The sequence below is a fragment of the Rhizobium sp. Leaf384 genome, from assembly GCF_001424065.1.
Lineage (GTDB): Bacteria > Pseudomonadota > Alphaproteobacteria > Rhizobiales > Rhizobiaceae > Ferranicluibacter.
In genome coordinates, this window is record NZ_LMQE01000001.1 from 226,576 (window position 1) to 280,952 (window position 54,377).

Annotated in this window: 63 protein-coding genes, 3 tRNA genes and 3 pseudogenes (1 of these 69 running past the window's edge); 21 read left to right on the forward strand and 48 right to left on the reverse strand. The window is 63.1% G+C overall.

Annotated elements, in window-relative coordinates; all coding sequences use genetic code 11:
- The 32 genes and pseudogenes from rplQ to ASG25_RS01250 all read right to left on the reverse strand — a co-directional run.
- Positions 1-67 carry the start of a 50S ribosomal protein L17 gene (gene rplQ / locus ASG25_RS01105; RefSeq protein WP_062468252.1) on the reverse strand. Its footprint begins 359 nt before the window's first position, so only the first 67 of its 426 coding nucleotides appear in the window; the start codon lies at positions 65-67; its stop codon lies beyond the left edge, outside the window.
- A gap of 191 nt (positions 68-258) precedes the next feature.
- Positions 259-1,269, reverse strand: coding sequence for a DNA-directed RNA polymerase subunit alpha (locus tag ASG25_RS01110; protein WP_062468254.1), 1,011 nt, complete (start codon positions 1,267-1,269; stop codon positions 259-261).
- Positions 1,270-1,369: 100 nt separating this feature from the next.
- On the reverse strand, positions 1,370-1,759 hold the full coding sequence (rpsK, locus tag ASG25_RS01115; RefSeq protein ID WP_062468256.1) for a 30S ribosomal protein S11: 390 nt from the start codon (positions 1,757-1,759) through the stop codon (positions 1,370-1,372).
- A 234-nt stretch (positions 1,760-1,993) separates the two neighbouring features.
- Positions 1,994-2,362, reverse strand: coding sequence for a 30S ribosomal protein S13 (gene rpsM / locus ASG25_RS01120; protein WP_062468258.1), 369 nt, complete (start codon positions 2,360-2,362; stop codon positions 1,994-1,996).
- 242 nt (positions 2,363-2,604) lie between these two features.
- Positions 2,605-3,201, reverse strand: coding sequence for an adenylate kinase (locus tag ASG25_RS01125; RefSeq protein ID WP_062468260.1), 597 nt, complete (start codon positions 3,199-3,201; stop codon positions 2,605-2,607).
- A complete protein-coding gene (secY, locus tag ASG25_RS01130; protein WP_062468262.1) occupies positions 3,198-4,538 on the reverse strand; it encodes a preprotein translocase subunit SecY in 1,341 nt (446 codons plus the stop codon). Before secY ends, ASG25_RS01125 begins: the two co-directional genes overlap by 4 nt.
- A gap of 311 nt (positions 4,539-4,849) precedes the next feature.
- On the reverse strand, positions 4,850-5,332 hold the full coding sequence (rplO, locus tag ASG25_RS01135; RefSeq protein WP_062468264.1) for a 50S ribosomal protein L15: 483 nt from the start codon (positions 5,330-5,332) through the stop codon (positions 4,850-4,852).
- Between the two features lie 13 nt (positions 5,333-5,345).
- The gene (gene rpmD, locus ASG25_RS01140) at positions 5,346-5,546 is read right to left on the reverse strand and encodes a 50S ribosomal protein L30 (RefSeq protein WP_062468266.1); all 201 of its coding nucleotides are present in this window, start codon (positions 5,544-5,546) and stop codon (positions 5,346-5,348) included.
- Positions 5,547-5,559: 13 nt separating this feature from the next.
- A complete protein-coding gene (gene rpsE / locus ASG25_RS01145) occupies positions 5,560-6,129 on the reverse strand; it encodes a 30S ribosomal protein S5 (protein WP_062468268.1) in 570 nt (189 codons plus the stop codon).
- A gap of 189 nt (positions 6,130-6,318) precedes the next feature.
- Positions 6,319-6,681 (reverse strand): 50S ribosomal protein L18, encoded by a 363-nt coding sequence (gene rplR / locus ASG25_RS01150; RefSeq protein ID WP_062468270.1) that lies wholly within the window; start codon positions 6,679-6,681, stop codon positions 6,319-6,321.
- 12 nt (positions 6,682-6,693) lie between these two features.
- Positions 6,694-7,227 carry a 50S ribosomal protein L6 gene (gene rplF, locus ASG25_RS01155; RefSeq protein ID WP_062468272.1) on the reverse strand — a complete coding sequence of 178 codons (534 nt, stop codon included), beginning with the start codon at positions 7,225-7,227 and terminating at the stop codon, positions 6,694-6,696.
- Between the two features lie 42 nt (positions 7,228-7,269).
- Positions 7,270-7,668: a 30S ribosomal protein S8 gene (gene rpsH, locus ASG25_RS01160; RefSeq protein WP_062468274.1), complete on the reverse strand. Its 399-nt coding sequence runs from the start codon at positions 7,666-7,668 to the stop codon at positions 7,270-7,272.
- A 12-nt stretch (positions 7,669-7,680) separates the two neighbouring features.
- Positions 7,681-7,986, reverse strand: coding sequence for a 30S ribosomal protein S14 (gene rpsN, locus ASG25_RS01165; protein ID WP_062468276.1), 306 nt, complete (start codon positions 7,984-7,986; stop codon positions 7,681-7,683).
- 31 nt (positions 7,987-8,017) lie between these two features.
- Positions 8,018-8,578, reverse strand: a complete 561-nt coding sequence (rplE, locus tag ASG25_RS01170; RefSeq protein WP_062468278.1) for a 50S ribosomal protein L5 — start codon at positions 8,576-8,578, stop codon at positions 8,018-8,020.
- On the reverse strand, positions 8,578-8,880 hold the full coding sequence (rplX, locus tag ASG25_RS01175; protein WP_062468281.1) for a 50S ribosomal protein L24: 303 nt from the start codon (positions 8,878-8,880) through the stop codon (positions 8,578-8,580). Before rplX ends, rplE begins: the two co-directional genes overlap by 1 nt.
- Before the next feature lie 13 nt (positions 8,881-8,893).
- Positions 8,894-9,262: a 50S ribosomal protein L14 gene (gene rplN / locus ASG25_RS01180; protein ID WP_062468282.1), complete on the reverse strand. Its 369-nt coding sequence runs from the start codon at positions 9,260-9,262 to the stop codon at positions 8,894-8,896.
- 442 nt (positions 9,263-9,704) lie between these two features.
- Positions 9,705-9,941 (reverse strand): 30S ribosomal protein S17, encoded by a 237-nt coding sequence (gene rpsQ / locus ASG25_RS01185; RefSeq protein WP_062468284.1) that lies wholly within the window; start codon positions 9,939-9,941, stop codon positions 9,705-9,707.
- A 12-nt stretch (positions 9,942-9,953) separates the two neighbouring features.
- A complete protein-coding gene (gene rpmC / locus ASG25_RS01190) occupies positions 9,954-10,154 on the reverse strand; it encodes a 50S ribosomal protein L29 (RefSeq protein ID WP_062468286.1) in 201 nt (66 codons plus the stop codon).
- Between the two features lie 11 nt (positions 10,155-10,165).
- Positions 10,166-10,579: a 50S ribosomal protein L16 gene (gene rplP / locus ASG25_RS01195; RefSeq protein WP_062468288.1), complete on the reverse strand. Its 414-nt coding sequence runs from the start codon at positions 10,577-10,579 to the stop codon at positions 10,166-10,168.
- A gap of 38 nt (positions 10,580-10,617) precedes the next feature.
- Entirely contained in the window at positions 10,618-11,349 is a 732-nt protein-coding gene (rpsC, locus tag ASG25_RS01200) for a 30S ribosomal protein S3 (RefSeq protein WP_062468290.1), read from the reverse strand.
- A complete protein-coding gene (gene rplV, locus ASG25_RS01205) occupies positions 11,349-11,738 on the reverse strand; it encodes a 50S ribosomal protein L22 (protein WP_062468292.1) in 390 nt (129 codons plus the stop codon). The genes rpsC and rplV overlap by 1 nt, the downstream gene beginning before the upstream one ends.
- A 2-nt stretch (positions 11,739-11,740) precedes the next feature.
- Positions 11,741-12,019 (reverse strand): 30S ribosomal protein S19, encoded by a 279-nt coding sequence (rpsS, locus tag ASG25_RS01210; RefSeq protein ID WP_056335754.1) that lies wholly within the window; start codon positions 12,017-12,019, stop codon positions 11,741-11,743.
- A 16-nt stretch (positions 12,020-12,035) separates the two neighbouring features.
- Positions 12,036-12,872 (reverse strand): 50S ribosomal protein L2, encoded by an 837-nt coding sequence (gene rplB, locus ASG25_RS01215; RefSeq protein ID WP_062468294.1) that lies wholly within the window; start codon positions 12,870-12,872, stop codon positions 12,036-12,038.
- Positions 12,873-12,931: 59 nt separating this feature from the next.
- Positions 12,932-13,225, reverse strand: a complete 294-nt coding sequence (locus ASG25_RS01220) for a 50S ribosomal protein L23 (protein ID WP_062468296.1) — start codon at positions 13,223-13,225, stop codon at positions 12,932-12,934.
- On the reverse strand, positions 13,222-13,842 hold the full coding sequence (gene rplD, locus ASG25_RS01225) for a 50S ribosomal protein L4 (protein ID WP_062468298.1): 621 nt from the start codon (positions 13,840-13,842) through the stop codon (positions 13,222-13,224). The genes ASG25_RS01220 and rplD overlap by 4 nt, the downstream gene beginning before the upstream one ends.
- Positions 13,842-14,537, reverse strand: coding sequence for a 50S ribosomal protein L3 (rplC, locus tag ASG25_RS01230; protein ID WP_062468299.1), 696 nt, complete (start codon positions 14,535-14,537; stop codon positions 13,842-13,844). Before rplC ends, rplD begins: the two co-directional genes overlap by 1 nt.
- A 173-nt stretch (positions 14,538-14,710) precedes the next feature.
- Positions 14,711-15,019 (reverse strand): 30S ribosomal protein S10, encoded by a 309-nt coding sequence (rpsJ, locus tag ASG25_RS01235; protein ID WP_003507767.1) that lies wholly within the window; start codon positions 15,017-15,019, stop codon positions 14,711-14,713.
- Between the two features lie 140 nt (positions 15,020-15,159).
- A pseudogene (gene tuf / locus ASG25_RS21975) lies at positions 15,160-15,469 on the reverse strand (elongation factor Tu); the annotation flags it as partial.
- A gap of 1 nt (position 15,470) precedes the next feature.
- Positions 15,471-16,540 (reverse strand): annotated as a pseudogene (gene tuf, locus ASG25_RS01240) (elongation factor Tu); the annotation flags it as partial.
- A gap of 1 nt (position 16,541) precedes the next feature.
- Positions 16,542-16,640 (reverse strand): annotated as a pseudogene (locus ASG25_RS23650) (GTP-binding protein); the annotation flags it as partial.
- Positions 16,641-17,001: 361 nt separating this feature from the next.
- A tRNA-Gly gene (locus tag ASG25_RS01245) sits at positions 17,002-17,075 on the reverse strand.
- A gap of 24 nt (positions 17,076-17,099) precedes the next feature.
- Positions 17,100-17,184: transfer RNA gene (locus ASG25_RS01250), tRNA-Tyr, on the reverse strand.
- A gap of 269 nt (positions 17,185-17,453) precedes the next feature.
- Here ASG25_RS01250 and ASG25_RS01255 point away from each other — a divergent pair.
- The 7 genes from ASG25_RS01255 (at position 17,454) to ASG25_RS01285 (ending at position 22,303) form a co-directional block, all read left to right on the forward strand.
- Positions 17,454-18,356 (forward strand): RNA methyltransferase, encoded by a 903-nt coding sequence (locus ASG25_RS01255; protein WP_062471841.1) that lies wholly within the window; start codon positions 17,454-17,456, stop codon positions 18,354-18,356.
- Between the two features lie 66 nt (positions 18,357-18,422).
- Positions 18,423-18,498: transfer RNA gene (locus ASG25_RS01260), tRNA-Thr, on the forward strand.
- A 213-nt stretch (positions 18,499-18,711) separates the two neighbouring features.
- On the forward strand, positions 18,712-18,978 hold the full coding sequence (locus tag ASG25_RS01265; protein ID WP_062468301.1) for a hypothetical protein: 267 nt from the start codon (positions 18,712-18,714) through the stop codon (positions 18,976-18,978).
- A gap of 197 nt (positions 18,979-19,175) precedes the next feature.
- A complete protein-coding gene (locus ASG25_RS01270; protein WP_062468303.1) occupies positions 19,176-19,517 on the forward strand; it encodes a hypothetical protein in 342 nt (113 codons plus the stop codon).
- 189 nt (positions 19,518-19,706) lie between these two features.
- Positions 19,707-20,570 (forward strand): SDR family oxidoreductase, encoded by an 864-nt coding sequence (locus ASG25_RS01275; RefSeq protein WP_164490743.1) that lies wholly within the window; start codon positions 19,707-19,709, stop codon positions 20,568-20,570.
- 384 nt (positions 20,571-20,954) lie between these two features.
- Positions 20,955-21,728, forward strand: a complete 774-nt coding sequence (locus ASG25_RS01280; RefSeq protein WP_062468305.1) for an NAD kinase — start codon at positions 20,955-20,957, stop codon at positions 21,726-21,728.
- Between the two features lie 74 nt (positions 21,729-21,802).
- Positions 21,803-22,303 carry a hypothetical protein gene (locus ASG25_RS01285; protein ID WP_156379930.1) on the forward strand — a complete coding sequence of 167 codons (501 nt, stop codon included), beginning with the start codon at positions 21,803-21,805 and terminating at the stop codon, positions 22,301-22,303.
- Positions 22,304-22,468: 165 nt separating this feature from the next.
- Here the strand turns inward: ASG25_RS01285 and prfB are convergent.
- The 3 genes from prfB to ASG25_RS01300 form a co-directional block, all read right to left on the reverse strand.
- Positions 22,469-23,600, reverse strand: a protein-coding gene (gene prfB / locus ASG25_RS01290) for a peptide chain release factor 2 (RefSeq protein ID WP_162241378.1) whose coding sequence is annotated in 2 segments (ribosomal slippage) — positions 22,469-23,530 and positions 23,532-23,600 — 1,131 coding nt in all. Because the reading frame shifts where the segments join, the coding sequence is not laid out codon by codon here.
- A gap of 109 nt (positions 23,601-23,709) precedes the next feature.
- Positions 23,710-26,163, reverse strand: a complete 2,454-nt coding sequence (locus tag ASG25_RS01295; protein ID WP_062468309.1) for a penicillin-binding protein 1A — start codon at positions 26,161-26,163, stop codon at positions 23,710-23,712.
- Positions 26,164-26,638: 475 nt separating this feature from the next.
- Positions 26,639-27,808, reverse strand: a complete 1,170-nt coding sequence (locus ASG25_RS01300; RefSeq protein ID WP_244475228.1) for an N-acetylmuramoyl-L-alanine amidase — start codon at positions 27,806-27,808, stop codon at positions 26,639-26,641.
- An 868-nt stretch (positions 27,809-28,676) separates the two neighbouring features.
- On the opposite strand from ASG25_RS01300, the gene ASG25_RS01305 reads away from it, so the two are divergent.
- Entirely contained in the window at positions 28,677-31,823 is a 3,147-nt protein-coding gene (locus ASG25_RS01305) for a ribonuclease E/G (protein ID WP_062468311.1), read from the forward strand.
- A gap of 169 nt (positions 31,824-31,992) precedes the next feature.
- Here the strand turns inward: ASG25_RS01305 and ASG25_RS01310 are convergent, their stop codons facing one another.
- Entirely contained in the window at positions 31,993-33,153 is a 1,161-nt protein-coding gene (locus ASG25_RS01310) for an aminotransferase class I/II-fold pyridoxal phosphate-dependent enzyme (protein WP_062468313.1), read from the reverse strand.
- Between the two features lie 232 nt (positions 33,154-33,385).
- On the opposite strand from ASG25_RS01310, the gene ASG25_RS01315 reads away from it, so the two are divergent.
- The 5 genes from ASG25_RS01315 to aat all read left to right on the forward strand — a co-directional run bounded on the left by ASG25_RS01315 (position 33,386) and on the right by aat (position 37,285).
- Positions 33,386-34,153, forward strand: coding sequence for a DsbA family protein (locus tag ASG25_RS01315; protein WP_062468315.1), 768 nt, complete (start codon positions 33,386-33,388; stop codon positions 34,151-34,153).
- Positions 34,154-34,280: 127 nt separating this feature from the next.
- On the forward strand, positions 34,281-34,724 hold the full coding sequence (gene aroQ / locus ASG25_RS01320; protein ID WP_062468317.1) for a type II 3-dehydroquinate dehydratase: 444 nt from the start codon (positions 34,281-34,283) through the stop codon (positions 34,722-34,724).
- A gap of 18 nt (positions 34,725-34,742) precedes the next feature.
- Positions 34,743-35,198 carry an acetyl-CoA carboxylase biotin carboxyl carrier protein gene (gene accB, locus ASG25_RS01325; protein ID WP_062468318.1) on the forward strand — a complete coding sequence of 152 codons (456 nt, stop codon included), beginning with the start codon at positions 34,743-34,745 and terminating at the stop codon, positions 35,196-35,198.
- A gap of 4 nt (positions 35,199-35,202) precedes the next feature.
- Positions 35,203-36,552 (forward strand): acetyl-CoA carboxylase biotin carboxylase subunit, encoded by a 1,350-nt coding sequence (accC, locus tag ASG25_RS01330; RefSeq protein WP_062468320.1) that lies wholly within the window; start codon positions 35,203-35,205, stop codon positions 36,550-36,552.
- Positions 36,553-36,670: 118 nt separating this feature from the next.
- On the forward strand, positions 36,671-37,285 hold the full coding sequence (aat, locus tag ASG25_RS01335) for a leucyl/phenylalanyl-tRNA--protein transferase (RefSeq protein WP_062468322.1): 615 nt from the start codon (positions 36,671-36,673) through the stop codon (positions 37,283-37,285).
- Between the two features lie 72 nt (positions 37,286-37,357).
- Here aat and ASG25_RS01340 read toward each other — a convergent pair whose 3' ends face one another.
- From ASG25_RS01340 to ASG25_RS01360, 5 genes are all read right to left on the reverse strand, one after another.
- Positions 37,358-37,837 (reverse strand): DUF2155 domain-containing protein, encoded by a 480-nt coding sequence (locus ASG25_RS01340; RefSeq protein WP_244479292.1) that lies wholly within the window; start codon positions 37,835-37,837, stop codon positions 37,358-37,360.
- Between the two features lie 254 nt (positions 37,838-38,091).
- Complete coding sequence (locus tag ASG25_RS01345; protein ID WP_062468324.1) at positions 38,092-38,487, reverse strand: NADH:ubiquinone oxidoreductase subunit NDUFA12; 396 nt, start codon at positions 38,485-38,487, stop codon at positions 38,092-38,094.
- A 136-nt stretch (positions 38,488-38,623) separates the two neighbouring features.
- Entirely contained in the window at positions 38,624-39,118 is a 495-nt protein-coding gene (locus tag ASG25_RS01350) for a GNAT family N-acetyltransferase (RefSeq protein WP_062468325.1), read from the reverse strand.
- 3 nt (positions 39,119-39,121) lie between these two features.
- Positions 39,122-40,624: an Asp-tRNA(Asn)/Glu-tRNA(Gln) amidotransferase subunit GatB gene (gene gatB, locus ASG25_RS01355; protein WP_062468327.1), complete on the reverse strand. Its 1,503-nt coding sequence runs from the start codon at positions 40,622-40,624 to the stop codon at positions 39,122-39,124.
- Between the two features lie 113 nt (positions 40,625-40,737).
- Complete coding sequence (locus ASG25_RS01360) at positions 40,738-41,316, reverse strand: GNAT family N-acetyltransferase (protein WP_062468328.1); 579 nt, start codon at positions 41,314-41,316, stop codon at positions 40,738-40,740.
- Positions 41,317-41,496: 180 nt separating this feature from the next.
- Between ASG25_RS01360 and ASG25_RS01365 the strand changes: the two genes are divergently transcribed.
- The 3 genes from ASG25_RS01365 to ASG25_RS01375 are packed head-to-tail and all read left to right on the forward strand — an operon-like array spanning position 41,497 to position 44,139.
- Positions 41,497-42,309, forward strand: a complete 813-nt coding sequence (locus ASG25_RS01365) for a glycosyltransferase (RefSeq protein ID WP_156379915.1) — start codon at positions 41,497-41,499, stop codon at positions 42,307-42,309.
- Positions 42,252-42,590, forward strand: coding sequence for a lipid-A-disaccharide synthase N-terminal domain-containing protein (locus ASG25_RS01370; RefSeq protein ID WP_062468330.1), 339 nt, complete (start codon positions 42,252-42,254; stop codon positions 42,588-42,590). The genes ASG25_RS01365 and ASG25_RS01370 overlap by 58 nt, the downstream gene beginning before the upstream one ends.
- Positions 42,591-42,603: 13 nt before the next feature.
- On the forward strand, positions 42,604-44,139 hold the full coding sequence (locus ASG25_RS01375; RefSeq protein ID WP_062468332.1) for a glycosyltransferase family 39 protein: 1,536 nt from the start codon (positions 42,604-42,606) through the stop codon (positions 44,137-44,139).
- A 19-nt stretch (positions 44,140-44,158) separates the two neighbouring features.
- On the opposite strand, the gene gatA is transcribed toward ASG25_RS01375, so the two are convergent.
- The 3 genes from gatA to ASG25_RS01390 form a co-directional block, all read right to left on the reverse strand.
- Positions 44,159-45,640, reverse strand: a complete 1,482-nt coding sequence (gene gatA, locus ASG25_RS01380; RefSeq protein ID WP_062468335.1) for an Asp-tRNA(Asn)/Glu-tRNA(Gln) amidotransferase subunit GatA — start codon at positions 45,638-45,640, stop codon at positions 44,159-44,161.
- A gap of 66 nt (positions 45,641-45,706) precedes the next feature.
- Positions 45,707-45,994, reverse strand: a complete 288-nt coding sequence (gene gatC / locus ASG25_RS01385; protein WP_062468338.1) for an Asp-tRNA(Asn)/Glu-tRNA(Gln) amidotransferase subunit GatC — start codon at positions 45,992-45,994, stop codon at positions 45,707-45,709.
- 99 nt (positions 45,995-46,093) lie between these two features.
- The gene (locus ASG25_RS01390; protein WP_062468339.1) at positions 46,094-46,798 is read right to left on the reverse strand and encodes a metal-dependent hydrolase; all 705 of its coding nucleotides are present in this window, start codon (positions 46,796-46,798) and stop codon (positions 46,094-46,096) included.
- 131 nt (positions 46,799-46,929) lie between these two features.
- On the opposite strand from ASG25_RS01390, the gene ruvX reads away from it, so the two are divergent.
- Positions 46,930-47,421: a Holliday junction resolvase RuvX gene (gene ruvX / locus ASG25_RS01395; protein WP_062468341.1), complete on the forward strand. Its 492-nt coding sequence runs from the start codon at positions 46,930-46,932 to the stop codon at positions 47,419-47,421.
- Here ruvX and ASG25_RS01400 read toward each other — a convergent pair.
- From ASG25_RS01400 to ASG25_RS01405, 3 genes are all read right to left on the reverse strand, one after another.
- Positions 47,361-47,696 carry a DUF6105 family protein gene (locus ASG25_RS01400; RefSeq protein ID WP_062468343.1) on the reverse strand — a complete coding sequence of 112 codons (336 nt, stop codon included), beginning with the start codon at positions 47,694-47,696 and terminating at the stop codon, positions 47,361-47,363. The two genes, ruvX and ASG25_RS01400, sit on opposite strands and share 61 nt — an antisense overlap.
- A gap of 49 nt (positions 47,697-47,745) precedes the next feature.
- Entirely contained in the window at positions 47,746-47,901 is a 156-nt protein-coding gene (locus tag ASG25_RS22480) for a hypothetical protein (RefSeq protein WP_156379916.1), read from the reverse strand.
- 170 nt (positions 47,902-48,071) lie between these two features.
- The gene (locus tag ASG25_RS01405; RefSeq protein WP_062468345.1) at positions 48,072-49,721 is read right to left on the reverse strand and encodes an acyl-CoA dehydrogenase family protein; all 1,650 of its coding nucleotides are present in this window, start codon (positions 49,719-49,721) and stop codon (positions 48,072-48,074) included.
- A gap of 221 nt (positions 49,722-49,942) precedes the next feature.
- Between ASG25_RS01405 and ASG25_RS01410 the strand changes: the two genes are divergently transcribed.
- From ASG25_RS01410 to dprA, 4 genes are read left to right on the forward strand one after another with little or no spacing between them, the layout of a single operon-like run.
- Positions 49,943-50,902, forward strand: a complete 960-nt coding sequence (locus tag ASG25_RS01410; RefSeq protein ID WP_062468347.1) for an aspartate carbamoyltransferase catalytic subunit — start codon at positions 49,943-49,945, stop codon at positions 50,900-50,902.
- Positions 50,899-52,185, forward strand: coding sequence for a dihydroorotase (locus ASG25_RS01415; protein ID WP_062468349.1), 1,287 nt, complete (start codon positions 50,899-50,901; stop codon positions 52,183-52,185). Before ASG25_RS01410 ends, ASG25_RS01415 begins: the two co-directional genes overlap by 4 nt.
- A gap of 23 nt (positions 52,186-52,208) precedes the next feature.
- Positions 52,209-52,823: a glycerol-3-phosphate 1-O-acyltransferase PlsY gene (plsY, locus tag ASG25_RS01420; protein WP_062468352.1), complete on the forward strand. Its 615-nt coding sequence runs from the start codon at positions 52,209-52,211 to the stop codon at positions 52,821-52,823.
- 6 nt (positions 52,824-52,829) lie between these two features.
- Positions 52,830-53,999: a DNA-processing protein DprA gene (dprA, locus tag ASG25_RS01425; RefSeq protein WP_062468354.1), complete on the forward strand. Its 1,170-nt coding sequence runs from the start codon at positions 52,830-52,832 to the stop codon at positions 53,997-53,999.
- Here the strand turns inward: dprA and ASG25_RS21985 are convergent.
- Positions 53,928-54,185, reverse strand: coding sequence for a hypothetical protein (locus ASG25_RS21985; RefSeq protein ID WP_062693588.1), 258 nt, complete (start codon positions 54,183-54,185; stop codon positions 53,928-53,930). The two genes, dprA and ASG25_RS21985, sit on opposite strands and share 72 nt — an antisense overlap.
- Positions 54,186-54,377 lie beyond the last annotated feature (192 nt).

Sequence of the window (54,377 nt, forward strand, 5' to 3'; positions counted from 1 at the left end):
TGGCGAACATCGCCTTGCGGTGGCTGGCGGTACGGTTCAGCTTGCGGCCGGCTTTCTGGTGGCGCATGGCTATTCTCCTTTATGCAGGTGTCGCTCTCTCTGGAGGACCTGCCGTTTCCTGGCACATACAGGCACCACGCAATCGCTCGCCGGGCCTGCTGTTTGACGGGGAAAGGCAGAGTTTTGACCTGCCTTGTCTATTTTTCACATCGCGGAATGCGAGCGGACAACCGCTTCACATTGATCCTCATTCCGCGATCAATACTGGTCTTCGTAGCGCTTTGCGAGATCTTCGATGTTCTCGGGCGGCCATGCAGGCACTTCCATGCCGAGGTGCAGACCCATGGAAGCGAGAACTTCCTTGATTTCGTTCAGCGACTTGCGGCCGAAGTTCGGAGTCCGGAGCATTTCGGCTTCCGTCTTCTGAATGAGGTCGCCGATGTAGACGATGTTGTCGTTCTTCAGGCAGTTTGCCGAACGAACGGACAGTTCGAGCTCGTCCACCTTCTTGAGAAGCGCCGGGTTGAACGCGAGTTCGGTAACGGCTTCCTCTTCGGCTTCCTTCTGCGGCTCGTCGAAATTGACGAAGACGCCGAGCTGGTCCTGAAGGATACGTGCTGCGAAAGCAACGGCATCTTCACCGGTCACGGAACCATCGGTCTCGATCGTCATTGACAGCTTGTCGTAGTCGAGAACCTGGCCTTCACGGGTGTTTTCCACCTTGTAGGACACTTTCTTGACCGGCGAGTAGAGGCTGTCGACGGGGATGAGGCCGATCGGTGCATCTTCCGAACGGTTGCGATCCGCCGGAACATAGCCCTTGCCGTTGTTGACCGTGAACTCCATGCGGATCTCCGCGCCCTCGTCGAGCGTGCAGATTACGTGGTTGGGGTTCAGAATCTCGATGTCGCCGACCGTCTGGATGTCGCCAGCCGTGACCACACCCGGGCCCTGCTTGCGAACGACCATGCGCTTGGCATCGTCGCCGTCCATCTTGATGGCGATTTCCTTGATGTTCAGGACGATGTCGGTGACATCTTCGCGAACGCCCGGGATCGAAGAGAATTCATGCAGAACGCCGTCGATCTGCACGGCCGTAACGGCGGCCCCGCGGAGCGAGGAGAGGAGAACGCGACGCAGCGCGTTGCCGAGGGTCAGACCGAAGCCACGCTCGAGCGGTTCCGCGACAAGGCTGACCTTGGTGCGACCGGAAGACGTGAACTCGACCTTGTTCGGCTTGATCAGTTCCTGCCAGTTTTTCTGAATCATATGTTTTGCCTTCCGTTCGTTGCCACCATCCATTCGTGGCAACGGAGCCCTGAAGCGCCGGCGAGAGCGTTCTCCCGCCGGACCTGATGACGAATGCGTATCAGACGCGGCGCTTCTTGCGCGGACGGCAGCCATTGTGCGGGATCGGCGTCACGTCACGGATGGACGTGATCATGAACCCGGCGGCCTGCAGGGCGCGCAGAGCCGATTCACGACCGGAGCCCGGGCCGGTGACTTCGACTTCCAGCGTCTTCATGCCGTGTTCCTGCGCCTTCTTGGCAGCATCTTCGGCGGCGATCTGCGCGGCAAACGGGGTCGACTTGCGCGAGCCCTTGAAGCCCTTCGAGCCGGCCGACGACCATGCAATGGCATTGCCCTGCGCATCGGTGATGGTGATCATCGTGTTGTTGAACGACGAGTTCACGTGGGCGACGCCCGTCGAGATATTCTTGCGTTCGCGACGACGTACGCGTGTGGCTTCCTTGGCCATGTTTACCCTTTCACGGATCTCTGCACCGCCGTAATTCCAGCGGCTACACCGGGGAGCCCTGCTCCCCACTTTCATCAGCAATGCCGGAGCACCTCGAGAGAGGCTCGGCATCGCGGCGATATCATCGCTGCCGTATTTCCAGCAGCTCCACCGAACGACGGCACAAGCCGTCTTCGACATACCAAAAAGAGGCCGGTGCTTCGCACCAGCCTCCTCACCCCCGTTTCCGGGAGATTATTTCTTCTTGCCAGCAATCGCCTTTGCCGGGCCCTTGCGGGTACGGGCATTGGTGTGCGTGCGCTGGCCGCGGACGGGCAGCGAACGACGATGACGCAGGCCGCGGTAGCAGCCGAGGTCCATCAGGCGCTTGATGTTCATCGACGTTTCGCGACGCAGGTCGCCTTCGACCTGGTATTCGCGGTCGATGGCTTCGCGGATCTGAAGAACTTCAGCATCCGTGAGCTGATGCACGCGGCGTTCAGCCGGAATACCGACCTTCTCGACGATTTCCTGTGCGAATTTCGGTCCGATCCCGTGAATGTAGGTCAGCGCGATAACAACGCGCTTTGCCGTCGGGATGTTGACGCCAGCGATACGAGCCACGTCTGTTCTCCTTGCTTCCAGTTGCCATCCGGCAATAGGTGCTTCTATGCAGCCTTGAATAGCCGTCAGTTTCAATTTTCGTTCGGAACACGGGACAAAAGCCCAACCCGGACTTCACTCGTGAAATCCGCGCCATTCCCCTGCATGTTGCGAGTTAGCGCGGTCTTTAGACGGAATCGGCCGGAAAAGTCAACTCCCGGCCAGTCCTTTTCTTGTCCAACAAGGCGTTGCGCCCGGTATCGTCAAACTTCGGCTGCTGCCGAAGCAAGAATCTCGTTGATCTGTCGGGTCACTGTTTCGACCGGCGCCATCCCGTCAAGCGTCTTCAGCTCTCCGGTCCTTGCGTAATGCTGCGAAAGCGGCGCCGTCTTCTCGCGATATTCGACAAGACGCTTCTTAACCGATTCCGGATTGTCGTCCGAGCGAACTTTACCGCCGGCGGCCAGTGTTTCAGCGACTCGGTTCTCGATGCGCCGAAGGAGCGCCTCCTCGTCGACCTTCAGCTCGATAACGGCATCGAGCTTCAGGCCCTTCTCCTCGAGCATCCGGCCGAGTGCAACGGCCTGCGGGACCGTCCGCGGGTAGCCGTCGAGAATGAAGCCATGGGCGCAGTCTTCGGCGTCGATGCGGTCCGAGACGATCTCGTTCACGATCTCGTCCGACACGAGCTGGCCCGCGTCCATGACGGCCTTTGCGCGCTTGCCGACGTCGCTGCCCTCGGCAACGGCGGCCCGCAGCATGTCACCGGTCGACAACTGGGGAATGCCGAAGCGATCCACCAGAAGCTTGGCCTGCGTCCCCTTGCCGGCCCCGGGCGGTCCTAAAAATATCAGTCTCATCGGCCCCTCTTCCCTCCACGCAACTTCGACTTCTTGATCAGCCCCTCATACTGCTGAGCGATCAGATGACCCTGTATCTGTGCTACAGTATCAAGCGTCACGCTGACAACAATCAAAAGCGACGTACCACCAAGGTAGAACGGAACGCCGGTCTGGGCGATGACGAATTCCGGAAGAATGCAGACGAAGATCAGGTAGATCGCGCCGATCACCGTGATGCGCGTGAGGACGAAGTCGATGTACTCCGCCGTGCGCTCACCCGGACGGATGCCGAGGATGAAGCCGCCGTGCTTCTTCAGATTGTCGGCCGTATCCTTCGGATTGAAGACGATCGCGGTGTAGAAGAACGCGAAGAAGGCGATCATGGCCGCATAAAGGACCATGTAGAGCGGCTGGCCGTGCGCCAGCGAGCCGACGATCGTCGTCGCCCAGGCAGGAAGCGTCGCGCTGTTGGCGAAGCCGGCCAGCGTTGCGGGAAGCAGCAGAAGGGACGACGCGAAGATCGCCGGGATGACGCCGGCCGTGTTCAGCTTCAGCGGCAGGTGCGACGTGTCGCCCTGGAACATCCGATTGCCGACCTGGCGCTTCGGGTACTGGATCAGGAGGCGACGCTGCGCTCGCTCGACGAAGACGATGAGCGCGATGACAGCGACCACCATGATGATGATGCCGAGAATCAGCGGCGTCGAGAGCGCACCCGTCCGGCCGAGCTCCAGCGTGCCGGCAAGCGCGGTCGGCAGATGCGCGACGATCCCAGCGAAGATGATGAGCGAAATGCCGTTGCCGATCCCGCGGGACGTGATCTGTTCGCCGAGCCACATCAGGAACATCGTGCCGCCCAGCAGCGAGATGACCGTGGAGATGCGGAAGAACCAGCCTGGATCGTTCACGAGACCGTTGCCGCTCTCAAGCCCGACCGCGATGCCGTAGGCCTGCAGCAGGCCCAGGAGCACCGTCCCATAGCGCGTGTACTGGTTGATGATCTTCCGGCCCTGTTCGCCTTCCTTCTTCAGCTGCTCCAGCGAGGGGACGACCGAGGTCATCAGCTGAACGATGATGGATGCGGAGATATAGGGCATGATCCCGAGCGCGAAGATCGCCATGCGCGAGACCGCACCGCCGGAAAACATGTTGAAAAGCCCGAGAATGCCGCCGCTCTGACCCTGAAAGGCCTGGGCGAACGCGTCGGGGTTCAGGCCCGGAAGCGGAATATAGGTGCCGAGCCGGTAAACCAGCAGCGCGCCCAGCGTAAACCAGAGACGCTTCTTGAGGTCCTCTGCTTTCGCAAATGTTTTGAAATTGAGATTGGAGGCGAGCTGTTCCGCTGCAGAAGCCATGCGATTCTCCGCGTAGCCAGTTCCGAACCCGCGGCGTCAGACCCGGCCGACTCCGGAAAAGCTTGAATTACGTTTCTGCACGACCCCTGGAACCAATTCTTGTCCGTCGGCGATCATGCGCTTGTCGATCTCTTGGAGCGCAGGCCGCATCCGCTCACGAATGCCGCTCCCTGCCCTTCCCGTCCAGCCCGGAGATGCGGACCAACCGACCCCTCTCCCCTGCCTTCGTCGTCCTGCCCGCGCCGTGCGCGCGTCCTCCAGACGCAATAAACCGCCCGGTGTGTAACACTCCGGGCGGTTCGACTTCAAGATTATTCGCTGGCAGCGACAGGCTTGGCAGACAGCAGCTTGATGGAGCCGCCGGCCTTTTCGATCTTCTCGATCGCGGACTGCGAGGCACCGGCCACTTCGATGGTGACCTTGCCCGTCAGTTCGCCGTCCGAGAGAACGCGAACGCCATCGCGTGCACGGCGGATGATGCCGGCAGCCTTCAGAGCAGCGGCGTCGATCGTCGCGGAAGCGTCGAGCTTCTTGGCGTCGATGGCCGTCTGGATGCGAGCGAGCGACACGACAACAAAATCCGAACGGAAGATGTTGTTGAAACCGCGCTTCGGCAGGCGACGGTAGATCGGCATCTGACCGCCTTCAAAACCGTTGATCGCGACGCCGGACCGGGCCTTCTGACCCTTGACACCCCGGCCGGCCGTCTTGCCGGAACCGGAGCCGATACCACGGCCCAAACGCTTGCGCGCGTGGGTCGAGCCTTCGTTGTCCTTGATTTCATTCAGCTTCATGATGGTATCTCCCTCACTTCTCGTCGATAACGCGGACGAGGTGCTGGACGGACCGGATCATGCCGCGAACGGAAGGTGTGTCTTCCAGCGTGCGCACCCGGTGCATCTTGTTGAGACCCAGGCCGATCAGCGTTGCGCGCTGTACGGCGGGGCGGCGGATGGGGCTGCCGATCTGCTCGACAGTAACCGTCTTACCGGTGGTTTCAGTGGCCATCGTACGGACTCCCTTATTCTTCCGACGTGACGCCAGCCGCTTCGCGACGGGCCTGCAGCGTGGCGAACTTGAGGCCGCGCTGTGCCGCGATGTCCTTCGGGTGCATCTGGTTCTTCAGAGCATCGAAGGTGGCGCGGATCATGTTGTACGGGTTGGACGAACCGGTCGACTTGGCAACGACGTCATGCATGCCGAGCGTTTCGAAAACGGCGCGCATCGGACCGCCGGCGATGATGCCGGTACCGGCCTTGGCCGAACGCAGCAGGACCTTGCCGGCGCCGTGGCGACCGTGAACGTCGTGATGCAGGGTACGGCCCGAGCGCAGCGGGACGAAGATCAGCTCGCGCTTGGCAGCTTCCGTCGCCTTGCGGATGGCTTCCGGCACTTCGCGCGCCTTGCCATGACCGAAGCCGACGCGGCCCTTCTGGTCGCCGACGACGACGAGAGCAGCAAAGCCGAAACGACGGCCGCCCTTCACCACCTTGGCGACGCGGTTGATTGCTACAAGCTTGTCGACGAATTCGCTGTCGCGCTCTTCGCGGTTCTGGCGGTCATCGCGAGAACCTCTTCTTTCTTGTGCCATTGTCCTTTTCCTTTTTCTTTTCCGGGTGCAATCGGCAGATTGATCGGTGCCGCCCCTCGATGGGTCGAGAGTACGGCGAATTCCCGACACGGCTTCGGCCCGGATGTACCGGGCCGGCCCGTCGTGGAAATGGGAGCCTTACTTCGCTTCGTCAGATTCGGAAAGCCGGTTTGGCCTTCCTCCTCGACATTAGAAGTTGAGGCCACCTTCGCGGGCGGCTTCAGCCAGGGCCTTGATGCGGCCGTGATAGATGAAGGCGCCACGATCGAAGACAACGTCCTTGACGCCGGCTTCGGATGCACGCTCCGCAAGGAGCTTGCCGACGGCAGCAGCTGCCGCCGTGTCAGCGCCCGTCTTCAGAGACGTGCGCAGACCGGTGTCGAGCGTCGAAGCGGACGCCAGCGTCGTGCCGGCGACATCGTCGATGACCTGTGCGTAGATGTTCTTCGACGAGCGATGAACCGACAGGCGCGGACGGCCGTTGGCGACCGCCTTGATTTGACGACGAACGCGCGAAGCGCGACGTACAAGATTATCTTTCCTGCTAGCCATTTCGCGTGATCCTTACTTCTTCTTGCCTTCTTTGCGGATGATCCGCTCGTTCGCGTACTTGACGCCCTTGCCCTTGTAGGGCTCGGGGCCACGATATTCGCGAATCTCTGCGGCCACCTGGCCGACCTGCTGCTTGTTGATGCCCGAAACGACGATTTCCGTCGGCTTGGGAACAGCGATCGTGATGCCTTCCGGCGTCTGGTAGACGACGTCATGGCTGAAGCCGAGCGCCAGCTGCAGGTTCTTGCCCTGCAGGGCCGCACGATAACCGACGCCGTTGATTTCGAGCTTGCGCTCGAAGCCGTCCTTCACACCCTTCAGGATGTTCTCGACCATCGTGCGGGACATGCCCCACTTGGAACGAGCGTCCTTGGACTGGCTGACAGGCTCGACGACAACAGCGTTGTCTTCCAGCTTGACGGAGACTTCGTCGTTCGCAACGAAGAAGAGTTCGCCCTTCGGGCCCTTGGCCGTCACCTTCTGTCCATCGACAGTCGCGGTGACACCAGCGGGAACCTGAACGGGCTTTTTACCGATACGAGACATGTTTCAATCCTGTCTGTTCGTTCTGGAGGTCCCTGATCCGTATTAGAATACGGAGCAGAGAACCTCGCCGCCGACGTTCTGTTCACGAGCCTGGTGATCGGCCATCACACCCTTCGGAGTCGAAAGGATGGTGATGCCGAGACCGTTCGCGACCTGCGGGATGGACTTGACCGAGACATAGACCCGGCGGCCCGGCTTGGACACGCGGCCGATCTCACGGATCACCGATGCGCCTTCGTAGTACTTCAGCTCGATGTTGAGCTCGGACTTGCCGTTGTCGAAATCGACTTCGGAATAGCCGCGGATGTAGCCTTCCGACTGCAGCACGTCGAGAACGCGTGCACGCAGCTTGGAAGCCGGCGTCGTCACGTTCGTCTTGCGGCGTGCAGCGCCGTTACGGATACGGGTGAGCATATCGCCCAAGGGATCAGTCATTGTCATTTGCCCGTCTCCTTACCAGCTCGACTTCACGATACCCGGGATCTTGCCGAAGTTGCCCAGTTCGCGCAGGGCGATACGGGACATCTTGAGCTTCCGGTAGTAGGCGCGCGGACGGCCGGTGACTTCGCAACGGTTGCGAACGCGGGTCTTCGACCCATCACGCGGCAGGCTTGCCAGTTTCAGAGTTGCCTTGAACCGCTCTTCGATCGGAAGAGACTGGTTCATGATGGTCGCCTTCAGCTCGGCCCGCTTGGAGGCCTGCTGGGTAACCAGCTTGCGGCGGCGCTTGTTCTTTTCAACTGCGCTCGTTTTCGCCATGAAACGTAATCCTTCTGCTTGTCGTTACGGCTTACTGGCGGAACGGGAAGTTGAACTCTGTGAGCAGAGCCCGCGCTTCGTCGTCCGTCGTGGCCGTCGTGCAAACGATGATGTCCATGCCCCACATCTGATCGACCTTGTCGTAGTTGATCTCAGGGAACACAATGTGTTCCTTCACGCCCATGGCGAAGTTGCCACGGCCGTCGAAGGACTTCGGGTTCAGGCCGCGGAAGTCGCGAACGCGCGGAAGCGCGATGTTGATCAGGCGGTCCAGAAATTCATACATGCGGGCGCCGCGCAGGGTGACCTTCGCGCCGATCGGCATGTCTTCGCGCAGCTTGAAGCCGGCGATGGAGGTGCGGGCCTTGGTGACGACCGGCTTCTGGCCGGCGATCGCTGCAAGGTCGGCCGCTGCGATCGAAGGCTTCTTCGAGTCGCCGGTGGCTTCGCCCACACCCATGTTGATGACGATCTTGTCCAGCTTGGGGATCATCATCTCGTTGGCGTAGGAGAACTTCTCCCGGAGCGCCGGACGAATGCGGGCGACGTATTCGCTCTTGAGCCGCGGCTCATAGGTCTTGGTGTCAGCCATCAGATAACATCTCCCGAACGCTTGGCCACGCGAACCTTCTTGTCGCCATCGATGCGGAAACCGACGCGGGTCGGCTTGCCGTCCGTGTCAGCGATCGCGATGTTCGACAGGTGGATCGGGGCTTCCTTGTTGATGATGCCGGCTTCCTGGCTCTGGGTCTGGCGCTGGTGACGCTTCACCATGTTGACGCCACGCACGACAGCCTTGTCTTCCTTCGGCATGACCTGGATGACTTCGCCGGTCTGGCCCTTGTCCTTGCCGGCGAGTACGACGACCTTGTCGCCCTTACGAATCTTGTTCATCTCTAATCGCCCCTTACAGTACTTCTGGAGCCAGCGAGATGATCTTCATGTGGTTCTTGGCGCGAAGCTCGCGCGGAACCGGTCCGAAGATACGGGTGCCGATCGGCTCTTTCTTGTTGTCGATAAGAACGGCTGCGTTGTTATCGAAGCGGATGACGCTGCCGTCCGGACGGCGGATGTCCTTGGCGGTGCGTACGACGACCGCCTTCATCACATCGCCCTTCTTGACGCGGCCGCGCGGGATGGCTTCCTTGATGGAAACGACGATGACGTCGCCCACGGAAGCATACTTGCGCTTGGAGCCGCCCAGCACCTTGATGCACATGACACGACGTGCGCCGGAATTATCCGCCACGTCGAGGTTTGTTTGCATCTGAATCATGTCAGGTCGCCTTCTTGTTGTGACCGGACCGGTTGGGATCTCCTCATCGTGAAAGAGAGCCCCCTGTTCCGGCTTATGAAAATTTGCATGCGGCGCGCTGCACCCTCTTGCGAAGGGCGGCACGCCACAATGCTTTCAATGGCATTCCCAGTCCCTCGCCTCTTGAGAGAAACGGGCGGGACATGATGCGACAGCGCGGGATCGATCTTGCCAGGGTGGTTTCCTGAAAACAGGACCTTCCGTGCGCTCAAAGCAAAAGAACGCTCGTAACCCCGAGCGTTCCGTGGCTGCTTCATACAGAGATTCTCGCCGATTACAAGGGGCGAGGTCCGAAACCCTGGCCATTTCGACCAGAAGCGAGACACTGCCCGATGGTACGAAGACGCCGCGCATTCGTGTCCTGACGACACTGCGCGGCGCAATCGACGATCTGTCTGTTCGCTTAAGCCTGGGCGGAAATGACCGTCCAGCACTTGTCCTTGGAAATCGGCGCGCATTCCTGAATGGAAACGAGGTCGCCGACCTTAAACTGGTTCTTCTCGTCGTGCGCCTTGTACTTCTTGGAGCGACGGACGGTCTTCTGGAGGATCGGGTGCGCAAAGCGACGCTCGACCCGTACGACGACGGTCTTCTCGTTCTTGTCGGAGACGACGGTGCCCTGCAGAATGCGTTTCGGCATTTTTCTTGGTCCTTAGGCCTTGGCTTCTGCCGCCTTCTGGCGGGCAATGGTTTTGATGCGCGCGATGTCCTTGCGGACCTCGTTGATGCGCGACGACTTTTCAAGCTGGCCGGTCGCCTTCTGGAAGCGCAGGTTGAACTGCTCCTTCTTCAGCTTGGCAAGCTCGTCGTTGAGCTGGTCGGCGCTGAGCGCCCGAACGTCATTGGCTTTCATGGGGCTTCTCCTTACTCCGCAATGCGCTGTACGAAGCGCGTCTTGACGGAGAGCTTCGCAGCACCAAGACGAAGGGCTTCGCGTGCGAGCTCCTCGTTGACGCCATCGATCTCGAACATCATACGACCAGGCTTGACCTTGCACGCCCAGTATTCGACGGAGCCCTTACCCTTACCCATGCGGACTTCGGTCGGCTTCGCGGTAACCGGAACGTCCGGGAATACGCGGATCCAAACGCGGCCGGCACGCTTCATGTGACGCGTGATCGCGCGGCGGGCCGCTTCGATCTCGCGCGCATTCACGCGGTTCGGTTCGACGGACTTCAGGCCGAATTCGCCGAAAGCGAGATCAGACCCGCCCTTGGCTACGCCCTTGATGCGGCCCTTGAATTGCTTGCGATACTTCGTACGCTTTGGCTGCAACATTTTTTTAATTCTCCGATATTGGCTGCCAAACGCGACTGTTACGCGTTTTCACGACGGCGATCACGATCGCGATCGCGATCACGTCCGCCACTACCCTGACTGTCACTCTCGCTCGCACGGCGCTCGGAGGCCATCGGATCGTGCTCAAGGATTTCGCCCTTGAAGATCCAGACCTTGATGCCGCAGATGCCGAATGCCGTCACAGCTTCGGCAACACCGTAGTCGATGTCGGCGCGGAGCGTGTGAAGCGGAACGCGACCTTCGCGGTACCATTCCGTCCGAGCGATTTCGGCGCCACCCAGGCGGCCGGCACAAGTAATCTTGATGCCTTCGGCACCCAGACGCATGGCCGACTGAACCGAACGCTTCATCGCGCGGCGGAAAGCCACACGGCGCTCGAGCTGCTGGGCGATCGACTGTGCGACGAGCGTCGCGTCGACTTCCGGCTTGCGCACTTCAACGATGTTGAGGTGCGTTTCCGAGTTCGTCATCTCCGACAGCTTGCGACGCAGCTTCTCGATGTCTGCGCCCTTCTTGCCGATGATCAGGCCCGGGCGAGCCGAGTGGATCGTGACGCGGCACTTCTTGTGCGGACGCTCGATGACGACCTTCGAGATACCGGCCTGCTTGAGTTCGTCCATCAGATACTTGCGGATCTTCAGGTCTTCGTGCAGCAGCTTGCCGTATTCAGCATTGTCGGCGAACCAACGGCTATCCCAGGTCCGGTTGATACCGAGACGGAAACCGATTGGATTAATTTTCTGGCCCATTATGCGGCCTCCCCTTTGGCTTCCACTTCACGAACAACGATCGTCAAGTGCGCAAACGGCTTTTCGATCCGCGATGCGCGGCCGCGACCACGGGCGTGGAAGCGCTTCATCACCATCGACTTGCCAACGAAAGCTTCCGCGACGACGAGCGAGTCGACGTCGAGGTCGTGGTTGTTCTCGGCGTTTGCGATCGCCGATTCCAGGGTCTTCCTGACCGTGCCGGCAATGCGCTTGCGGGAGAATTCAAGTTCGGCCAGAGCGCGGTCGACCTTCTTGCCGCGGATCATCGCAGCAACGAGGTTGAGCTTCTGGGGGCTGACGCGGATCGTGCGCGCAACAGCCTGCGCCTCATTATCCGCCAGCCGACGTTCGGCTTTTGCCTTGCCCATCGTTACTTCCTCTTTGCCTTCTTGTCCGCACCGTGACCGTAGTAGGTCCGGGTCGGAGAGAATTCACCGAACTTGTGACCGACCATGTCTTCATTGACACTGACGGGAACATGCTTGGAACCGTTGTAGACGCCAAAGGTCAGACCGACGAACTGCGGCAAGATCGTGGAGCGACGGCTCCACATCTTGATGACCTCATTGCGCCCGCCTTCGCGAACCTTCTCAGCCTTCTTGAGAAGATAGCCGTCGACGAACGGACCTTTCCATACTGAACGAGCCATTTGTGACTACCTCTTCTTACTTCTTGCGCTGGTGGCGCGAACGCATGATGAACTTGTCGGTCGACTTGTTCGAACGCGTGCGCTTGCCCTTGGTCGGCTTGCCCCACGGCGTGACCGGATGACGGCCGCCCGAGGTGCGGCCTTCGCCACCGCCGTGCGGGTGGTCGACCGGGTTCATGACGACGCCGCGGTTATGCGGGGTCTTACCGCGCCAGCGGGTGCGACCGGCCTTGCCGTCGTTGATGTTGCCGTGGTCCGGGTTGGACACGGCGCCGATGGAGGCCAGGCAGGACGCATGAACAAGGCGCTGTTCGCCCGAGTTCAGGCGCAGGATCGCCATGCCCTGGTCGCGACCGACGAGCTGCACGTAGGTGCCTGCCGAACGGGCCATCTGGCCACCCTTGCCGGGCTTCATTTCCACATTGTGGATGATGGAGCCGACCGGGATGAACTGCAGCGGCATGGTGTTGCCGGGCTTGACGTCGACAGCCTTCTCCGAAGCGATGACCTTGTCACCGACGGCGAGGCGCTGCGGCGCAATGATGTAGGCCTGCGTGCCGTCGTCGTACTTGATCAGCGCGATGAAGGCCGTCCGGTTCGGGTCGTATTCCAGACGCTCGACCGTACCGTCCACGTCGAACTTGCGACGCTTGAAGTCGATCAGGCGATAGGTCCGCTTGTGACCGCCACCGATGAAGCGGGCGGTGATGCGGCCGAGGTTGTTACGCCCACCGCTCTTGGTGAGACCCTGTGTCAGCGCCTTGACCGGCTTGCCCTTGTAGAGCGAGGACCGGTCGACGATGACCAGCTGACGCTGGCTCGGGGTCGTCGGATTGAAACTTTTCAATGCCATTTTCTTGTTCCCTTTTGGGTCCTTACCCGGGGGTTATGAAACCGCTCTGGGTTTAACCTTTAGAGTCCGGTGGAGACGTCGATGGACTGACCGTCAGCAAGTGTGACGATCGCCTTCTTGACATCCCGCTGCCGGCCAGCGAAGCCGCGGAAGCGCTTGAGCTTGCCCTTGCGGAGAAGCGTGTTCACTGCCGTGACCTTGACGCCGAACAGAGCTTCGATGGCAGCCTTGATCTCAGGCTTCGACGCATCCTTGGCGACGTTGAAGATGATCTGGTTCTGTTCAGAAACCAGCGTGGACTTTTCGGTGATCGACGGAGAGAGGATCACATCATAATGGCGAAGATCCGTCACTTGAACCGCTCCTCCAGAGCCTCGATCGCATCCTTGGAAAGCACGAGCTTGCCGCGGCGCAGAATGTCGTAAACGTTGATGCCCTGGATCGGCAGAACGTCCACATTGGGGATGTTCTTGGCAGCGAGCTTGAAGTTGTTGTCCAGCTCGGCGCCGCCGATGATGAGGGCGTTGGTCAGGCCGAGCGATGCAAACGCACCGGACAGGGCCTTCGTCTTGGCTTCAGCCGCGACCAGGCTGTCCACGATGATCAGCTCGTCGGCCTTCATCTTGGCAGACAGGGCGTGACGCAGGCCGAGCGCGCGAACCTTCTTGGGAAGGTCGTGCTCGTGGCTGCGGGTGACCGGGCCGTGAGCCTTGCCGCCGCCGCGGAACTGCGGAGCGCGTGCCGAATGGTGACGAGCACGGCCCGTACCCTTCTGCTTGTACATCTTGGCGCCCGTACGGGAGACTTCGCCGCGCGTCAGGGTCTTGTGCGTGCCCTGCTGCTTCTTGGCGAGCTGCCAGCGGATAACGCGGGCGATCAGGTCCTGGCGAACGTCCAAGCCAAAGATGGCGTCGGACAGGGAAACCGTGCCTGCGTCCTTACCATCCAGTGTGGTGACGGTGAGATCCATTATTCGGCTCCCTCATGTGCTGCTGCGCGGACGCCGGCCGGACGCGGAGCGTTTTCCGGGATGCCGGCCTTGATGGCGTCGCGGACGACGATCCAGGAGCCCTTGGAGCCGGGGACGGCACCCTTGACGAGGATCAGACCGCGGTCTTCATCGGTGGATACGACTTCGAGGTTCTGGGTGGTGATGCGCGTCTGGCCCATGTGACCAGCCATGCGCTTGCCCTTCCAGACGCGGCCCGGATCCTGGTTGGAACCGGTCGAACCATGCGAACGGTGCGAGACCGAAACGCCGTGCGTAGCACGCAGACCGCCGAAGTTGTGGCGCTTCATGGCGCCGGCAAAGCCCTTACCGATCGAGGTGCCGGTCACGTCAACGAGCTGGCCCGTGACGAAGTGGCTCGCCGTCAGCTCGGAGCCGACATCGATCAGGTTTTCGGACGTTACGCGAAACTCGACAAGCTTGGCCTTCGGCTCGACGTTTGCAGCGGCGAAGTGGCCGCGCATCGCCTTGGGCGTGTTCTTGACCTTGGCCTGGCCTGCGCCGAGCTGCACGGCGACGTAGCCGTTCTTTTCTTCCGTGCGCTGGCCTACCACCTGGCAGTTTTCCATCCGCAACACGGTCACTGGAATGTGCTCGCCGGCGTCGTTGTAGACCCGGGTCATTCCCACTTTCTGTGCAATCACACCTGAACGCATCGGTTCATTCCTCTTCAGAGTCCCTGTCGGGGGAAACCCCTTCAGCCTCTTTGTTCAAGGCTTCCATCCGGCATTCGCGCCATTGGTCACCCGTTTCTGGAAGTCGTTGGACGGAATGTCCACGTACCTTCCTTGTTATATCCACCCGGTCCGAAGCGTTCCGGGAGGGGCCTTTAGAGCTTGATCTCGACGTCGACGCCGGCGGCCAGATCGAGCTTCATCAGGGCGTCGACCGTCTGCGGGGTCGGGTCGACGATATCGAGAAGACGCTTGTGCGTGCGCATCTCGAACTGTTCGCGGCTCTTCTTGTCGACGTGGGGCGACCGGTTGACCGTGAACTTTTCGATACGCGTGGGAAGCGGCACGGGGCCACGGACGCTGGCGCCCGTACGCTTGGCCGTCGACACGATTTCGCGCGTGGAGGCATCGAGGATCCGGTGATCAAACGCCTTGAGGCGGATGCGGATATTCTGGCCGTTCATTCGACTAGTCCTTTTTTTCGTATGGGCAACTGGCCATACGCCAAATCTTCAATTGTTACGGTCGGCCGCGTCTTGTCAAAAAGCGCAGGAACCGGGTTGTTAGCGCCCGGTCCCTGCTAGGTCAACGGCCTAGCCGCTGATTACTCGACGATCGAAGCCACGATGCCGGCGCCGACGGTSCGGCCGCCTTCGCGGATAGCGAAGCGCAGCTTTTCTTCCATCGCGATCGGAACGATCAGCTCGACRGCAACGGTGACGTTGTCGCCCGGCATGACCATTTCCGTGCCTTCCGGAAGCGTCACGATCCCCGTCACGTCCGTCGTACGGAAGTAGAACTGCGGACGGTAGTTGGTGAAGAACGGCGTATGACGGCCGCCTTCTTCCTTCGTCAGGATGTAGGCTTCGGCCATGAACTTCTTGTGCGGCTTGACAGAGCCCGGCTTGCACAGGNGCAACGGTGACGTTGTCGCCCGGCATGACCATTTCCGTGCCTTCCGGAAGCGTCACGATCCCCGTCACGTCCGTCGTACGGAAGTAGAACTGCGGACGGTAATTCGTGAAGAACGGCGTATGACGGCCGCCTTCTTCCTTCGTCAGGATGTAGGCTTCGGCCATGAACTTCTTGTGCGGCTTGACAGAGCCCGGCTTGCACAGGATCTGGCCACGTTCAACGCCGTCACGGGTGACGCCGCGAACGAGTGCGCCGATGTTGTCGCCGGCCTGGCCCTGGTCGAGCAGCTTGCGGAACATTTCAACGCCGGTCACCGTCGTCTTCGACGTCGCGCGGATGCCGACGATCTCGACTTCTTCACCGACCTTGACGATGCCGCGCTCGACGCGACCGGTCACGACCGTACCACGACCCGAGATCGAGAAYACGTCTTCGATCGGCATCAGGAACGGCAGGTTGATCGGACGCTCCGGCGTCGGGATGTACGCGTCRACGGCGGCCATCAGTTCGCGGATGGCGTCTTCGCCGATCTTCTTGTCGCTGTCTTCGAGMGCAGCCAGWGCCGAGCCCTTGACGATCGGAATGTCGTCGCCGGGGAAGTCGTARGACGACAGAAGYTCGCGCACTTCCAGCTCRACGAGCTCGAGAAGTTCGGCGTCATCAACCTGGTCGACCTTGTTGAGGAAGACGACGATCGCGGGAACGCCGACCTGACGGGCGAGCAGGATGTGCTCGCGGGTCTGSGGCATCGGGCCGTCGGCAGCCGAGCAGACCAGGATCGCGCCGTCCATCTGCGCTGCACCGGTGATCATGTTCTTGACGTAGTCGGCGTGGCCGGGGCAGTCGACGTGCGCGTAGTGGCGGGCCGGCGTTTCATATTCGACGTGRGCCGTCGAAATGGTGATGCCGCGGGCCTTTTCTTCCGGAGCGGCGTCGATCTGGTCGTACGCCTTGAACTCGCCGAAGTACTTCGTGATCGCTGCCGTCAGCGACGTCTTGCCATGGTCGACGTGACCGATCGTTCCGATGTTCACGTGCGGCTTGTTGCGTTCAAACTTGCTCTTTGCCATNCGTGATCGCTGCCGTCAGCGACGTCTTGCCATGGTCGACGTGACCGATCGTTCCGATGTTCACGTGCGGCTTGTTGCGTTCAAACTTGCTCTTTGCCATGGGTATGTTTTCCTGTGATCAATGAGATACGGCCCGGCAGGCCAGTGTGCCGCCGGCCGGTTTGGGGAGGCGTTTAAGGGTTTCGCAAGAATTGCGCAAGGCCTATTTGCGCGGGAGGGACAGGCCGTCGTCTCACCCGCGAGATGCGGGCTTTCGACGCTGCAAATGGGAGTGCCCCGCGGCAATTGCAAGACGGTCGCCCACGCCGGACGATCGCCACAAACACGCAGCTGAGCTTGGAGGCAGCCGGGAGGCGGCAGGAAATCCTGCGCCTGCGTGGCGTGCATCATGGCATTAAGGTGAGCGAAGCGAACCCGTCGCTTCGCGACGCCCTGTGACCGTTTAATCGTGCTGTGAAATCTGGAGCGGGTAGCGGGAATCGAACCCGCGTATTCAGCTTGGAAGGCTGCTGCTCTACCATTGAGCTATACCCGCGGGGTCTTGATCCGTGCGACAGAATGGTGGAGGGAGTTGGATTTGAACCAACGTAGGCTGAGCCAACGGATTTACAGTCCGTCCCCTTTAACCACTCGGGCATCCCTCCAGTATTCCGTCGGGATCAAGCGACCAGTCGATCTTCGGAAGCGGCTGTTTGTGCCGCCCCTTGATCTGCGCCGGGTATATGACCGCCCCGTTTCCTCCTGTCAACACGACGTTGGCAGTTTTTTCAAAAGTGGGAAATCGTCCACAGCAAGGCGCATCGTCTCCCGATGCATGCCCGGGCATTCCTCCTGCGACGTCTCGACCGATGCGCCGCACGCGCTCGCGGGGAAAATGGTTTCCCTGCCGGCCCGCGCTCGATATAACGCCCGCATGAGCAAAGATCCTTCCGGCGACAAGAGCGCCAAAGACACCCATTACGCAACCCTGCGCCGCGCCCATCGCGATCAGAAGCGCGAGCGCGGAGAAATCCCGACGCCGCCGGAGGACCGTCGCCGACAGATGGCGGACGCCAAGGGCGCAAAGGGCGGGAAGGCCGCATGGCAGGCGCCGCCGCTCGCGCCTGACCAGGTCCAGCTCTACGGCATCCATACAGTCAAGGCTGCACTTGCCAACCCGGAGCGCAAGATCGTCAGCCTTTCGGCGACCCTCAATGCGCTCGTCCGTCTTGAGATCGAGAACACCGATGCCCTGCCCTTCCCGGTGGACATCGTCTCTCCCCAGATGCTCGACAAGATCCTCGGGCCGGACGCCATCCACCAGGGCGTCATGCTGGAAACAAAGCCTTTGCCGGTCCGCCGCCTGTCCGCGCTGAAGGACAGTCCGCTGATTCTCGTCCTCGACCAGGTGACCGACCCGCACAATGTCGGCGCCGTGCTCCGTTCGGCCGTGGCGTTCGACGCGGGTGCCGTCATCACGACGATGCGGCATAGCCCGACAGAGTCGGGCGTCATGGCAAAATCGGCGTCCGGCGCGATGGAGTTGATCCCCTACATCCAGATCACCAACCTCGCCGACGCGCTGGAAGAATTGCACGGCCTCGGCTTCCACTCGATCGGCCTTGATTCGGAAGGCCCGGCGCCGCTTGAAGAAACCTTCGTCGGCGACCGCGTCGCGCTGGTGCTGGGAGCCGAAGGCAAGGGCCTGCGCCAGAAGACTCGCGATACGGTCTCTGCGCTCGCACGCCTCGACATGCCCGGCGCCATCAAATCCCTCAATGTCTCCAACGCGGCAGCCATCGCGCTCTATGCCGCGCGCGCGCATCTCAAACGCTAGCCCGGGCCTCGCGCCCGCGCATTTCCGCTTTACACGCCGGAGGAATCTGCTAATTCCTCCGCTGCTGCCCTTATAGCTCAGTTGGTAGAGCACCTGATTTGTAATCAGGGGGTCCCGGGTTCGAGTCCTGGTGGGGGCACCAACACACCTTCAGATTTGTCACCACTACAGCCGCTGAGCAGCCGAGAGCCCTCTCGTGCCGGCGTTCACTCACGTCGTCGCCATTGCCGGCATGGTGGGCCACAGGGCCAAACTTCTATCTCGCTTCTGCCTTACAGAAGGCATCCTTCCGGTTGTCCGCAAGCTTCGCTTCAGCCAGAGCGCTTAAGCTCACCTGCACAATCGGGAGAGACGGGTGGCATCGGACGATATCTGGCGGACAGCTTGGGCCATTGTTGCCGAGCACATGACACGGGGCGAGACGGATCCGACCAAGATGGTCGCGGACGGCATCCGGCGCGAGCGTGCGCACTGGCTCGGGACAGGCAATCTTGGAATCCATGTGCCCGAGGCGGACCATGCGCAGGATAAGGCGGCGCAAGACGACCTTACGATCGATCGTCCGGCCCGCGATGGCAGGGTGTACGACGAGAGAGCGGAATGCGGGATCGGCAGCAACTGAGCATCGGCACCCTCCCCGGCTCAACGTCCCCTTCTGGATCCTGTCGGCACGTGCAGGCTGCGCGAGCGTCCCGGCGACATCGTGGATCCCGTTGACCCTTACACCCGCCCCTGTGCTCTTGCGCCTCCGTCGACCCCTGTTAGGTTGTCGCGGTTGCGGTGCTGCAGACTCACTGTTCTGACATCTCTGGGAGGCAAATGATGAAAAACGGGTATCGCATCGGTGCGGTGTTGCTGGCTGCGGTGCTGATGGCCGGCTGCGGACCGACAAAGCCGCAGTTTCAGGTTGCCGTCGAGACGATGAAGGGCAGCAAGCGGGCACGGGACAAGGTCACGGCCGACTGCATCGCCGGGTTTACGCAGACGGGCGTCCAGGGCGCCGCGTTGGTACTCGACGTGCCGGAGAAGGATGCCAAGCGGGTTGCGTGCCAGCGCATGGTCGCTGCCATCACGGCCGGTCGCCTGGATTACGAGGATCTCCAGTCGATGATTGCCAAGCGGCCGACGGCGAAGGTCGTGCGGGTGATGCAGAACCGCTGACGCCGGCAGCAGGAGCAGACGTAGCGGCGCAGAGGTGCCGGCACTCGTCGATGCCGCTCTGCCCGCCGCATCGACCGGACCGAGGAACGGGTCTCCCGGCCCGGCGTCCGGCCGCCGCGCAAGCGCACGCCGGTCGGGAACGATGTGGGGATGTCGTCGTTAGCGTCGGAACGCTTGAAGGAGACCTCCATGTCCGATGCCCACCGACCGACCCCGCCCCATCCCGAACAGCAACAGGCACCGCCCGGGCTGACGCGCCTGATGGATCCCCTGCCGGACCACGGCGAGAAGACCTACAAGGGCAATCATCTTCTCAAGGATAAGGTTGCTCTCATTACGGGCGGCGATTCGGGCATCGGACGGGCGGTGGCCATTGCCTACGCCCGTGAAGGCGCCGACATCGTCATTTCCTATCTCAATGAAGACGAGGATGCGGAAGAGACCGCCAAATGGGTTCGCGAGGCCGGACGCAAATGCGTGGTGGTCCGCGGCGATATCCAGTCGGAGGAGCACTGCATCGCTCTGGTCGACCAGACCGTCCGCGATCTCGGACGCATCGACATCCTGGTCAACAATGCCGCATTCCAGCGCACCTATGCGGATATTGCCGATATCACGGCTGACGAGTGGGATACGACCTTCCGCACCAATATTTACGCGTCGTTCTTTCTCTCGAAAGCCGCGGTTCCGCATATGAAGCCCGGCAGCTCGATCGTGAACACGACGTCGATCCAGTCCAAACAGCCCTCGCCGCAGCTTCTGGCCTATGCTTCCACCAAGGGCGCGATCCTGAATTTCACGGCCGGTCTTGCCGAAATGCTGGCCGAGAAGGGAATCCGCGTCAATGCGGTGGCGCCGGGTCCCATCTGGACACCTCTCATTCCCTCGACGATGCCCCCGGAAAAGGCGGCGCAGTTTGGCAAACAGACCCTGATCGGCCGTGCCGGACAGCCGGCGGAGCTCGCCGGCGCGTATGTGCTCCTCGCGTCCGAACTCGGCAGCTACATGACGGGCGCGGTCGTGCCGGTGACCGGCGGCGAGATCATGATCTAAAGCGCGTCGCGTGAAAAAGGGTTCACGCAACGCGCTTTAGCTTCCTGTTTTGATGCATGTCGTTTCCCGAAACCGCTGTACACTTTCGGGTGTACACTTTCGGGCGACATGCATGGTCGGTCGCCGACCATCGAGATGGGAACAGCTGCTCGCCGTTTCTGGAAGCGCTTGAGACGAGACGCCGCGTGCCTCAGGGCGCGCGGCGTTTTCGATGGGGTGTCAGCACGACCTCATCGACATGAGCGCCGTTTGATTCCAGCGGTCGTAAGCGCCGCTTTCTTTTCGCTATCTCTTTCATACAGCGGGATTTTATGCATGATGACGCTCGGCCGGCCTCGGCCCCGGCCGCCTCGGCGGCGCGTCCAGACAATGGCAAGGCACCCTATGCTACGCACCTTCGAGACGATCGCCTTTGCCCCATCGCCGGCAGAGGAAGCGCAGAGAGCGGCAGCAGAACTGACGGCTATCTATGGCAATGCGGATCCGGAAGCGGCCGACGTGATCGTGGCGCTCGGGGGCGACGGCTTCATGCTCCAGACGCTTCACCAGACCATGAACACCGGCAAGCTCGTTTACGGCATGAACCGCGGCTCCGTCGGGTTTCTGATGAACCGCTACAGCACGGCAAACCTGCGGGAGCGGCTGGAAAATGCCGTGGAAAACGCCTTTCGTCCGCTCGAAATGCAGACGCGCGACAGCGAGGGCCGCAGCTTCAGCGCCCTTGCGATCAACGAGGTCTATCTGTTCCGGCAATCCTATCAGGCCGCCAAGCTGAAGATCACCGTCGACGGACGGGTGCGCCTGGAAGAGCTGATCTGCGACGGCATTCTTCTTTCCACGCCTGCCGGATCCACGGCCTATAATCTCTCCGCCCACGGCCCCATCCTGCCGCTTGAGGCGCCACTTCTGGCCCTGACGCCGGTCAGTCCGTTCCGCCCACGGCGCTGGCGCGGGGCTCTGCTGCCCAACAAGGTGACGGTGGAGATCGAGATCCTGGAAACGGACAAGCGGCCGGTCAATGCCGTGGCCGATCATGTCGAAGTCAAATCGGTCGTGTCGGTTCGTATCGCCGAGTCCGAGGAAATGACGGCCCGCATCCTTTCGGATCCCGACTACTCCTGGTCCGACCGCATTCTGGCCGAGCAGTTTTCCAACTGATTCGATTCGCGAAGAATTTTATGGCAGGCTTACGCAGTGGGAGGGAATCAGGTGCAGGACACGATGGTCGTATGATGCAGGTGTGGAGGATCGGTCTTGTTGCCGCCGCTGTTACGGTTGGTTCGCTCAACGCACATGCCGAGGACGTGCTTCCCGCCAATGTGACCTTCGTCACAAGCTCCGGCTTTTGGGAGGACAGTGGCGAGGGATCGGGTAGCTCCAATCCCGCTCAGAGCGCAAAATCGCCTGCGCCGGCGGCCGCGTCCGCACAAAAGGGCTATTACAAGCTGATCGCCCTTCGCCAGACGGACGGCACGGCGCATGTCGTGCTGCAACAGGTCGCCCTCGATCCGGCAGGGCCGCGAATCGTCTCGTCGACGGAGCTGGACGAATTTTCCCGGATGAAGGCGTTCGTGACCGACATCCGGCCGGAAACCTCCGATGGCGTGACCCAGCAGCCCGGATTGTTCGCGACCGTCTATCTGCGCACGGATCCAGCCGCGACCGATATCGAGACCTGGACGGTGCTGATCGACGAATTCGGCGATATCCGCATCGAGCGGGAATCGAACTAGTGCATGTCGCCCGAAAGGGTGCAGTGGGTTCGGGAAACGACATGCATACAAACAACACCTTGAAGCGCGTTGCGTGAATCCTTTTCGCGCAACGCGCTTTAGGCGCGCTGTCTCTTCCTCGGCTCGGCCGAGAAGACGCGGCTGCGCTTTCGCGCAGCCGTCCTTTCAGTTCAGATCATCGACCGCCGCATCCGCGCCGCCGTTCACGCGATGGGCAAGCGCTGCTTCCATGAAATCGTTGAGTGCGCCGTCCAGAACGTCGGACGGTGCCGTGCTTTCGACGCCCGTTCGCAGATCCTTCACCAGCTGATATGGCTGGAGAACATAGGAGCGGATCTGGTGGCCCCAGCCGATCTCGGTCTTCGACGCGGCTTCGGCATTGGCTGCCTCCTCGCGTTTCTTCAGCTCGGACTCGTAGAGCCGGGCGCGCAGCATGTCCCAAGCCTTCGCCTTGTTCTTGTGCTGCGAGCGCTCCTGCTGGCACTGCACCACGATGCCCGAGGGCATATGGGTGATCCGGACAGCCGAGTCGGTCGTGTTGACGTGCTGTCCACCAGCGCCGGACGAGCGATAGGTATCGATGCGGCAATCGCTCTCGTTGATGTCGATCTGGATCGAGTCGTCGACCACCGGGTAGACCCAGACGGACGAGAACGATGTGTGTCGGCGGGCGTTGCTGTCGTAGGGCGAGATGCGGACGAGGCGGTGAACGCCGGACTCGGTCTTCATCCAGCCATAGGCGTTGTGACCCTTGACGAGAAGCGTTGCGGACTTGATGCCCGCTTCTTCCCCGTCATGGATTTCCATGAGTTCGACCTTGTAGCCCTGACGTTCCGCCCAACGCGTGTACATGCGCAAGAGCATGTTCGCCCAATCCTGGCTCTCGGTTCCACCAGCGCCCGAGTGCACCTCGAGATAGGTATCGTTGCTGTCGGCTTCGCCCGACAGCATGGCCTCGACCTGGCGGCGCGCGGCTTCCGTGCGCAGGCCCTTCAGCGTTTCCTCGGCATCGCGGATGATGTCGGCATCACCCTCTTCCTCGCCGAGTTCGATGAGTTCGATGCTGTCCTTCAGCTGCTGCTCGAAGGCGCGAACGCTGTTGATGCCTTCATCGAGGCTCTGCCGCTCGCGCATCAGCTTCTGGGCTTCGGCCGCATCGTTCCACAAGCTCGGATCTTCCGCCTTGTTGTTCAACCAGTCCAGTCGTCTTACCGCCTGATCCCAGTCAAAGATGCCTCCTCAGCAGGCTTACGGCCTGCTTGATCTCGTCGACGATGTTCTCGATTTCGTTACGCATTGTCTCTTTTCTTCAATGTCTTGGTCTTGATCGTGCGGAAGTGCCTGCCCGTGAAATAGCGACGCCCGCCGCCGATGTAAAGGCAGCGGGCGCATCGCAATCGGGGATGCTAGAACAGGCCGTTCGAGCCGGACGTCACGGCCTGGTTCGCCTGGGGCGAGGTCCGCAGGATCTCTTCCGGCGGCACATAGGCATCGGCACCGCCGATGACAGAGAAGGTATCGGCCGGGCCCGTGCCCGGCTTGAAGGCTTCGATGATCGTGTCGGGATCGCCTTCGGCCGCGGCCATGCCGGTCTTGCGGTTGACGGGCACCAGGCTCATGCCTTCCGGCGGAATGAACTTGGTCGGACGCGTGCCTGCAAGCGCGGCCTGCATGAACTCGTTGAAGACGGGCGCTGCGAGGCTGCCGCCTGTGCCGCCGCGCCCGAGCGGCGCAGGGTTGTCGAAGCCGAGATAGAGGCCGGCCACCAGATCGGGCGTAAAGCCGACGAACCAAGCATCCTTCTCGTCGTTCGTCGTTCCGGTCTTGCCGGCCACGGGGCGGTCAAGCGTGACCTTGCCGGCGGCGGTTCCCCGCTGCACGACGCCTTCCATCATCGACGTGATCTGGTAGGCCGTCATCGGATCGAGCACCTGCTCGCGGTTGTCGGTCAGGGTCGGCTCGTCCTGCTCCTGCCAGTCCGCGGCATTGCAGGTTTCGCAGGTCCGTTCCTCATGGCGGAAAATGGTCTTGCCGTAACGGTCCTGAATGCGGTCGATCAGAGACGGCTTGATCTGCTTGCCGCCATTGGCAATGACCGAATAGGCCGACACCATGCGCATGACGGTGGTCTCACCCGAGCCGAGCGACATGGCGAGCACAGGCAGCATCTTGTCGTAGATGCCGAAACGCTCGGCATATTCGGCGACGATGTTCATCCCCATGTCGTTGGCCAGCCGCACGGTCATCAGGTTGCGCGATTTCTCGATGCCAAGGCGCAGCGTCGACGGACCGGCCGAGCCGCCGCCGTAGTTTTCCGGACGCCAGACCTGGCCGCCCGTCACGAGCTCGAAGGGTGCGTCGAGAATGACGGACGCAGGCGTGTAGCCATTGTCGAGTGCGGCCGCATAGACGAACGGCTTGAACGACGAGCCCGGCTGGCGCATGGCCTGCGTTGCGCGGTTGAACTCCGACTGGCCGTAGGAGAAGCCGCCGACCATGGCGAGAACGCGGCCGGTCTGCGGGTCCATGGCCACAAGGCCGCCCTGCACCTTCGGCGGCTGGCGCAGGCGGTAGTCGCCGTCCGTTTCCAAGGGTTCGACATAGATGACATCGCCCGGGCCGACCACGCCTTCCGGCGAACGCGCCGTGCGGCGATTGCCGTCGGACGAGCGATAGGCCCACTGCATGTTCTTGGCCGAGATGCGCCCGGTCACACGGTCCGGGCCGACCTTGCCGGCGCCGTCCTTGGAGGGCTGGATGCCGATCTCGGCACCCTTTTCGTCCACCGCGAGCACCACGGCGAGCTTCCACTCCGGTACGTCGGAGAGCGCGTCGAGCTTGCCGAGCGCGATGCCCCAATCGCCGCCGATCTCGATGCTTTTCAGCGGGCCGTGAAAGCCGCGACGTTCATCGTAATTGACCAGACCATCCTGCAGGGCCTTGCGCGCCTCGACCTGGATCTTCGGGTCGAGAGACGTGCGAACCGACAGGCCACCTTCGTACAGCGCATTGTCGCCGTAGCGCTGGATGATCTGCCGCCGGACTTCTTCGGCAAAATAGTCCGACGCGAACAGATGCGAGCCCCCGCGGCGCACGGCAACGCCGAGCGGCTGGGTCTTGGCCTCGTCGCCATCGGCCCGCGTGACGTAACCGTTCTCGACCATCCGGTCGATCACCCAGTTGCGGCGCTCGAGCGCGGCAGCCTCGTGGCGGAAGGGATGGTAGTTCGACGGGCCCTTGGGCAGCGCAGCGAGATAGGCGGTTTCGGCAATCGTCAGCTCGGTGACCGACTTGTCGAAGTAGGTCAGAGCCGCACCGGCGATGCCGTAGGAGTTCAGCCCGAAAAAGATCTCGTTCAGATACAGCTCGAGAATTCGGTCCTTCGAATAGGCCTGCTCGATGCGGAAAGAGAGAATGGCTTCCTTGATCTTGCGGTCGATCGTCTGGTCAGCCGAGAGAAGGAAGTTCTTGGCGACCTGCTGAGTGATCGTCGAGGCACCGACGGGACGGCGACCGGAGCCCATGTTCTGCACGTTGACAAGGATCGCGCGGCCGAGACCCATGAGGTCGACGCCGGGATGCTGATAGAAGTTCTTGTCTTCGGCCGAAATGAAGGCCGCTTTGACGCGGTCGGGAATGGCCTGGATCGGCAGATAGAGACGTCGTTCACGGGCATATTCCGCCATGAGCTCGCCATTGCCCGCATGGACGCGGGTTGTCACAGGGGGCGCGTAGGTCGCCAGCACCTCGTAATCCGGAAGATCCTTGTTCAGGTTTCCGAGATAGAGTGCCGCTGCCGCCGCCGCGATCAGCACGAGGAAGGCGCCGGCGCCGAAGAAGTATCCAATCAGTCTGATCATCGGTTGGCTACCGGTCCCTTCGTCGTCGCTATCAAATGAAAGGCAGCGTTCCCGCCGCACCTTTCTGCATGTCGTCCGTCACGGTGCAGGACACCGGTGACGATGTTGACGCCGTGACCTGTGCGCCCGCCTCACATCCGTCAGGAACGAAGGTCACGCCCGGCCTCAGATCCGAACCGAGACGGCGCGGGTACCGCCCGCTTTTCCGGCTTCGGGCGCGCGGCATGTCCAGCCCGCCCGGCGATTCCACATCGTCGCGTATGTATGAGGGATAGCGACGGGAATGTGAGGAAAATAGGGCTCTTGGCGCAGTTTAGCCTGTTGCCCACGTGGATGTCACCGCGCCTGTGGCCCGGGCGACACGAAAATATGTAAGTCATCCTGAATTTTAAGGGTACATCCGGTCGGTGCCTCGGCCTGGCCAGCGTCGGCTTTCCGAGATATCGCCTTGCTGCACACGGGTCTCAGGGGATATTCAGCCGCCGTCGGCACGTGCGCCGCCGCGATACTGTCGCACGGCGGCGGCGATGCGCTCGGAGACCTTTTTGCGCCAGACCGGATCGACCAGCAGCTTCTCGTCCTCCTTGTTGGACATGAAGCCGAGTTCGAGCAGGATGGACGGCACGTCCGCAGCCCGCAGAACCTGAAAGCCGGCAAAGCGGTGAGGGTTGTTGATCAGGTTGATCTGCCCCTCGAAGGACGAGACGATGGAGCGCGCAAGGTTGACCGAGAAGGCCTGCGTCTCGCGCCGCGTGAGGTCGATGAGGATATCGGCGACCTCAGCGGGCTCGTCCGCCAATGGCACACCGGCGAGCTGGTCCGACAGGTTCTCGCGTTCGGCAAGGCTTTGCGCCAGATGGTCCGACGCCTTGTCCGAGATCGTGTAGACGGTGGCGCCGCGGATGTCATGCTGCTTCAACGTGTCGGCATGGAGCGAGATGAAGAGCTTCGCCTGCTTCTGGCGGGCAATCAGGACACGCTCGGAGAGCGAAAGGAATTCGTCGTCGTCGCGCGTCAGCACGGCTTTGATGCCGGGTTCGCGGTTGAGCGTATCGGCAAGCTCCCGCGCGAAGGCAAGCGTCACCGCCTTTTCCTCCATCTTGGTGTCGACGCCGACGGCACCGGTGTCGATGCCGCCGTGGCCTGCATCCACGGCGATGATGAAGTCGCTCGAGGGGGCCGGAGCCTCTTCGACACGCGCGGCCTTCGTCGCGGCGACGCTGCCCGTCCAGGTTTGCTCGGTCAGGAGTTGCGCAAAGCGTTTCCGGTCGATCCGCTCGGCATCCAGCACGAGGCGGAAGCTCTTGCCGCCGTCATCGGTCTTGACGTCCGCGACCGTAATCTCGACCGGTTTGATTGCGGTGAGGACGATACGGGCGCTGCTGGCACCCATGGCGCCGAACCGGATATCTTTGAACAGCCCTCGCGCCTGCGCGTCCTCCGGCTTCACCCCGAAGGAGGTTTCCGGGAGATCCACGATGACCCGGGGCGGATTGTCGACGTAGTGGACGAAGATATCGGGCTTGCGGTCGAAATCGACGACGACGCGGGTCCGCGCGTCATCACCGGCAATGCGCAGACCATAGGCCAGAAGCGGTCCCTGCCCGGTCGCCGGCTCCGCCTGAACGGGCCCCGCCAACCACAGGGTCGCGGCGACAGCGCTCAGCAGCGACAGGACCCTGCCGGCGCGGCGCTGCCGATCCGAGGCGATCTTGCGCGTCTTCGCCCTCGTTGCCGTTTCCTGCCGCGCCGTCTCCGTCAAAACCGTCCCCTCGTGATAACCTCTTGCGCCCCTGCATCGGTACGCGTCCTGAACTGCGCTTTGCCAAGGCGGGCGGACGAAGCGGATCGATGGGTCTCGACCGATCCGCATCCTTGCCGCACGGAGGTTAACCAAAACTTACCGCCAAAAAGGCAGACAGGCCCACGCGTTAGGATCAGCGGCGCCGCCGCGTCAAAACGAGACAAGCAAATCCATCAATATTAAGGCGGAAGGGCTTTTCTCTTGCCATTGTGACATGAAAACCATAAACGTTGCACAGGTAAAAAGTGTTGACGGGATAGATTCCACGACCGGGCAGCCAAGGGAGTAACCCTGGCGCCAGAGCATGATTGGACAGCGGACTACGCGCTTCCAGCGATCATGTCCTCGCAGCAAGCGTGTCTCATCCGCCGTCGCTTCACTTTTCACCGCATTCCGAATCGAGAACAGTCCGGCGGTGGCCGGAAGATACGGTGTCTGACACCACGCCCTGCAAAGGGCACACTCATCGGGCCACACGGCCTATGACTTTGGCATTCCTTGTTTGGTATCTCATGTCGACGCAGCAGGATCGGTCAGAAGCGAAAAGCGCCGGAAACGGAACGCTTGCCTCTGCCGTCCGGCTGTTTGCCCATGTCTGGTATCCATCGGGAATTTATCTATCCGGCGAACGCCGTGACCTGCGTGGGGAACCGCCTCCGGGACGTCCTTTTCCTGCCCTGTCACGCTCACGCCGAGGAGCACAACCTACATGGCAGAGAAAATGCTTATCGACGCGTCTCACGCTGAGGAGACGCGGGTCGTTGTCGTACGTGGCAACCGCATAGAAGAGTTCGACTTCGAGTCGGAACACAAGAAACAGATCCGCGGCAACATCTACCTGGCGAAGGTAACGCGCGTCGAACCCTCGCTTCAGGCCGCCTTTGTCGATTATGGCGGCAATCGCCACGGCTTCCTGGCTTTCGCCGAAATCCACCCGGACTATTACCAGATCCCGTTGGCCGACCGCCAGGCGCTGCTGCGCGCCGAGGCGGAAGAAGCGCGCCGCGACGACGATATCGAGCATGTCGAAACCGGGACGGATCTCGACTCCGACGACGATGCGTCGGACGACGAGACCGCAGGCGCCGCGGACGATCTCTCGCCCGCAACGGCCGTTGAAGCCGTTGCTTCCGAAGCTGAAGCGCCGGTCGAGACTCTTGCCGTGACGTCGTCGCCGGACATGGCCGACGGCGCTGCCGCCGAGGCCGTCGAAGGTGGCGCTGCAAGCGAGATCTCGGAAGAAGCGGCGGCCGTCGAAGAGGCGCCCAAGGCCAAGCCGAAGCGCGCGCGCCGCTCCAAGAAGACGGTGGCCGCCGAAGCCGCCGAGGCGGAAGCCTCTGCCGCGACCGCCGACGACACGACCCCCGACGACACGGCCACCGACGACAGCGCAGCCGGCGAGACCGACGAGGGCCGCGGCCCCAACGGCGAAATGGCCGCGATGGTTGACACGGACACGATTTCCGAAGCGCCGAGCCGCCGCCGCGGTCACGACGACGATGATGACGACGGTCATCACGAGGAAAAGGAAGTCATCGAGTCGGTCGGTGCCGAAGATGCGATGGAAGAGGTTCCGGATCGCAAGGATCGTCGCCCGCGCAAGCAGTACCGGATCCAGGAAGTCATCAAGCGTCGCCAGATCCTGCTCGTCCAGGTCGCCAAGGAAGAACGCGGCAACAAGGGTGCAGCGCTCACGACCTACCTGTCGCTCGCCGGCCGTTACTCGGTTCTCATGCCGAACACGGCACGGGGCGGCGGCATTTCCCGCAAGATCACCAACCTGCCGGATCGCAAGCGCCTGAAGGAAATCGCCCGCGCGCTCGACGTTCCCCAGGGCATGGGCGTCATCCTGCGCACGGCCGGCGCCAACCGCACCAAGGTTGAGGTCAAGCGCGACTTCGAATATCTGATGCGTCTTTGGGAAAATGTCCGGACCCTGACGCTCGCGTCCACCGCCCCCTGCCTCGTCTATGAGGAAGGCTCCCTGATCAAGCGATCGATCCGCGACCTCTACAACAAGGATATCAGCGAGATCGTCGTTTCCGGCGAGGAAGGCTATCGCGAAGCGAAGGCCTTCATGAAGATGCTCATGCCGAGCCACGCCAAGGTGGTTCAGCCGTATCGCGACGTGCATCCGATCTTCTCGCGCTCAGGCATCGAGGCACAGCTCGACCGCATGCTGCAGCCGCAGGTGACGCTGAAGTCGGGCGGCTACATCATCATCAACCAGACGGAAGCGCTGGTCGCGATCGACGTCAACTCGGGCCGTTCGACCCGCGAGCACTCGATCGAGGACACCGCGCTCCAGACCAACCTTGAAGCCGCCGAAGAGGTTGCCCGCCAGCTTCGCCTGCGCGACCTTGCCGGTCTCGTCGTCGTCGACTTCATCGACATGGAAGAGAAGCGCAACAACCGCGCCGTCGAGAAGCGCCTCAAGGACCATCTGAAGAACGACAGAGCCCGCATCCAGGTTGGTCGGATCTCGCATTTCGGCCTTCTGGAAATGTCGCGCCAGCGCATCCGCGCATCGGTTCTCGAATCAACCACCCAGGTCTGCCCGCATTGCGCGGGAACCGGCCATGTGCGGTCGCAGTCGTCGATCGCCCTTCATGTCCTGCGCGGCGTCGAGGAATATCTCCTCAAGAACACGACGCATGACATCACCGTGCGCGCGACGCCGGACATTGCGCTCTATCTGCTCAACTACAAGCGCTCGACGATCACCGACTACGAGGCGCGCTTCGGTGTCGCCATCGTGGTGGAAGCCGATGCGCATGTCGGCGCGCTGCACTTCGCCATCGATCGCGGCGAAGCTGTCGAGAACCCGGTGAAGATCGAACAGATCCTCCAGTTCGAAGCTCCGATTGAGGACGAGGATGATGATGTCATCATCGAAGACGATATCGAGGACGACGAAGAACTTCTGATCGAGGCGAAGCCCGAACGGGCCGAGCGTCCGGATCGTGCCGAGCGCGAGAACGGCGACGATCAGAACGGTCGCAAGCGCAAGCGTCGCCGTCGCCGTCGTGGCGGCCGTGACGGCGATGCCGACACATCGGCGGACGCTGCCAGCTCGGATGTCGCATCCGACGACGACGCCGACGAGGGGGACGACGAGGACGAGGCGGATGACGCCGTGTCTGCGGATCAGACCGAGGGCGCGAGCGGCGAAGATCGCCAGAAGCGCAAGCGTCGCCGTCGCGGCAAGCGCGGTGGTCGCCGCAACAAGGATGGCGAGATCGAAGCGGGTTCGGACGAGGCTGCAGCGGCGGATGCCGGTGATGCCGGTGCTGCTGGGGCCGACAGCCTCTCGCAGGCGGATGCCGTCGACAACGCCGACGCTTCGGAAGAGACCGCGGTCGAAGGCCAGGTGGTCGCAGCGCAAGCCGACAATCTTGCCGGCGACGCGGTTGCCGAGACCGAAGATCGGGCTCCGGCTCCCAAGCGCAGCCGGCGCCGTCGCTCGCCTCAGGACCTCGTGACGGATGTCGCCGTTCAGCCCGAGGCCGCAGGCGACGCTGTCTCGACCGACGACGCAGCCCAGGCTGCCGTCGAAGCCACGCCGGATGCCGTCGTGAGCGAACAGGCACCCGCCTCCGAAGAGGCCCGCACCGAAGAGGCATCCGCCTCGCTCGGCGAGAGCGACGAGGCCCATGTGGCTGTGGACACCGCTGGCGAGAGCCCGTCGGTTGCTGAGCCCGAGACATCGGACGACAAGCCTGCGCGCAACAATCGGAACATCGAGACGATCGCCAGCGAGCCGCTGGTTCGCTCCTCCGCTGCGTCCCCTGACGAAACGACAGAAGAGGCAAAGCCCAAGAAGGGCGGCTGGTGGCAGAAGCGCGGCTTCCTGTGATCCGCTGACCGGACGAACAGACAGAAAGGCCAGCCGGAGCGATCCGGCTGGCCTTTTTCGTTGGTCATGATCGAAGCTTGCGTGCGGCAACGCGGCACGACGCGGCTCAGACATTGATTCAAGCCGCTTCCGATCTGAATCCGCCTGTGCGCGGAAGGTGTTGACAGACCTAGCTTTTCAGCCAGCCTGCCATGCGCTCGACCGCCGTCTCGATGTCGGCCGGAGCGCCGGCATAGGAAAAGCGCATGGCGCGATGGCCTTCGATCGGATCGAAATCGCGCCCGGGCGTGGCGGCTACGTTGATGTCCGCAAGCATGCGGTGAGCAAAGGCCATGCTGTCATTGGTAAAGCGGCTCGCGTCAACATAGGCATAGAAGGCCCCGTCCATCGGAGAGGCGATGGCGAACCCCAGTTCCGGGAGCCGCTTCAGGAGGAGCGCACGGTTGACCGCATAGCTTTCCTTGTAGACCTCCAGCTCGACGGTGGCGCCGAGCGCGGCTTCCGCGGCAATCTGCGAAAGTTCCGGCGGCGAGATGTAAAGGCTCTGGGCGATACGCTCGAAACCGCGCACCTTGTCCTCCGGCAGAACCATCCAGCCGATCCGCCATCCGGTCATGCAGTAGTATTTCGAAAAGGAGTTGATGACGATGGCGTCCTCCGTCACGGCCAGCGCCGTCGTCTCCTCCCCGACGAAGGTCAAGCCGTGGTAGATCTCGTCGGAAATGAACGCGATCTTCCGGTCCGCGCAATAGTCGGCGAGCGCCTGCAAACGCGCTCGCCCCGTCACCGTTCCCGTCGGGTTTGCCGGGCTGGCGAGGAGCACGCCGTGGATCGGCCCCCCGATTCGCTTCTCGGCCTCGGCGAGCCCGTCCGGCGTCAGCGTAAAGCCGTTCGACGCATCGGCATCGACCTCGACGACGTCCAGCCCGAGAGCCGCGAGAATGTTGCGATAAGCCGGATAGCCTGGCCGCGCGATGGCCACGCGGTCGCCGGGATCGAACAAGGCGAGGAAGGCGAGATTGAATCCGGCTGACGAACCCGTCGTGACGGCGATGCGCCGCGGATCCACCGAGACGCCGTAGTGCCGCTGGTAGTGCCCGGCGATCGCCGCCCGCAGGGAGAGGGTGCCGAGCGCGTCCGTGTAGCCGAGCCGCCCGTGCTCGAGCGCCGCGCGTGCCGCGTCCAGCGCCGCCTTGGGAGCAGGATGGCTCGGCTGCCCCACAGCCATGGAGATCACGGGGAAGCCTGCATCGCGTCGACGCGTCGCTTCCGCCAGAATATCCATGGCATGGAAGGGCTCCACGGCACTGCGGCGGGAAAGCGTTGTCATGGCGGGATCCTCATAGCAATCGCCGCCCCGGGATGCGTGATGCGCAGGTCGCCGGGCGGGTCGTTTCTTGTGGAAGGCATTGCCCCAACCGCGTCGGCTTCACAAGGGCCGGGCGTCACGAGGTCCCTGCTCTCGACCTTTTGTTGTCCCCTCGGCTGTCCCTGTGCTATCGCACGAGGACGAAAGAGCGGCCTTTCCTGGATATGGGCCGTTCCGCATCAGCGAGGACCGAATGACCATCTCCCTACGCCGTCTCTTTGCCGCATCGCTGATGCTCGCGTCCACCACCGTCAGTTTTGCTCCTCCTGCGATGGCGCTTGATGACAAGCAAAAAGCCGAATTCGGGGCCTTCATCCGCGAATATCTGGTGGCCAATCCCGAGGTCATGCTCGAGGTGCAGGAAGCGCTGAAGGCCAAACAGGCCGCCGCGGCACAGCAGGTCGCCGAATCGGCGATCAGCGCGAACAAGGACGCGATCTTCCATTCGAAGTACGATGTTTCGCTCGGCAATCCCCAGGGCGACGTCACGATCGTCGAGTTCTACGATTACAATTGCGGTTATTGCAAACGCGCCCTGCCGGACATGCAGGCGATCCTCGATGCCGACAAGAATGTTCGCTTCGTCCTGAAGGAACTGCCGATTCTCGGTCAGGAATCGCTCGACGCGCACCGGGTCAGCTCGGCCTTTCGCAAGCTGGCGCCGGAAAAATACGGCGACTTCCACAAGGCGCTTCTCGGCGGCGAAGAGCGCGCGACGGAAGAAACGGCCATCGCCGTTGCCGAACGGCTCGGCGTCAAGGAGGCCGACATCCGCGCCCAGATGGTGGATCCGAGCCAGGACGACGAGGTCCGCCAGGCCTACACGCTTGCCAACGCTCTGGGCGTGACCGGTACGCCATCCTATGTCATCGGCAACGAGGCGATCTTCGGGGCTGTCGGTGCCGATGAACTGGCCTCCAAGATCGCCAACATGCGCCGCTGCGGCAAGACAGCCTGTTGACGGGAAACGCCTGCCTTGTGGACAAGGCGGACGCCCGGCGCCTGCAGCCTTGCGGCGGTCCCAAAAGGCTTTTTTTCGGCAGCCCAACCGTCTATAGCTGGCGGCACGACGCGAGGATGCTTGTGACATGCCAACGATTTTCGTCCTGAACGGCCCCAATCTCAACATGTTGGGCAAGCGCGAACCTGGCATCTATGGCGGCCAGACGCTCGCCGATATCGAGACGATGTGCGTCGAGGAAGGTCACAAGCTCGGGCTGACCGTCGATTTCCGCCAGACTAACCATGAGGGTGTGCTGGTCGACTGGTTCCACGAAGCCGGCAGCAGCGCCGCCGGAATCGCGGTGAATGCCGGTGCCTACACCCACACCTCGATCGCCCTGCACGATGCGACACGGGCGATCGGCATCCCCGTGGTCGAACTGCATCTCTCCAATGTCCATGCGCGCGAGGAATTTCGCCACAAATCCATGCTTGCCCCAGCGGCGAAAGGCGTGATCTGCGGCTTTGGCGCGCATAGTTACATTCTGGCGCTCAATGCGCTAAGTACGCTCCTTCATACATCGAAATAAAAAGAACAAGAGGCTCTCATGGCTGACAAGAAGACCGGCATCGATCAGGCACTGATCCGCGATCTCGCCAATATCCTGAACGAGACCGACCTCACGGAGATCGAGATCGAGCAGGAAGACCTGCGCATTCGCGTGTCGCGCGCGGGAACGCCGCAATATGTCTCCGCGCCGGTCCCGGCCGCCGCACCCATCGCGGTCGCGGCATCGTCGGCGGCTCCCGAGGCCCCTGCCCGCACATCCAAGAACGCGCTGACGGCGCCGATGGTCGGCACCGCCTACCTGTCGCCGGCCCCCGGCTCGCGTCCCTTCGTCGAGGTCGGCGCCACGGTGAAGGAGGGCCAGACCGTCCTCATCATCGAAGCCATGAAGACGATGAACCAGATCCCTGCGCCGCGCTCCGGCAAGGTCGTCGAGATCCTCGTGGAAGACGGCGCGCCGGTTGAGTACGGTGAAGCGCTCGTGGTCATCGAGTAAGCCCATGCCCCTCATCTCCAAGGTTCTCATCGCCAATCGCGGCGAAATCGCGCTCCGTGTCCTTCGCGCCTGCAAGGAACTCGGAATCGCAACCGTTGCCGTGCACTCCACGGCCGACGCCGACGCCATGCATGTGCGCCTGGCGGATGAAAGCGTCTGCATCGGCCCGCCGCCTTCGCGCGACAGCTACCTGAACATCCACCAGATCGTGGCCGCCTGCGAGATCACCGGGGCGGACGCTGTCCATCCCGGCTACGGCTTCCTGTCGGAAAATGCCAAGTTCGCGGATATTCTCGACGCGCACGGCATCACCTTCATCGGGCCGACCGCCGATCATATCCGCATCATGGGCGACAAGATCACCGCCAAGGAAACGGCCAAGGCGCTCGGGATTCCGGTTGTGCCCGGCTCGACCGGCGAGGTGCGCCCGGAAAATGCCCTGCAGATCGCCCGCGAGATCGGTTTCCCCGTGCTCATCAAGGCGACGGCCGGCGGCGGTGGCCGTGGCATGAAGGTCGCGCGGAACGAGGACGAGGTCGAGGAAGCCGTGTCGACGGCACGCTCCGAAGCGGCGGCCGCGTTCGGCAACGATGCCGTCTACATGGAGAAGTACCTCGGCAAGCCGCGCCACATCGAGATCCAGGTTGTCGGCGATGGCGAGGGCAACGCCATCCATCTCGGCGAGCGCGACTGCTCGCTGCAGCGGCGGCACCAGAAGGTCTGGGAAGAAGCCAATTCGCCGGCACTCAACGTCGAGCAGCGCATGAAGATCGGCGAGATCTGCGCCGATGCCATGCGCAAGCTGAAATATCGCGGCGCCGGCACCGTCGAGTTCCTGTACGAGAACGGCGAGTTCTACTTCATCGAGATGAACACGCGTCTCCAGGTGGAGCATCCGATCACCGAGGCCATCACCGGCATCGATCTCGTCCACGAGCAGATCCGTGTCGCCTCCGGCGCCGGCCTGTCCGTCACCCAGGACGAAATCACCTTCCAGGGCCACGCCATCGAGTGCCGCATCAATGCCGAGGATCCGCGCACCTTCGTGCCCTCGCCCGGCACGATCACGCATTTCCATGCGCCGGGCGGTCTCGGCGTCCGGGTCGATTCCGGCGCCTATCAGGGCTACCGGATCCCGCCCTACTACGACAGCCTCATCGGCAAGCTGATCGTGCATGGTCGCACGCGCGTCGAATGCATGATGCGTCTGCGCCGGGTGCTCGACGAGTTCGTCATCGACGGCATCAAGACGACGTTGCCGCTGTTTCAGGACCTGATCAACAATCAGGACATCGCGAACGGCGACTACGACATTCACTGGCTGGAACACTACCTGGCCCAGCCCGGAGAATGAGAACCTCCCGGAGCGTTGACGCCCTTCTGCGCCAGCGCTCCGGCCCTCACGTCGCTGCCCGGTGCCGGCCGACGCGTTTGTCGGGCAGCGGACAGATGGGCGCAAACCGAGGCAGAACATGAAGGGCAGCCGCGCCAAGCAACCGGACATCACCCCCGAGCTCTTGCTGCGCGCCTATTCGATCGGCCTGTTCCCGATGGCCGATTCGGCAGACGATCCCGAAATCTTCTGGGTCGAACCCGAGGTCCGCGGCATCATCCCGCTCGACGATTTTCACGTTTCCCGCAGCCTTGCCAAGGCAATCCGTCGCTCATCCTTTACCGTCCGGCGCAACACGGCGTTCGAGGCCGTCATGCGAGGATGCGCCGCGCCCGCGCCGGATCGACCGACGACCTGGATCAACGGCACGATCCGCGGTCTGTACACGGCCCTCCACCGGATGGGTCACGCGCATTCGGTCGAAGCATGGGACGGGGACGATCTGGTCGGCGGGCTCTACGGCGTTTCGCTCGGCGCGGCCTTCTTCGGCGAAAGCATGTTCTCGCGCCGCACCGACGCGTCGAAGATGTGCCTTGTCCACCTCGTCCAGCATCTGCGCGACCGCGGGTTCGTCCTGCTCGACACGCAGTTCACGACGGAGCACCTGAAAACGTTCGGCGCAATCGACGTGCCGAAGGCCGACTATGCTACCCTGCTCGCACAGGCCGTCGCGCAGCCCCATGTGCGGTTCTAACGGCGCGTTCTAGTATTCTCGGCATCATCTGGAACGATGAGGCCGAAGCCTTGCGGAGGCCTTGGAGCGGGATTACCGCGTGTTCGACGCGCTGTCCGGGGGCGGCAGGTCGGACTTGGCCTTGCAGCTCTGCAGCCAGACGTCGTAGACCGGGTGCTCGACGGCGTTCAGACCGGGACTGTCGGCAAACATCCAGCCGGTGAAGATGCGACGGATCTTGCGGTCGAGCGTGATTTCCTCGACCTCGACGAAGGACGTCGTCTTCTGGGCTTCCGTATCATCGCGGCTGTAGCAGACGCGCGGCGTCACCTGCAGCGCGCCAAACTGCACGGTCTCGCCGATATAGACGTCAAAGGTGGTGATGCGACCGGTGATCTTGTCGATCCCGGAGAAGACGGCCACGGGATTGGCCAGCCGTGCGGCCTCTGTCGGAAGCGCGCTCGCAGCGAAAGCGGAGACGGCGACGAGGAGCGGCAGGATCGCGCGGGCGTGAGATTTGCGGCAGATCGCGACATTGCGGTTCATCGACACGGTGCGGATCTTCCTGTTCACTGCAATTTCCGTTCTCTGCCCCGTCGGCATCCCGCCGGCGTGTCCGGCCACCCGAAGGTCGACCGCATCATCCCGGCGACATGTCCCGCTCCGCCCTCACAGGTGCTGCGGGATATTGGGTGCCAGACCCCCGATGGTCATGACGCACGCTTGCATACGCAGTGCAATCGTCACCTGTCGCGTCTCGCGGTCGGTGTAGAGGACAATCATGGCCGCGACATGTTCGTTCGGGACGGTCCGCGACCGCCGGACGCTTAAGAGCGTGGCGTCCAGGCGTCGTAGTCGCCGGTCACGCGCGGGCGCTCGCCGGCATTGGCCAGCGATCCCGGCGGACGATAGGCCTGGGCCGTGCCGGTCATGTTGACACGGTGCGGCTTCTGCCATTCGCGGGCAGCGTAGCTTTCGTCGGCCGGGGAAATATCCGTGCGGTGATGCATCCAGCCGTGCCAGCCCGGCGGAATGGCCGTCGCCTCGGCATAGCCGTTATACATGACCCAGCGGCGGGTCCGGCCCTCGGAGTCTTTGCCGCCTTCGTAATAGGTGTTGCCGAGCTCGTCCTGCCCGACCTTCTTGCCGAAGCGCCAGGTGTGGAACCGGGTCCCGATCGTCGAGCCGTTCCACCAGGTGAAAATCTGCAGAAAAGTCTTCATCGAACCGTCCTTGGACCGGCGCACGAAAGCCGTGCGCGGATGCCTTATGATTGCTTCTGCTTATGGCCTGCCGAGCCGGTCTTGTCCAGCCTGCGGGTGCCGCCCCGTGCGCCGTCGACCGCCGGCGGGATGTGCCCTATCGGGCGTCGTCCAGCACCTTTTCCATCTCGACCGTCGGCATGCCCCAGGCGTCCGATCCCGGGCCGATTTCGGTGAACCCGTGGGCTGCGTAGAACGCGATGGCCGGCGCATTGTCGCTGACGACCTCCACCCGCATGTGTCCGGCATAGGGAAAACACGTTTCGAGTTCGGCAAAGAGATCGCGCGCCAGGCCTTGGCGCTGGTACGCCGGGAGCACGTAGAGCTGGTGGAGGACGGCCGTCTCGTGCAGCGTCGGCGACATCGCGGCATAGGCCATTCCGCCGATGCGTTTGCCGTCGTCGGCCACGACGAACTCGCTGTTCTTGCGCGCCAGGTTTGCCTTGAGGACGGGAACCGCGTGCCACTTGGCCGTCATCTCGGCCACCTTGTCGGCGCCATAGGTGTCGTCGTAGGTCGCATGCGCCGTTTCGCTGAGAAGCGTGCTGATGGCCGCCAGATCGCGGTCCGTGGCTGAGCGGACGAAGAACATCCCCTAGTCCTCGAGCCCGAGCTTTGCCTTCACCAGCGACTGCACGGCCTGTGGGTTCGCCTTGCCGCCCGTCGCCTTCATCACCTGGCCGACGAACCAGCCGGCAAGCGACGGTTTGGCCTGAACCTTCGCCACCTGATCCGGATTGGCGGCGATGATGTCATCCACAGCCTTTTCGATCGCACCGGTATCGGTGACCTGCTTCATGCCGCGGGCCTCGACGATCTCGGCCGGGTCGCCGCCGTCGTTGAAGACGATCTCGAACAGGTCCTTGGCGAGCTTGCCCGAGATGACCTCGGACTTGATCAGGTCGAGAATGCCGCCGAGCTGTTTCGGGGAAACGGGAGTCTCTTCAATGCCTTTGCCGGCTTTGTTGAGCGCACCCAGCAAGTCGTTGATGACCCAGTTGGCCGCCGCCTTTCCGTCGCGGCCTGCGGACACGGCTTCGAAGTAGTCGGCGATCGCCTTTTCCGACACGAGGACAGAGGCGTCGTAGATCGACAGGCCGAGATCGCGCACAAAGCGCTCCTTCTTGTCGTCGGGCAGTTCTGGCAGGTCTGCCTTCAGCGCCGCGACAAAGGCCTCGTCGAATTCAAGCGGCAGGAGATCCGGATCCGGGAAGTAACGGTAATCATGCGCATCTTCCTTGGAGCGCATGGACCGCGTCTCGCCCTTGCCGGGGTCGAAGAGGCGCGTCTCCTGATCGATCTTGCCACCGTCCTCGAGGATCGCAATCTGGCGACGGGCTTCGTATTCGATGGCCTGGCCGATGAAGCGGATCGAGTTGACGTTCTTGATCTCGCAGCGCGTACCGAATTCGGCGCCCGGGCGGCGCACCGAGACGTTCACGTCGGCGCGCATCGAGCCTTCGTCCATGTTGCCGTCACAGGTGCCGAGATAGCGCACGATCGAGCGCAGCTTCGTCATGTAGGCCTTGGCCTCGTCGGACGAGCGCATGTCCGGCTTCGACACGATCTCCATCAGGGCGACGCCCGATCGGTTGAGATCGACATAGGACATGGTCGGGTGCTGGTCGTGCATCGACTTGCCCGCGTCCTGCTCGAGGTGCAGACGTTCGATCCCGACCTCGATATCCTCGAAATTGCCCTGACGGTCCGGGCCGAGCGAAATCACGATCTTGCCCTCGCCGACGATCGGATCCTTGAACTGCGAGATCTGGTAGCCCTGTGGGAGGTCGGGGTAGAAATAGTTCTTCCGGTCGAAGATCGAGCGGTGGTTGATCTGCGCCTTCAGGCCAAGCCCGGTGCGGACGGCCTGGCGAACGCATTCCTCGTTGATGACGGGCAGCATGCCGGGCATCGCCGCATCGACCAGGGAAACATTGGCATTGGCCGCATTGCCGAATGTCGTGGACGCGCCCGAGAAAAGCTTCGAGTTGCTCGTCACCTGGGCGTGCACCTCCATGCCGACGATCACTTCCCAGTCGCCAGTGGCACCGGGGATGAAGCGCTTCGGATCGGGGATACGGACGTCGACAAGGGTCATGACAGCTCTCGGTTCTTTCGCAGGCGGGCAGCCCGTTCGGTAAAACATCTATACCGGCGTTGCAAGGCTCGCAGCGTCGACAGCGTGCCGCGCCTGCCGACATTTGCGGGCGATCACACCCCCGCGCCCGAGGCGCCGTAGACACCGTCCTCGGTCTCGTCGGCGCAGATCAGCAACTTTCTCAGACCGATCTGCTCGACATCGCGGTCGAGGCGCGCTGCGTAGCGCGTCGAAAGCCAGGCGACGTGGAAGCCGCGCTTGGCAAAGAAGGCCAGGGCAGCCGCATTGTCCACATGGGTTGCGGTCTCCGCCACCTCCGTCCCTTCCGAGAGAATGTCGATCTCGAGCTTGTCCATCAGGCGGGCGCCCACCCCTTTTCGCTGGAAATCCGGGTGGATCCAGAAGTCGGTGATCACGCCGTCCGGGCGTTCGCAGGCGGCCCAGCCGATCACCAGTCCGTCGGTTTCGGCCACGTGGATGCGGTGCCAGCGCGACCGCGCAAAGGCAAGGAAGGCAAAATGGGCGACCTCCTGCATGGACACGTTTTCCGCCGATCCGGCATCGACGCCCGCAATGGCGCTTTCCCAGGCGGCAAGCCCGATATCGGCCAGCAGCGAAGCTTCGTCTTCCCGCGCAGCCCGGATCGTCGTCACGACCACATTCCCCTCTTCGAAAGCGTGCAAGACTGCCATGGGCCGTGGCCGAACTCAAGGCAACAGCCACGTGCAAGGGGCGGGCAGCTGCCGGACGGAGGGCAACACACAAACGATACCTCTGACACAAAAGCTTTATGAAACGGATCTAATGTAGCGCGCATGCGTCGGGCTCAGGGCCGGCGCCCAATTTCGCTCCTTGGTGATATCGAGACGTTCATGCGGGCCCCACCCTCTTCTGCGCTGCCTCTGGTCGCCAGCATCGTTGTCCCCATGAAGAACGAGGCGGAGAACGTCGAGCTTCTCGTCAACGAAATCGAACATGCATGCCGCGACCTCTGCATCGAGGCCATCATCGTGGATGACGGCTCGACCGACGCGACGCGCGCGCGCATCCTGGCCGCCATGGCAAGCCGCCCCTGGCTGAGACTTGTCGTCCATAGCCGTTCCGGCGGACAGTCGGCGGCCGTCCATTCCGGCGTTCTCGCCGCCCGCGCGGCGCTTGTCTGCACGCTCGATGGCGATGGTCAGAATCCTCCGTCCGAGATCCCGCATCTCCTGGCACCCTTTCTCGTTCCCGGGCGTCCGGAGATGCTGGGGCTCGTCGCGGGACAGCGGGTCAATCGGGCCGACACGCTTTCGAAGCGCATCGCCTCGCGCATCGCCAATGCGATCCGCGCCCGTGTCCTCTCCGACGCGACGCGGGACACGGGGTGCGGCCTGAAGGCGTTCCGCCGCGATGTCTTCCTCGAACTCCCCTACTTCAACCACATGCACCGGTACCTGCCGGCTCTGGTCGCGGCGCAGGGGTTTACGCTTGCGCATGTCGATGTTGCACATCGATCGCGTCATGCCGGGGTCTCCAACTACACCAACCTGCAACGCGCGCTGGTCGGGCTCCATGATCTCGTCGGCGTCGCCTGGCTGATCCGGCGCCGCAAGATCGTCCGGCCGGAGGAACAAGGCGTCCTTTCATGCATGACATTCTCGTCTTCTTCGGAATCGAGTCCCCGACGGATCTCGCTTGGCTGATCGTGGGGCTGTTCGCGCAGACCATGTTCTCACTGCGCTTCATCATCCAGTGGCTGCGTTCCGAAAAGGAAAAACGCTCGGTCATCCCCCATGCCTTCTGGTGGTTCTCCCTGTTTGGCGGCCTGACGCTGCTTGCCTACGGCCTGCATCGTCGCGAACCCGTGCTGATTCTCGGACAGGTGATGGGGGTGGTGATCTATGGGCGCAACATCGTCCTCATCCATCGCAGCCGCGGCGACCACGGCGGGCAGACCGGGCCGGCGCTGGGCGCGAACCCCTGACGCGCCTTTCCCGATGACGTCGAGCCGCGCCGTTCTCCTGATCCTTGCGCTCACGGCCTATCGGATCCTGCTGCTTGCCTTCGACCGGACCGATCTGTTCGTCGACGAGGCGCAGTACTGGATGTGGTCGCAGCATCTGGACTTCGGTTATTATTCCAAGCCGCCGATGATTGCCTGGGTGATCCACCTGACGACCGCGCTCGGCGGCTCGGACAGCCGCTTCTGGATCCGCCTTTCCTCGCCGCTGCTGCACGGCGCCACCGCCCTCGCCCTCATGCACTTTGCCCGAACCGTCACGCGATCGGCCCGGATCGCCGCCTGGTCGGGCGTAACTTTCGTGACCTTGCCGGGCGTCGCACTTTCATCGGTGTTCGTGTCGACCGATACGAGCCTTCTGTTCTTCTACGCGCTCGCCGCGCTCGCAACGGCCCGCCTGAGCACCCTCCATGCCGTGCGCGCCGACGTCGACATTCGCATGGGAATAGGCGGGTACATGGACAGGCCGGGCGAACGCGCGGACCCGGCTCCAGGCCGCCCCCCGGCCCCCATGATCGCTCCGGGCATGATCTCCGCGCTCGGGCTGGGTCTCGCCATCGGGCTCGGTCTTCTGTCGAAATACGCGATGCTCTATTTCCCGGTCACCGCGGCTCTTGCCGCCCATGTCGTCCGTCGATCACGGCTGCGCTGGCAGCACGCCGCCATCGCCACGCTGGTGGCTTTCATGACGGTTCTTCCCAACCTCGTGTGGAATGCCCGGCATGGCGGCGCGACCTTCCGGCATACGTCGGACAATATCGGCTGGAGCGGGTTTCATCTGCATGTCGATCGCGCGGCCGGCTTCTTCGCCGCGCAATTCGGCGTGGTGGGCCCGGTCATCTTCGCCGCGATGATCGCAGCGCTGATCCTGACGCTGCGCGGTCGCGGCACAGCAACCGACCGCCAGCTGGTGATCCTCTCATGGCCTATCATCGGACTGCTCGTCGTGCAGGCTTTGATGTCGCGCGCCTATGCAAACTGGGCGGCGACGGCCTATGTGGCCGGCGTGGTCCTCGCCGTCTGCCATCTCGACGCCACCTGGAAAAGAGGGTTGTGGATCAGTCTCGCCCTCAATGGCGCGGTGGCCGTCGCGCTGCCGCTCCTCTGCGCCTTCCCGGAAACGCATCTTCCCGGTCAGCCGCCGATCCTCAACCGGTATCTCGGGCGAAGCGCGCTCAGCCTGTCGCTGGCGGATCAGGCCCGAGCGGAGGGTTTGACGACGATCGTCGCCGAGGACCGCGATATCCTCGCGGATCTCGTCTACACCTTGCGCGGTTCGGAGATTGCGGTCCGTGCGCGGCCGACGGGCCAGCCGCCGCGCAACAGCTACGAGCAGGACCGGACCTACGCGCCTCTTCAGGATGGCCCGCGGGTGCTTCTGGTGACGGACGAGCCCTTCGCCTGCATGGCCGGGGCGGTCAAGCTGCCGGCGACCATCCGGCCGCAGACCGGCTTCCTGCAGGGCCGCGTGCTCACATCCTACGCCGCCGACGGCAGGTGCCTGCGGCCCTGACGTCGCCGGTGCTTGATGCCTACCACCACTTCGTGGGCGAAAAGCGGCCGGCAGCCTGCTCGATGACATGCGCCGTCTTGAACAGCGTTTCCTCCTCGAAGGGCCTGCCGATCAGCTGCAGGCCGAGTGGCAGGCCCTTGCCGTCGAGGCCCGCGGGAACGGCGATGCCCGGCAGTCCCGCCATGTTCACCGTCACCGTGAAGATGTCGTTGAGGTACATCTTGACCGGATCGGCTGCGAGCGCCTCGTCGGCAATGCCGAAGGCGGAGGACGGCGTGGCTGGCGTCAGGATCGCATCGACGCCCGCGTGAAAGGCCGTCTCGAAATCGCGCTTAATCAGCGTGCGCACCTTCTGGGCACGCAGGTAATAGGCGTCGTAATAGCCGGCCGAGAGCACATAGGTGCCGATCATGATCCGGCGCTTGACCTCCTGGCCGAAGCCGGCGGCGCGGGTCTGTTCGTACATGTCGGCAATGTCCTTGCCGTCGACACGCAGCCCATAGCGCACACCGTCATAGCGCGCCAAGTTGGAGGACGCCTCGGCCGGCGCGACGATGTAGTAGGCCGGCAGCGCGTACTTCGTGTGCGGCAGCGAGATGTCGACGATCTCGGCACCGGCGTCCTTGAGCCAGGCGATACCCTGACGCCACAGCGTCTCGATGTCCTCCGGCATGCCCTCGACGCGATACTCGGCGGGAATGCCGATCTTCATGCCCTTCAGGGTCTGGCCGATCGCCTTTTCGTAATCCGGGACGGGCAGATCGACCGACGTCGTGTCCTTGGCATCGACGCTTGCCATCGATTTCAGAAGGATCGCGGCGTCGCGGACGTCACGCGCGATCGGCCCGGCCTGGTCGAGCGAGGACGCGAAGGCAACGATGCCCCAGCGCGAGCAGCGGCCATAGGTCGGCTTGATTCCGACCGTGCCCGTAAAGGCCGCCGGCTGGCGGATGGAGCCGCCGGTATCGGTGGCCGTGGCGCCCGCGCACAGAAAGGCCGCGACAGCCGCGGCCGACCCGCCGGAGGAGCCGCCCGGCACCAGATCCAGGTTGGATCCCTCGGCACGCCAGGGGTTCTTGACCGGGCCGTAATAGGAGCTCTCGTTCGACGAGCCCATGGCGAATTCGTCCATGTTGAGCTTGCCAAGCATGACGGCGCCGTCGTTCCAGAGATTCTGGGTTACCGTCGACTCGTAGCGCGGCTCGAACCCGTCGAGAATGTGGCTGCAGGCCTGCGTGTGCACGCCTTCGGTGCCGAACAGGTCCTTGATTCCGAGCGGAATTCCCTCCAGCGCACCGGCCTTGCCGGCGGCGAGGCGCTCGTCGGACGCCTTCGCCATCGCCCGGGCCTTCTCGGGCGTCACCGTGACAAAGGCGTTCAAGGCGCCGTTCGCCGCATCGATGGCGGCGAGATAGGCATCGGTCAGTTCCACGGCCGTGATGTCGCGGGCGGCCAGCCGGTCGCGCGCTTCGGCAATGGTGAGGTGGGTGAGTTCGGTCATGGCGGACGGGACTTTCGAAAACGACAGGCGGGCGAAACGATCTTCAGCGTGGTCTGGACGGACGGTCTATTCGACGACCTTCGGCACGAGGAAGAAGTTGCGGTCGGAATTGGGCGCATTGGCCACGATGTCGTCGGCCTTGTCGCCGTCGGTCACCACATCCTCGCGCTTCTTCATCGCCATCGGCGTCACGGAGGTCATCGGCTCGACGCCGGACACATCGACCTCGCCGAGCTGTTCGACGAAGCCAAGGATCGCATTGAGCTCACCGGTCATGCGGTTGGCATCGTCTTCGCTGACGGCGATGCGGGCAAGATGTGCGACGCGCTTGACGGTGGCGAGATCGACGGACATGGCGGACTCCGGGCCTGACGGGAAATGATCCCCCGCTATACTGACCACGACGGACGCGCGCAACGGGGGATTCAGGCCAAGTCCGCCACGGCGACCCGATCAGACGGTCACGACGCCACCGACGGCAGGGACTTCGACCTTCGTGCTGGCGGGCTCCATCGCGGCAATGAAGAGGTCCGGGGTCTGGTCGACGATCGGAAAGGAACCATAGTGGCAGGGGAGCACGGTGGTGAATTTGAAGTAGCGCTGGCAAGCGAGCGCAGCCACGGCGCCGCCCATGGTGAAGCGGTCACCGATCGGGACGAGACCGATGTCGGGCTGATGAAGTTCGTGGATCAGGGCCATGTCGGAAAAGATGTCGGTGTCGCCCATGTGGTAGAGGGTCGGTGCGTCCTCGAAATGCAGCACCAGGCCGTTGGCGTTGCCGAGCGCGTGCGAAACGCCGTCTTCGGTGATCTGCGCGGAGGAGTGCAGCGCGTTGACGAAGGTGGTGGAGAAGCCCTTGAGGTGGATCGTTCCGCCCGTATTGCCCATTTCGAGGGCAGACACACCGCGCGATCCGATCCAGCTTGCGAGATCCGCATTGGCGACGACCGTCGCGCCGGTTTCCTTGGCAAGGGCAATGGTGTCCCCGACGTGGTCGCCGTGCCCATGCGTGAGCAGGATGTAGTCGAGGCCGGCCGCCGCGTCCTTGCGGGTCGATTCGTCGAAGGATGGATTGCCCGTGAAGAACGGGTCGATCAGGATCCTGGCTTTTGCCGTTTCGATGTGGAAAGCGGAATGGCCGAGCCATTTGATCTTCATGACATATCTCCTGTCATCTGTAGCATGCGCGCCCTGACCGGCCGCGCGAAAAAGCGCGCTGGCGAAATCGGCGCCCGCGGAGCATATGGAACACCGACGGGCAAAGACAAAGGCCGACGGAAAGGATTTCCATGAGCGTGATGACCATCGAGGAGCTGGCACTTGCACTGCCACCGCGCGGGGCGATTGCCGGGCTCGACCTGGGCACGAAGACGATCGGCCTTTCCGTATCCGATCTCGGACGGGGGTTGGCAACGCCGCGAACGGTCATCAAGCGCATCAAGTTTACCCCCGACGCGGATGCTCTTCTGGCCTTCGCCGACAGGGAAAAGATCATCGCCTTCATTATCGGGCTGCCGGTCAACATGGACGGATCGCAGGGGCCGCGCGCGCAGGCGACGCGCGCTTTCGTGCGCAACATGGAGCAGAAGACCGCCCTGCCCTTCGTCTACTGGGACGAGCGGCTGTCCACGGTCGCCGCCGAGCGGACGCTGATCGAGATGGACGTCTCCCGCGCCAAGCGCGCGGACCGGATCGATTCGGCGGCCGCGTCCTTCATTCTTCAGGGCGCACTCGACAGGTTGGCGTCGCTCGCCCGGGCGGCGGCAGCGAGAGACGACTGAGCCCTGCGCTGCTGGTACCAGGCGATGATGGCCTTGCGCTTGCGCAGCGCCAGCAGACCGAAGACCACGAAGCTGTCGAAGATCATGGCGCGCGCAACAAGCGGCGGAATGGCCTTTGGATCGATCCCGAGTACGTTGCCGTAGAGCTGGAACACGAGATCATTCGCCTCGCGCGACAACATGAAGATGCCGAAATTGATGTCGTTGTAAGAGAGCGTGTACCAACTCGTCAGGAACAGGACGGGGCCGCCCCAGAGGATGAGAAGCCATTTCATGTCCGGTTTCCTTCCGTGGCCGTTGTCGCGTTCACGTCCGCTCGCCCCCTCATGACGCTGCACCGCGCATGCGCCGCCCGCTGACGGCAGCGAGGGCGCGACTGGCGACGACGCAGACGAGCAGGACCAGCGCCGGTACGGCCACGTCCATCGTGACGGCTGCAAAGATCGACATGGGAATGAACGTCAGGACTGCGCGCATCATGCGGGCTCCGTGCGGCTTCGATCCGCAACACATGGGCCGTTAACCCTGACGAGGCAACGTCAACCTTTCGTTAAGGTTAATGCGCGGAGATGTGCCGAGGAACGTGCGCGATGCACGCCGCCTCGGGCGGCTTCTGCGCGGCATCGCGCCCGCGCTGCGGGCGAAGCCGACTAGCTGGAGGCGGGGTAGAGCAGATCGACGATGATCGCGCTGTCGAACCGCGAATCGAGCATGCCATAGGTGGAGCGCCAGCCGGCGGCGAGCCGCGACTCCATGAAGGCGTCCGCGATTCGGCCGGCGCCGAGCCGGTAAAGTTCGGCCGCGGCCGCGGCCAGGGCCAGCTGTTCGACCAGCAGGCGGGCCGCCCCTTCGTCGCGTTCGCAAAGCAGGATCGCGGCGCGCAGCACATCGATGGTCTTTCGCGCGGCAGGACCGAGGTCGAGGCCGATGATCTCGAACAGGGCCTCGAACAGTTCGCGACCGCGCTTGAGAACGCGCAGCACGTCGAGGGCCATCACATTGCCCGAGCCCTCCCAGATCGCATTCACCGGTGCCTCCCGGTAGTGGCGGGCGATCGGGCGCTCCTCCACATAGCCGTTGCCGCCGAGGCACTCCATGGCCTCCGCGATCAGGGTCGGTGCCGTCTTGCACACCCAGTATTTGACGACCGGCGTCATGATGCGGGCATAGGCCGCCTCCTCCGCGCTGTCGCGCGCACGGTCGAACGCATCGGCCAGCCGGAACGACAGCGCGCTGGCCGCCGCCACGTCGAGGGCCATGTCGGCGAGGACGCGGGTCATCATCGGCTGGGCCACGAGCGGCCGACCGAGCATCATACGTCCGCGGGTATGGTGCACGGCTTCCGCGAGGCTCGCCCGCATCATGCCGGCCGAGGACAAGGCGCAATCGAGCCGCGTCAGCGTGACCATGTCGAGAATCGTCGTGATCCCGGCGTCCGGCGCGCCCAGAATGAAGCCGAAGGTTTCGGAGAACTCCACTTCGGCGGAGGCGTTCGAACGATTGCCGAGCTTGTCCTTCAACCGCTGGAACCGGAGGCCGTTGGCCGATCCGTCTTCCAGCAGACGGGGAACAAGGAAGCAGCCGAGACCTTCGCGCGTCTGGGCCAGCATGACGAAGGCGTCGCTCATCGGCGCGGACATGAACCACTTGTGGCCGGAGAGCCGGTAGATCCCCTCGCCCACGCGCTCGGCCGTGGAGACATTGGCGCGCACATCCGTACCGCCCTGCTTTTCCGTCATGCCCATGCCAACGGTCACGGCGGACTTCTGCAGGAAAGGGCGATTGGACGCGTCGTACTTCCGCTGCAGGATCTTGGGCGCCCACTCCTTCTGCACCATCGGCGTTGCCGCCATGGCCGCGAGCGAGGCGCTCGTCATCGTCAGCGGGCAGAGATGCCCGCTCTCGAGCTGCGCGGTCAGGTAGAAGCGGATAGCGCGGGCCTTGTGCGCATGGCCGCGTTCGTCGGCCAGGTTCTCCCAGATGGACGCATGCAGGCCGGCCGCCATCGAGCGCCGCATCAGGGCATGCCAGGCGGGGTGGAAATCGACCACGTCCAGCCGTTCGCCGCGTGGCCCGTGCGTGCGCAGCTGCGGCACGCCCTGGTTTGCCATGCGTGCAAGATCCTGCGCCTCGGGCGACGTCACATAGCGCCCGAGTCCGTCAAAATCGTCGCGCAACGTCTTCGGCAGCCCGCTTGCGACGTCGGTCAGCAGCGGGTCGGAGCGGTAGGCATTGATACCCGACCAGGGTTTTGGCTGGTTGAGGTCGTCAGGGGTCGCATCGGGTCGAGTCACGGTCATGATCCGGTTCTAGCCGAAGTCCCGTGGGTTAGGAACAGCACCAGCCACACCCTCCCGCAAAATCGAATGCGGCTCTGACGGATGGCGTTCTCCCACCGCGAGAACCGCGTGCGCGAACGGAAGGCCGGCTTTGTCCTCAGCTGTTCGCGCGCGCTGCCTTGCCGCCCTCCTGCCGAGGCTCTATAGAGCGCGACAACGCGACCATCTGAGGCGGGCTTCCCATGGATTTCTTTCCGCATCGCCATCTTCTCGGCATCAAGGGCCTGAACGAGCGCGATATCACCGGACTTCTGGACCTGGCGGACGAGGCGGTGAAAATCTCCCGCCAGCGTGAGAAGAAGACCTCGACGCTCCGGGGCCTGACGCAGATCAATCTCTTCTTCGAAGCCTCGACCCGGACGCAATCCTCTTTCGAGCTTGCCGGAAAGCGCCTCGGCGCGGACGTCATGAACATGTCGGTCGGCAATTCGTCGGTGAAGAAGGGCGAGACGCTGATCGACACCGCCATGACGCTGAACGCGATGCATCCCGACGTGCTGGTCGTTCGCCATTCGTCGGCCGGTGCCGCCGCCCTTCTGGCGCAGAAGGTGTCCTGCTCGGTCATCAATGCCGGCGACGGACAACACGAGCATCCGACCCAGGCGCTGCTCGATGCGCTGACCATTCGCAGGGCCAAGGGCAAGCTGTCGCGCATCATCGTGGCCATTTGCGGCGACGTGCTCCATTCGCGCGTCGCGCGCTCCAACATTCTTCTGCTGAACCAGATGGGTGCACGCGTGCGCGTCGTCGCGCCCGCAACGCTGCTGCCGGCCGGCATCGCCGAAATGGGGGCGGAGGTCTACCACTCGATGGAAGAAGGCCTGAAGGACGCGGACGTCGTGATGATGCTGCGGCTGCAGCGCGAGCGGATGGCCGGGGCCTTCGTGCCGTCGGTCCGCGAATATTTCCGCTATTACGGCCTCGATGCGCAAAAGCTGAAGGCGGCCAAGGACGACGCGCTCGTCATGCATCCCGGCCCCATGAATCGCGGCGTCGAAATTGCCTCCGAAATCGCCGATGGCCCGCAGAGCGTGATCGAACAGCAGGTCGAGATGGGCGTTGCCGTCCGCATGGCCGTCATGGAGGCGCTGCTCGTCTCCCAGCATCAGGGCGGCCTCAACAACCAGGGTTTCCGCGCATGACCGACCTCGTCCTGACCAACCTGCGCATCATCGACCCGTCGCGCAACCTCGATGAGACCGGCACGATCGTCATCCGCGACGGCGTTATCCTTGCTGCCGGCAGCGATGCGACCCGCCAGGGTCATCCGGAAGGCGCGACCGTACAGGATTGCCGGGGCCTGGTCGCCGTGCCCGGGCTGGTCGATGCCCGCGTGTTCGTCGGCGAACCCGGCGCCGAACATCGCGAGACGATCGCCTCGGCCGCGCAAGCCGCAGCCGTCGGGGGCATCACCTCGTTCATCGCCATGCCCGATACCGACCCCGTCATCGACGACATCGCGCTTGTCGAATTCGTCATGAAGACGGCCCGCGACAAGGCGGTCGTCAACGTCTATCCGGCCGCCGCGCTGACCAAGGGGTTGCATGGCACGGAGATGACCGAATTCGGCCTTCTCAGCGAGGCCGGCGCCGTCTGCTTCACCAACGGCCGGGCGGCCCTGCACGATACGCTGGTCCTGCGGCGGGCGATGACCTATGCCCGCGAATTCGGCATGGTGATCGCATTGGAGTCGCGCGACAAATATCTGGGTGCCGGCGGCGTCATGAACGAAGGACTGCTGGCCAGCTGGCTCGGGCTTTCGGGGGTACCGCGCGAGGCGGAGATCATTCCCCTGGAACGCGACCTGCGCGTGGCCGGGCTGACCCGCGCCGCCTACCATGCGGCCAAGATTTCCCTGCCGGAGTCGGTCGATGCCATCACGCTGGCCAGATCGCGCGGCGTCAACGTGACCTCGGGCATCTCGATCAACCATCTGTCCCTCAACGAGAACGACATCGGGGAGTACAGGACCTTCTTCAAGGTAACGCCGCCACTGCGGGGCGAGGACGACCGGAAGGCCATGGTTCAGGCCCTGGCCGACGGGCGGATCGACATCATCGTGTCCTCGCATGATCCGCAGGACGTCGACACCAAGCGCCTGCCCTTCGCCGATGCCGCCGACGGTGCGATCGGTCTGGAAACGATGCTGGCTGCCGCCCTCCGACTGTATCATAGCGGCGAAGTGCCGCTGATCCGGCTGATCGATGCGCTGTCGACACGGCCGGCGCAGATCTTCGGGCTGGATGCGGGCACGCTCAAGCCGGGTGCGCGGGCCGACATCACGCTGATCGATCTCGACGAACCCTGGGTGGTCGCAAAGGAGGCGATCGTTTCGCGCTCGAAAAACACGCCGTTCGAAAATGCCCGCTTTACGGGCCGCGCCGTTCGCACCTATGTTGCAGGAAAGTGCGTGCACAGCCTGTAGGGGGCTGATGCGAGGGGACATCGATGGACCTGTTCATGTGGCCGCTCCCGGCCCTGCCGACGCTCGGCTTCCTTCTGTTCGGCTACCTGCTCGGCTCGATCCCGTTCGGCCTGATCCTGACGCGGGCGGCCGGCCTTGGCGATGTCCGCAAGATCGGATCCGGCAATATCGGTGCGACGAACGTGCTGCGCACGGGCAACAAGAAGCTTGCCGCGGCAACCCTGCTTCTCGACGCGCTCAAGGGAACGCTGGCCGCAGCGGTCGGGGCCTATCTCCTCGGTCCGGACGCCGGCATCGCGGCCGGTTTCGGCGCGTTTCTCGGCCATCTCTTTCCGGTCTGGCTCGGCTTCAAGGGCGGCAAGGGCATCGCGACCTATATCGGCGTGCTCCTTGGTCTCGCGCCTGTTGTCGTCCTTGTCTTCGCCGCCTGCTGGCTGATCGTCGCCAAGGTCACGCGCTATTCCTCGCTGTCGGCGCTCGTTGCCACCGTTGTGGTGCCGATCGTGCTCCTCGTCGCCGGTTATGGACGGATCGGCCTCCTGTTCGTCGCGCTGAGCCTCATCACCTGGCTCAAGCATCGCGCCAACATCGAGCGTCTGATCGCAGGAACGGAAAGCCGAATCGGTCAGAAGGGATAGGCGCCGATGAGCGACAGCGCGAAGGCCCCCGGTGGCAAAGGTATCGCGCTGACGGATCGTCAAAGGATTGCCTGGCTCCGCCTGATCCGCTCCGACAATGTCGGCCCCGTCACCTTCCGCGACCTCATCAATCATGTCGGATCGGCCGAGACGGCGCTGGAAATGCTGCCCGAACTCTCGCGCCGGGGCGGATCGACCCGCGCCATCCGCATCGCGACGGTCGCAGAGGCCGAGCGGGAGCTGGCCACCGCCACGCGTTGCGGTGCCCGATTCGTCGGTATCGGCGAACCTGACTATCCCGCCGCGCTGCGGCAGATCGACGGCGCACCCCCGCTCCTTGCCGTCAAGGGACATGCCGCGACCGGCACCGCGCCGGCGCTGGGGATCGTCGGCGCGCGCAACGCCTCCATCAGCGGCGCCAAATTTGCGGCGATGCTGGCCCGCGACGTCGGGCGGGCGGGCTATGCGATCATCTCGGGACTTGCCCGGGGGATCGATACCGCTGCCCATCGCGCGAGCCTCGACACCGGCACGATCGCGGTTCTGGCCGGCGGCATCGACATGCCCTACCCGCCCGAGAACGTTCCCCTTCTCGACGAGATCACGAACGGGCAAGGCCTCGCCATCAGCGAGATGCCGTTTGGCTGGGAACCGCGAGCGCGCGACTTTCCGCGCCGCAACCGGCTGATCGCCGGCGTGGCGCTCGGGCTCGCGGTGGTGGAGGCCGCGAGCCGATCCGGCTCGCTGATCACGGCACGCTACGCTGCTGATTTCGGGCGTCTCGTCTTCGCCGTTCCGGGATCGCCGCTCGATCCACGCTGTCACGGGACCAATGGCCTCCTGAAAGACGGCGCGGTGGTCACGACCGAAGCACGCGACATTCTGGAAGCCCTCGCGCCGCTGAGCCGTATCGACCTTTTCGACCAGCCGCAGGCGCGCGAAACCGAGGAAACGGACGTGGGCGCGGAGACCCTGCGGATGACCCCGCCGCCCGGCGAGCGCGAGCGCGAGACGATCGTCGATGCGCTGGGACCGACGCCGGTCGACATCGACGACATCATCCGGCACACCGGCTTTTCCGCCTCCGCGGTCTATCTCGTGCTTCTAGAGCTTGATCTTGCCAGCCGGCTTCACCGACACCCCGGCGGCCGCGTTTCCATCGATCCGCTTGGCTGACAAAGCGCGGCGTCCGGACATCAGGTCGCCCGCTTCCACATAGGCCATTTCCAGCAGGTAGCAGAGCATGTCCGCCCCCTTTTCATCCGCAACGCCCCGCAGCTCTCCCAGCATCTGACGGATATAGGCCAGGCTCTCGTCCGGAGGCGTCGCGGGAACTGCGGAGTCATTATATACGGGCACCATGAAACGTCCTAATGGGCTTGGCCTTGCTCTCGAGACGGCAGCAGACAGCCCGAGCGGCGGCGGCCGTCAGGCCGTCACCACCGCGCGTTCATCGATGCGCCGTCTCGTCTCCGGCAGACGATAACCCAAATATTCCTAATTGCAATAATAACATTATCCCCCTTAGGTTGTGGCGCGTTGTATTCGGTCGGG

Coding starts and splice junctions, on each gene's coding strand:
- rplR (WP_062468270.1), bottom strand. CDS start 6,681: ATGGCTAGCAGGAAAGATAATCTTGTACGTCGCGCTTCGCGCGTTCGT.
- rplB (WP_062468294.1), bottom strand. CDS start 12,872: ATGGCATTGAAAAGTTTCAATCCGACGACCCCGAGCCAGCGTCAGCTG.
- secY (WP_062468262.1), bottom strand. CDS start 4,538: ATGGCTTCTGCAGCGGAACAGCTCGCCTCCAATCTCAATTTCAAAACA.
- ASG25_RS01365 (WP_156379915.1), top strand. CDS start 41,497: ATGCGGGCCCCACCCTCTTCTGCGCTGCCTCTGGTCGCCAGCATCGTT.
- ASG25_RS01345 (WP_062468324.1), bottom strand. CDS start 38,487: ATGAAGACTTTTCTGCAGATTTTCACCTGGTGGAACGGCTCGACGATC.
- ASG25_RS01415 (WP_062468349.1), top strand. CDS start 50,899: ATGACCGACCTCGTCCTGACCAACCTGCGCATCATCGACCCGTCGCGC.
- rpmD (WP_062468266.1), bottom strand. CDS start 5,546: ATGGCCACTGAAACCACCGGTAAGACGGTTACTGTCGAGCAGATCGGC.
- accC (WP_062468320.1), top strand. CDS start 35,203: ATGCCCCTCATCTCCAAGGTTCTCATCGCCAATCGCGGCGAAATCGCG.
- ASG25_RS01390 (WP_062468339.1), bottom strand. CDS start 46,798: ATGAAGATCAAATGGCTCGGCCATTCCGCTTTCCACATCGAAACGGCA.
- rplX (WP_062468281.1), bottom strand. CDS start 8,880: ATGAACAAGATTCGTAAGGGCGACAAGGTCGTCGTACTCGCCGGCAAG.
- rplC (WP_062468299.1), bottom strand. CDS start 14,537: ATGCGTTCAGGTGTGATTGCACAGAAAGTGGGAATGACCCGGGTCTAC.
- dprA (WP_062468354.1), top strand. CDS start 52,830: ATGAGCGACAGCGCGAAGGCCCCCGGTGGCAAAGGTATCGCGCTGACG.
- rplE (WP_062468278.1), bottom strand. CDS start 8,578: ATGGCTGACACCAAGACCTATGAGCCGCGGCTCAAGAGCGAATACGTC.
- rpsJ (WP_003507767.1), bottom strand. CDS start 15,019: ATGAACGGCCAGAATATCCGCATCCGCCTCAAGGCGTTTGATCACCGG.
- ASG25_RS01295 (WP_062468309.1), bottom strand. CDS start 26,163: ATGATCAGACTGATTGGATACTTCTTCGGCGCCGGCGCCTTCCTCGTG.
- rplF (WP_062468272.1), bottom strand. CDS start 7,227: ATGTCTCGTATCGGTAAAAAGCCCGTTCAGGTTCCCGCTGGTGTCACC.
- ASG25_RS01410 (WP_062468347.1), top strand. CDS start 49,943: ATGGATTTCTTTCCGCATCGCCATCTTCTCGGCATCAAGGGCCTGAAC.
- rplP (WP_062468288.1), bottom strand. CDS start 10,579: ATGTTGCAGCCAAAGCGTACGAAGTATCGCAAGCAATTCAAGGGCCGC.
- gatC (WP_062468338.1), bottom strand. CDS start 45,994: ATGTCCGTCGATCTCGCCACCGTCAAGCGCGTCGCACATCTTGCCCGC.
- ASG25_RS01255 (WP_062471841.1), top strand. CDS start 17,454: ATGAGCAAAGATCCTTCCGGCGACAAGAGCGCCAAAGACACCCATTAC.
- ASG25_RS21985 (WP_062693588.1), bottom strand. CDS start 54,185: ATGGTGCCCGTATATAATGACTCCGCAGTTCCCGCGACGCCTCCGGAC.
- ASG25_RS01315 (WP_062468315.1), top strand. CDS start 33,386: ATGACCATCTCCCTACGCCGTCTCTTTGCCGCATCGCTGATGCTCGCG.
- accB (WP_062468318.1), top strand. CDS start 34,743: ATGGCTGACAAGAAGACCGGCATCGATCAGGCACTGATCCGCGATCTC.
- ASG25_RS01305 (WP_062468311.1), top strand. CDS start 28,677: ATGGCAGAGAAAATGCTTATCGACGCGTCTCACGCTGAGGAGACGCGG.
- ASG25_RS01370 (WP_062468330.1), top strand. CDS start 42,252: ATGCATGACATTCTCGTCTTCTTCGGAATCGAGTCCCCGACGGATCTC.
- aroQ (WP_062468317.1), top strand. CDS start 34,281: ATGCCAACGATTTTCGTCCTGAACGGCCCCAATCTCAACATGTTGGGC.
- rplN (WP_062468282.1), bottom strand. CDS start 9,262: ATGATTCAGATGCAAACAAACCTCGACGTGGCGGATAATTCCGGCGCA.
- rpsH (WP_062468274.1), bottom strand. CDS start 7,668: ATGACAATGACTGATCCCTTGGGCGATATGCTCACCCGTATCCGTAAC.
- rpsN (WP_062468276.1), bottom strand. CDS start 7,986: ATGGCGAAAACGAGCGCAGTTGAAAAGAACAAGCGCCGCCGCAAGCTG.
- ASG25_RS01280 (WP_062468305.1), top strand. CDS start 20,955: ATGCTACGCACCTTCGAGACGATCGCCTTTGCCCCATCGCCGGCAGAG.
- rpsQ (WP_062468284.1), bottom strand. CDS start 9,941: ATGCCGAAACGCATTCTGCAGGGCACCGTCGTCTCCGACAAGAACGAG.
- ASG25_RS01405 (WP_062468345.1), bottom strand. CDS start 49,721: ATGACCGTGACTCGACCCGATGCGACCCCTGACGACCTCAACCAGCCA.
- ASG25_RS01270 (WP_062468303.1), top strand. CDS start 19,176: ATGATGAAAAACGGGTATCGCATCGGTGCGGTGTTGCTGGCTGCGGTG.
- rplV (WP_062468292.1), bottom strand. CDS start 11,738: ATGGGCAAGGCAAAAGCCGAACGTCGGCTGGCGGATAATGAGGCGCAG.
- gatA (WP_062468335.1), bottom strand. CDS start 45,640: ATGACCGAACTCACCCACCTCACCATTGCCGAAGCGCGCGACCGGCTG.
- rpsE (WP_062468268.1), bottom strand. CDS start 6,129: ATGGCACAAGAAAGAAGAGGTTCTCGCGATGACCGCCAGAACCGCGAA.
- rpsS (WP_056335754.1), bottom strand. CDS start 12,019: ATGGCTCGTTCAGTATGGAAAGGTCCGTTCGTCGACGGCTATCTTCTC.
- rpsK (WP_062468256.1), bottom strand. CDS start 1,759: ATGGCCAAGGAAGCCACACGCGTACGTCGTCGCGAACGCAAGAATATC.
- ASG25_RS01400 (WP_062468343.1), bottom strand. CDS start 47,696: ATGAAATGGCTTCTCATCCTCTGGGGCGGCCCCGTCCTGTTCCTGACG.
- ASG25_RS22480 (WP_156379916.1), bottom strand. CDS start 47,901: ATGATGCGCGCAGTCCTGACGTTCATTCCCATGTCGATCTTTGCAGCC.
- ASG25_RS01350 (WP_062468325.1), bottom strand. CDS start 39,118: ATGTTCTTCGTCCGCTCAGCCACGGACCGCGATCTGGCGGCCATCAGC.
- gatB (WP_062468327.1), bottom strand. CDS start 40,624: ATGACCCTTGTCGACGTCCGTATCCCCGATCCGAAGCGCTTCATCCCC.
- ASG25_RS01275 (WP_164490743.1), top strand. CDS start 19,707: ATGTCCGATGCCCACCGACCGACCCCGCCCCATCCCGAACAGCAACAG.
- rplO (WP_062468264.1), bottom strand. CDS start 5,332: ATGAAGCTGAATGAAATCAAGGACAACGAAGGCTCGACCCACGCGCGC.
- ASG25_RS01285 (WP_156379930.1), top strand. CDS start 21,803: ATGCAGGTGTGGAGGATCGGTCTTGTTGCCGCCGCTGTTACGGTTGGT.
- rpmC (WP_062468286.1), bottom strand. CDS start 10,154: ATGAAAGCCAATGACGTTCGGGCGCTCAGCGCCGACCAGCTCAACGAC.
- ASG25_RS01110 (WP_062468254.1), bottom strand. CDS start 1,269: ATGATTCAGAAAAACTGGCAGGAACTGATCAAGCCGAACAAGGTCGAG.
- aat (WP_062468322.1), top strand. CDS start 36,671: ATGAAGGGCAGCCGCGCCAAGCAACCGGACATCACCCCCGAGCTCTTG.
- ruvX (WP_062468341.1), top strand. CDS start 46,930: ATGAGCGTGATGACCATCGAGGAGCTGGCACTTGCACTGCCACCGCGC.
- ASG25_RS01310 (WP_062468313.1), bottom strand. CDS start 33,153: ATGACAACGCTTTCCCGCCGCAGTGCCGTGGAGCCCTTCCATGCCATG.
- rplD (WP_062468298.1), bottom strand. CDS start 13,842: ATGGATCTCACCGTCACCACACTGGATGGTAAGGACGCAGGCACGGTT.
- ASG25_RS01375 (WP_062468332.1), top strand. CDS start 42,604: ATGACGTCGAGCCGCGCCGTTCTCCTGATCCTTGCGCTCACGGCCTAT.
- rpsC (WP_062468290.1), bottom strand. CDS start 11,349: ATGGGCCAGAAAATTAATCCAATCGGTTTCCGTCTCGGTATCAACCGG.
- plsY (WP_062468352.1), top strand. CDS start 52,209: ATGGACCTGTTCATGTGGCCGCTCCCGGCCCTGCCGACGCTCGGCTTC.
- ASG25_RS01360 (WP_062468328.1), bottom strand. CDS start 41,316: ATGGCAGTCTTGCACGCTTTCGAAGAGGGGAATGTGGTCGTGACGACG.
- ASG25_RS01125 (WP_062468260.1), bottom strand. CDS start 3,201: ATGAGACTGATATTTTTAGGACCGCCCGGGGCCGGCAAGGGGACGCAG.